The organism is Pontiella agarivorans, from assembly GCF_034531395.1.
Classification (GTDB): Bacteria; Verrucomicrobiota; Kiritimatiellia; order Kiritimatiellales; family Pontiellaceae; genus Pontiella; species Pontiella agarivorans.
In genome coordinates this window covers 460,547-503,489 of sequence record NZ_JARVCO010000007.1, presented here as the reverse complement: position 1 = coordinate 503,489, position 42,943 = coordinate 460,547, and the positions used below count along the sequence as shown (strand labels likewise).

32 protein-coding genes (1 of these 32 only partly in view) are annotated in these 42,943 nt (G+C 52.9%); 15 read left to right on the top strand and 17 right to left on the bottom strand.

The window, feature by feature from the left end:
- Positions 1-211 precede the first annotated feature (211 nt).
- Positions 212-1,606: an RNA/DNA-binding domain-containing protein gene (locus tag P9H32_RS07065; RefSeq protein WP_322608188.1), complete on the bottom strand. Its 1,395-nt coding sequence runs from the start codon at positions 1,604-1,606 to the stop codon at positions 212-214.
- A 734-nt stretch (positions 1,607-2,340) separates the two neighbouring features.
- On the opposite strand from P9H32_RS07065, the gene P9H32_RS07060 reads away from it, so the two are divergent.
- Positions 2,341-3,252 (top strand): family 16 glycosylhydrolase, encoded by a 912-nt coding sequence (locus P9H32_RS07060; RefSeq protein WP_322608187.1) that lies wholly within the window; start codon positions 2,341-2,343, stop codon positions 3,250-3,252.
- A 58-nt stretch (positions 3,253-3,310) separates the two neighbouring features.
- On the opposite strand, the gene P9H32_RS07055 is transcribed toward P9H32_RS07060, so the two are convergent.
- The 4 genes from P9H32_RS07055 to P9H32_RS07040 all read right to left on the bottom strand — a co-directional run bounded on the left by P9H32_RS07055 (position 3,311) and on the right by P9H32_RS07040 (position 7,950).
- Positions 3,311-4,852 carry a sulfatase gene (locus P9H32_RS07055; protein WP_322608186.1) on the bottom strand — a complete coding sequence of 514 codons (1,542 nt, stop codon included), beginning with the start codon at positions 4,850-4,852 and terminating at the stop codon, positions 3,311-3,313.
- 115 nt (positions 4,853-4,967) lie between these two features.
- Entirely contained in the window at positions 4,968-6,338 is a 1,371-nt protein-coding gene (locus P9H32_RS07050) for a UDP-glucose 6-dehydrogenase (RefSeq protein WP_322608185.1), read from the bottom strand.
- Between the two features lie 18 nt (positions 6,339-6,356).
- Positions 6,357-6,659, bottom strand: coding sequence for a DUF4404 family protein (locus tag P9H32_RS07045; RefSeq protein ID WP_322608184.1), 303 nt, complete (start codon positions 6,657-6,659; stop codon positions 6,357-6,359).
- 46 nt (positions 6,660-6,705) lie between these two features.
- Positions 6,706-7,950, bottom strand: coding sequence for a glycosyltransferase family 4 protein (locus P9H32_RS07040; protein WP_322608183.1), 1,245 nt, complete (start codon positions 7,948-7,950; stop codon positions 6,706-6,708).
- Positions 7,951-8,059: 109 nt separating this feature from the next.
- Between P9H32_RS07040 and P9H32_RS07035 the strand changes: the two genes are divergently transcribed.
- Positions 8,060-10,537, top strand: a complete 2,478-nt coding sequence (locus tag P9H32_RS07035) for a response regulator (protein WP_322608182.1) — start codon at positions 8,060-8,062, stop codon at positions 10,535-10,537.
- Positions 10,534-10,962 (top strand): YcgN family cysteine cluster protein, encoded by a 429-nt coding sequence (locus P9H32_RS07030; protein WP_322608181.1) that lies wholly within the window; start codon positions 10,534-10,536, stop codon positions 10,960-10,962. Before P9H32_RS07035 ends, P9H32_RS07030 begins: the two co-directional genes overlap by 4 nt.
- A gap of 24 nt (positions 10,963-10,986) precedes the next feature.
- On the opposite strand, the gene P9H32_RS07025 is transcribed toward P9H32_RS07030, so the two are convergent.
- From P9H32_RS07025 to P9H32_RS07000, 6 genes are all read right to left on the bottom strand, one after another.
- Positions 10,987-11,532 carry an isochorismatase family protein gene (locus P9H32_RS07025; RefSeq protein ID WP_322608180.1) on the bottom strand — a complete coding sequence of 182 codons (546 nt, stop codon included), beginning with the start codon at positions 11,530-11,532 and terminating at the stop codon, positions 10,987-10,989.
- A gap of 6 nt (positions 11,533-11,538) precedes the next feature.
- On the bottom strand, positions 11,539-12,888 hold the full coding sequence (locus P9H32_RS07020) for a sigma-54-dependent transcriptional regulator (protein ID WP_322608179.1): 1,350 nt from the start codon (positions 12,886-12,888) through the stop codon (positions 11,539-11,541).
- Position 12,889: 1 nt separating this feature from the next.
- Entirely contained in the window at positions 12,890-14,065 is a 1,176-nt protein-coding gene (locus P9H32_RS07015; protein ID WP_322608178.1) for a two-component system sensor histidine kinase NtrB, read from the bottom strand.
- A 202-nt stretch (positions 14,066-14,267) separates the two neighbouring features.
- Entirely contained in the window at positions 14,268-16,046 is a 1,779-nt protein-coding gene (locus P9H32_RS07010) for a cytochrome c biogenesis protein (protein WP_322608177.1), read from the bottom strand.
- Positions 16,046-17,467 carry a cytochrome c biogenesis ResB family protein gene (locus P9H32_RS07005; RefSeq protein WP_322608176.1) on the bottom strand — a complete coding sequence of 474 codons (1,422 nt, stop codon included), beginning with the start codon at positions 17,465-17,467 and terminating at the stop codon, positions 16,046-16,048. Before P9H32_RS07005 ends, P9H32_RS07010 begins: the two co-directional genes overlap by 1 nt.
- A gap of 41 nt (positions 17,468-17,508) precedes the next feature.
- Positions 17,509-18,084 (bottom strand): hypothetical protein, encoded by a 576-nt coding sequence (locus P9H32_RS07000; RefSeq protein ID WP_322608175.1) that lies wholly within the window; start codon positions 18,082-18,084, stop codon positions 17,509-17,511.
- Between the two features lie 187 nt (positions 18,085-18,271).
- Here P9H32_RS07000 and P9H32_RS06995 point away from each other — a divergent pair, with 187 nt between their 5' ends.
- The 6 genes from P9H32_RS06995 (at position 18,272) to P9H32_RS06970 (ending at position 27,627) form a co-directional block, all read left to right on the top strand.
- The gene (locus P9H32_RS06995; protein WP_322608174.1) at positions 18,272-19,765 is read left to right on the top strand and encodes an NAD(P)-dependent oxidoreductase; all 1,494 of its coding nucleotides are present in this window, start codon (positions 18,272-18,274) and stop codon (positions 19,763-19,765) included.
- The gene (gene cobA / locus P9H32_RS06990; RefSeq protein WP_322608173.1) at positions 19,719-21,830 is read left to right on the top strand and encodes a uroporphyrinogen-III C-methyltransferase; all 2,112 of its coding nucleotides are present in this window, start codon (positions 19,719-19,721) and stop codon (positions 21,828-21,830) included. The genes P9H32_RS06995 and cobA overlap by 47 nt, the downstream gene beginning before the upstream one ends.
- Before the next feature lie 59 nt (positions 21,831-21,889).
- Positions 21,890-23,134: a M28 family metallopeptidase gene (locus P9H32_RS06985; protein WP_322608172.1), complete on the top strand. Its 1,245-nt coding sequence runs from the start codon at positions 21,890-21,892 to the stop codon at positions 23,132-23,134.
- 71 nt (positions 23,135-23,205) lie between these two features.
- Positions 23,206-24,444, top strand: coding sequence for a M28 family metallopeptidase (locus P9H32_RS06980; protein ID WP_322608171.1), 1,239 nt, complete (start codon positions 23,206-23,208; stop codon positions 24,442-24,444).
- A gap of 4 nt (positions 24,445-24,448) precedes the next feature.
- A complete protein-coding gene (locus P9H32_RS06975; protein WP_322608170.1) occupies positions 24,449-25,492 on the top strand; it encodes a M28 family metallopeptidase in 1,044 nt (347 codons plus the stop codon).
- Positions 25,493-25,620: 128 nt separating this feature from the next.
- Complete coding sequence (locus P9H32_RS06970; protein WP_322608169.1) at positions 25,621-27,627, top strand: ATP-dependent DNA helicase; 2,007 nt, start codon at positions 25,621-25,623, stop codon at positions 27,625-27,627.
- Here the strand turns inward: P9H32_RS06970 and P9H32_RS06965 are convergent.
- From P9H32_RS06965 to pheT, 4 genes are all read right to left on the bottom strand, one after another.
- Positions 27,624-29,765, bottom strand: a complete 2,142-nt coding sequence (locus tag P9H32_RS06965; protein ID WP_322608168.1) for a S8 family serine peptidase — start codon at positions 29,763-29,765, stop codon at positions 27,624-27,626. The two genes, P9H32_RS06970 and P9H32_RS06965, sit on opposite strands and share 4 nt — an antisense overlap.
- Positions 29,766-29,903: 138 nt before the next feature.
- Positions 29,904-30,254 (bottom strand): hypothetical protein, encoded by a 351-nt coding sequence (locus P9H32_RS06960; protein ID WP_322608167.1) that lies wholly within the window; start codon positions 30,252-30,254, stop codon positions 29,904-29,906.
- 61 nt (positions 30,255-30,315) lie between these two features.
- A complete protein-coding gene (locus P9H32_RS06955; protein WP_322608166.1) occupies positions 30,316-32,367 on the bottom strand; it encodes a S8 family serine peptidase in 2,052 nt (683 codons plus the stop codon).
- A gap of 57 nt (positions 32,368-32,424) precedes the next feature.
- Positions 32,425-34,827, bottom strand: coding sequence for a phenylalanine--tRNA ligase subunit beta (gene pheT / locus P9H32_RS06950; protein WP_322608165.1), 2,403 nt, complete (start codon positions 34,825-34,827; stop codon positions 32,425-32,427).
- A 182-nt stretch (positions 34,828-35,009) separates the two neighbouring features.
- Here pheT and P9H32_RS06945 point away from each other — a divergent pair, with 182 nt between their 5' ends.
- Complete coding sequence (locus P9H32_RS06945; RefSeq protein ID WP_322608164.1) at positions 35,010-35,570, top strand: YceI family protein; 561 nt, start codon at positions 35,010-35,012, stop codon at positions 35,568-35,570.
- A 109-nt stretch (positions 35,571-35,679) separates the two neighbouring features.
- Positions 35,680-36,384 (top strand): DUF1223 domain-containing protein, encoded by a 705-nt coding sequence (locus P9H32_RS06940; protein ID WP_322608163.1) that lies wholly within the window; start codon positions 35,680-35,682, stop codon positions 36,382-36,384.
- Between the two features lie 209 nt (positions 36,385-36,593).
- Here P9H32_RS06940 and rpsD read toward each other — a convergent pair whose 3' ends face one another.
- The gene (gene rpsD, locus P9H32_RS06935; RefSeq protein WP_322608162.1) at positions 36,594-37,196 is read right to left on the bottom strand and encodes a 30S ribosomal protein S4; all 603 of its coding nucleotides are present in this window, start codon (positions 37,194-37,196) and stop codon (positions 36,594-36,596) included.
- 320 nt (positions 37,197-37,516) lie between these two features.
- Between rpsD and P9H32_RS06930 the strand changes: the two genes are divergently transcribed.
- Positions 37,517-38,821, top strand: coding sequence for an MFS transporter (locus tag P9H32_RS06930; RefSeq protein ID WP_322608161.1), 1,305 nt, complete (start codon positions 37,517-37,519; stop codon positions 38,819-38,821).
- A 58-nt stretch (positions 38,822-38,879) separates the two neighbouring features.
- Entirely contained in the window at positions 38,880-39,452 is a 573-nt protein-coding gene (locus P9H32_RS06925) for a hypothetical protein (protein ID WP_322608160.1), read from the top strand.
- Between the two features lie 55 nt (positions 39,453-39,507).
- Here P9H32_RS06925 and P9H32_RS06920 read toward each other — a convergent pair whose 3' ends face one another.
- Entirely contained in the window at positions 39,508-40,890 is a 1,383-nt protein-coding gene (locus P9H32_RS06920; protein WP_322608159.1) for an MATE family efflux transporter, read from the bottom strand.
- Positions 40,891-41,271: 381 nt separating this feature from the next.
- Here P9H32_RS06920 and P9H32_RS06915 point away from each other — a divergent pair, with 381 nt between their 5' ends.
- Both P9H32_RS06915 and P9H32_RS06910 read left to right on the top strand, forming a co-directional pair.
- Positions 41,272-41,961 carry a PEP-CTERM sorting domain-containing protein gene (locus tag P9H32_RS06915; RefSeq protein WP_322608158.1) on the top strand — a complete coding sequence of 230 codons (690 nt, stop codon included), beginning with the start codon at positions 41,272-41,274 and terminating at the stop codon, positions 41,959-41,961.
- Between the two features lie 48 nt (positions 41,962-42,009).
- Positions 42,010-42,943, top strand: partial view of an alkaline phosphatase gene (locus P9H32_RS06910; RefSeq protein WP_322608157.1) — the 5' portion only. The gene runs 626 nt beyond the window's last position; the window shows 934 of its 1,560 coding nt (coding positions 1-934); its start codon is at positions 42,010-42,012; its stop codon lies beyond the right edge, outside the window.

Here is a 42,943-nt window from a genome sequence, read left to right as displayed (position 1 = left end):
TTTAATTATTTTAGCTTCTATAGTACGTCCTTCTCTATCGGTAAATGGACGGTAGTTTTCTGCAGAAATTGATATGCCAGTTAATAGAATAATAGATACGAGTAGTAGTGTTTTCATTTTTTCCTTTGCATTCGAACGTTACGGGTGACCTGCCGTGCCTTGTGCTTTGCCTGAATCAACGGGCGTTGTCACGATAGGGTCCACCTGCTGGTTAGGAATATTTGTTAGCAGCCTGTCGTCCCTTTTCTGTTAATTGATATGCCGCAGTATATCTGGAGCGACCAGGAACAGGCTCAAGTAGTGTATTGGCTACGAGGGATTGAAGGATTCGTTTCATTTTGTTTTCTGAATCGATAAAGCAGATCTCACGTGCATGCCTATTTGCGATTTCGTCGTGTTTTAACAGGTAGAGTAGAATAGATTCTTCAGGCGTGGCTAACCCTTCATGTCTTAATGTCACTTTCACATAACCACCCTCTTGGGATATTATTGGTGGTTTTAGTTTTAAACTTCTCATTGATTCGAATGCGGTATTTAGGCCTTCTCCTACGTCCTTGTTTGGAGGATTAGGAAACTTATTGATAAGACGGACTATTCCCGGATTTCTTGCGAAGCGCTCTGCTAGAATATTTTCAGGTGTTACATGTCCGGGAAGAGTTCCCGGGCTCAATACTTCAACTCGGTTGTCAAAAATCCGGATATGAATATCGTCTGTAATAGAATAATCCCTATGAATGACGGCATTTGTTATAATTTCGTGAATTGCTTCCGTTGGATAATTAACGGGAATCATTCCTTCAGAAGTATGGAGCCGAACTGACTCAATTATTCGTGATGTTTCTTCTACAGATTCTTTGATTTGATCATAAACATTTCCCTCAATTGACATTGGATCGAATGCAAGCGTTTCTCTAGTTCCCTCTGAATCAGATGTTTTATAGCGATATATTTTTAACCCGCTTCTCTTGGGTAATGCGGCTTGTGGTTCCTCGGAGAAAAGGAGAACTCCTGCAACGGTGGGTTTTCCTTCAATTAGAATCATTTGTTTTTGTAGCCAATTTTCAGGCTCGGCAGTAGGGACGACCTCTAATAAGAACTCAATAATATGAGTTGAATTTGTAACAATCTCTTTTGGGCAAGGAACTAATTCTGATTCAAATGAAACAATCCCTTTGTTCCGCTTCAGTATTTCAATTCGGTCAGGATCTGTAACAGGGAGGCTTTGAGCTCCTCTTCGAACGTATATTTTAGAATCGCTGGCCCTTCTTAAGTCCCTAGTTTTCGCAACCTGTAACTTTAGTACTATTCCTTGGGCAGAATCATTTTTCAGAAATGTGTATTGAAATTCAGTACTTAAGGGAAAAAATTCATCGAAAACCTGTACGTGAGCATTTGCAGCTTCAATGCTCTCAAAACCGCGCCAAATACGAGGATTGTCATCAACGCCGATGAATAATTCTCCTCCCTCAGAATTTGCGAATGCGGCCAGGGCTTTTGTTAGTTTGCCCGGGGATACCTCAATTGCTTTAAAGTCACAAAAATGATTTTCTTCGAGGCTAAGGAGTTTTTCTACCTCGTTGTCCGAAATTTTGGCACTTTGAATCATGTTGGTTTATCCTTCTTTCCTAACGTTAAGCGTGAGCTGGCACGGGAAATAAACACTGCCCTCAAAATCAGGCGTCGTGCCGTGTCAGCTCCAAGCACTGGTTGGGGTTTTGTTTAATCATCTGGCATCTGTCCTTTTTGTTTCAGAATATTCCAGACTGCGAATCCGATTATGCCAAATATGATTAGTTTTATAATTTGAGCAGTTAGAATCGTGATTGTGATTATGTTCATTAATAATCCGACCACGAGAATGGATAAAACATATGTAATTCCTGCAGAGACAACTATGGTTAATCCAAGTCGTTTTCTGATTTCTTTGGATTGATTCATTTTCATTCTCTATCCATCCCCAACAGTTGATTAGGCAGAATCATTTCCACCTAACAGCAGGAACTGGGGGTTTAAACAAGCGCCGGGGCCCATCCTTTAAAAGAGATATTCGGAATTCAGAAGGATAATATCAAGAAATATTTCATCTATTGATCCGGTGATTACATATTAAGGGTTACCTGCACTTTATCAATGGACTGTGGAAACACCGTAAGGCATAAAAAACGGAGCTTCTGTTGGTTAGATTTTCCGGTGTTTTCGGGGAAATCCCTGCACGGGTTATTCGCAGAGCGGTAAGGCTGGTCCGCAGCTCGGCACTCTTCTGTCAATACTGCAGGTTTATGATCCATATCGGACGATAGTCCGATAGACACAAACGGGTTGAGCTTTTAATTTGGTCGGATGAAAACACTTATTTTTATAGCGGCTTCTCTGCTCTGCACCACGGCGCTTTCCAATGACTGGAAAGATATTCCGGTTCCGGCCCCCGCCGGAACCAATAGGGTCTGGAAACTTCAGCCGCAGTCGGACGACTTCAACTACACCCATCCGGTAAAAGAAGGCAAAAGCCGGCTATTTGATAAATGGATCGACTTTTATCATCACCCGTGGTCCGGCCCCGGCCTGACCCTCTGGGACCGGGATCACGTCATTGTGACCAACGGATGCCTTGAAATTCCCGCATCCCGGATCATGCACAATGGCCTAAAGAAGATTAATACGGGCTGTATCTCGTCCAATACAGAGGTGCATTATCCGCTTTTTATAGAGGCCCGGGCCAAAATCAGCAATTCGGTGCTGGCTTCCGATGTCTGGATGCTCAGCCGTGATTCCACCCAGGAAATCGATATTCTTGAGGCGTACGGCGCCGACTGGTCGGAAAATGCCGACGCGGATCAGACCTGGTTTTCACACCGGCTGCATCTGAGCCATCACGTATTTATCCGCGACCCGTTTCAGGATTATCAGCCGAAGGATGACGGCAGCTGGCTCTACAATGAAAAACCGTGGCGGGAGGATTTCCACTGCATCGGCGTGCATTGGAAGGATCCGTGGAATCTGGATTATTATGTGGATGGAAAACTCGTTCGCTCGGTTTCCGGCGAAAACATCATCGATCCGAAAGGGTTCACCGGCGGCACCGGCCTGAGCAAAAAAATGGACATCATTATCAACGTCGAAGATCAGGACTGGCGATCCAGCCAGAAGATCACGCCATCCGATGCGGAACTGGAAAACAAAGAGGACCACACCTACCGCGTCGACTGGATCCGGGTCTATAAACCCGTCCAGGCCGGGATAAGTAATCCATAGATTTCACGGATTTCCACAGACGAACTGAATAATCCCTCTAATCCGTGAAATCTGTGGATCATTCATCTTTCGCACTGCCCCACCAGTCGGGGCTGGGCTTTTTCGTTTTATCCAGAAAATCAGCGTGCTGCTGTTCAAGATGCTGCATCCCTTCCGTCCGGGCGCGCTCCATTTTTGCTTCAAATTTCTGCTGATCAAAACGCGGGTCCAAAGCCGGGAACGTTGCGCCGGTTTCCATGAACCAGCGGGACAGCTTTTTCCGGAGTTCGGCCACCTTTTCCGGATACCGGACGGCAACGTCGGTCTGCTCGCCGATGTCCTGTGAAAGATTGTAGAGTTCGTAGCGGCCGTCCTCGTGATAATAAATCAGCTTCCAGTCGCCGGAGCGGATAATGGACGACGGCTCTCCGCCCTGATTGCCGTAGTGCGGATAGTGCCAGAACAGATCCCGCTCTTTAATTTCACCGCCTTTCAGCAGCGGCACCAGACTGACCCCGTCAACATGCTGTTCCGGCAGCAGCGGCAGGCCGGCAAGCTCGAGCATCGTGGGATAAAAATCCATTCCAATCACCGGAACATCCGACACCGATCCGGATTTCGTCATGCCAGGCACATGAATAATAAAAGGTTCACGGATCCCCCCTTCCCATTGCCGCCCTTTTCCGCCGCGCAACGGCAGCAGACTGGTTGAAAACGCATCGCCGGAAGAAACGCCGCCGTTGTCGGAAGTGAAAATCACAACTGTATTTTTATCGAGCCCGGTTTCTTCGAGTTTCCGCATCACGATCCCGACGGCATCATCGAGCGTTTCCATCATCCCCGCATAAATCGGATTATCCTGCACCTGCCGAACCGGCAGCCGTCGGTCGAATTTAAAGCGCGTTTCAGCCCGGCCCATTTTCGCCGCTTTTTCCCGATATTTACTGCATAAGGCTTCCGTCGTCTGAATGGGACCATGCACGGCATAAAACGAAAGAAAAGCCAGAAAGGGTTGATCCCCGTTGGATTCAATAAAAGACGCGGTCTCTTCCGCCAGCCTCAAGGTCAGGGATTCTCCGTCGGGACCGTCCGCCAGATTCGGGTTTTTATAGGGCGCAAAATAGCCGCCCCTCGGCCCTCCGGCATCCCAGCCGCCTTTATTAATCATAAATCCATGATCTTCCGGCCAGGACCCTTTAGACCCCAGATGCCATTTCCCCGCGAAAAAAGTGGTATACCCGCCATCGCGCAGGGCTTCCGCAAGGGTTGTATCCTCGTGCGGCAGATTCCAGGCATATTCAACGGGCAGCACCGGATCATTCCGATTCCAGTCCATTCCCCATGCGGATCCGATCCATTGGGTGATGTTGTGACGCGCCGGCGTTTTCCCCAGCATGATACTCGCGCGTGACGGACTGCAGACCTGACATGCGGCATAGCCCTGATCAAACCGCAGCCCTTTTTCCGCCAGCGCATCGATATTCGGCGTTTCATAAAACGTACTGCCGTTATAACCGAGGTCCATGTAGCCGAGATCATCGGCCAGAATAAATACAAAGTTCGGCCGTTCAGCCAGAGCCAGCCCTGAAATACAGCAATAGAGTAAAACCAGTTTGTTCATCCCGTCTCCCGATCCCGTTTATCAAACAACGCAGATCGGACCTCTCCGCTGGACAAAGGCACAAAAAAGGGCTTCCGGAGATTGGAAGCCCTTTGCATTTCCAAGCGTTGGAAAATTATTTGAGATGGGTTTTGCGGCCTTTTCCGATGGAATAGACTTCGAAGCCCATTTTGTACAGCGCATCGTGATCCAGCATGTTACGGCCGTCAAAAATGAAGGCCGGTTTCTGCATGGAATCGTAAATGCGCTGGAAGTCGAGGTCCTTATACTGTTTCCAGTCGGTCAGCACGGCGACAGCGTGGGCGCCGTCGCAGGCTTTATAGACATCTTCCTGGAATTCAATATCGTCGGCCAGTTCGGGCATTTCCAGCTTCGCGTTATCCATGGCTTTCGGGTCGGAAACCACAATGGATGCATGTTCCGAAGCCAGCTTCCGGCAGACTTTAATCGCCGGACTTTCACGCGTGTCGCCGGTATCCGCCTTAAAGGCAAAACCGAGCACGGCAATACGTTTGTTGGCAATGGTATTGAACATGGAGTGCAGCATCGTCGTTACAAACCGGGCTTCCTGATATTCGTTCATGGTCACGACGGAGCGCCAGTAGTTGGCCGGTTCGGTCAGCCCATAGGTTTCGCAGAGATACACCAGGTTCAGAATATCCTTTTTGAAGCAGGATCCGCCGAAACCGATAGACGCCTTGAGGAATTTCGAGCCAATCCGGCTGTCGGTGCCGATGGCGTGCGCCACATCCGCCACATCGGCTTCCGTGGATTCGCACAGCGCGGAAATCGCATTGATGGAGCTGACGCGCTGAGCCAGAAATGCATTGGCAGTCAGTTTGGACAATTCCGATGACCAGACGTTGGTGGTCAGGATGCGCTCACGCGGAATCCAGGTGGCATAAATATCAACCAGCGCCTGCAGGGCTTTCTGCCCGCTTTCCGTTTGATGGCCGCCAATCAGCACGCGGTCGGGGCATTCCAGATCTTCAATGGCCGTTCCTTCCGCAAGAAACTCGGGATTGGAGAGCACTTCGAAATGCACCGGATTGTCACCGGCATGCAGTACGCGCTCCATCGCTTCAGCGGTACGAACCGGCAGTGTGGATTTTTCAACAATGATTTTATCGGAGGTGGAAACCTCTTTAATCCGGCGCGCGCAGAGTTCCCAATATTGCAGGTCGGATGCGCAGCCGGCTCCTTCGCCGAAGGTTTTGGTGGGTGTATTTACACTCACAAAAACAATGTCGGCATCTTTGATGCCCTGATCGACGTCGGTCGAGAAAAACAGATTACGACCTCGGGCTTCTTTTACCACGTCCAGCAGGCCGGGTTCGTAGATCGGGAGATCATCGGTCTGCCACGCGGCAATCCGCGCTTCGTTGATGTCGACCACGGTCACCTGCACCTGGGGACATTTTTTTGCAATCATGGCCATGGTGGGTCCTCCCACATAGCCGGCACCAATACAACAGATTTTTGTCATACTACAATTACTCCTATTTTAAATTCCAAGATTGCTGAGCGATGTGGTGATGTGGTTGATCAGAGCGACAATCTGCGGATGATCCACCTCGAACTCAGCGGCTTCGCGCTTCAGCGTTTCGGCAAAGTCCTGAAGAGCTTCGGGGGTATAGCGCTCCAGACCTTCGTGCGCATCGTGCAGGATCTCTTCAAACCGGCCGGTATCCTTCGGTGTCTGTTCAACTTCAGCTTTCAGTGCTCCGATTGATTTTTTGACTTCATTGTGCGGCATTTTATTCCCCTTCATTTTCTGAACGCGAAACCGGCAATATGAGGATTTCATGCTGCTTTCGCCAGTCTTTAAGTATTCTTTTGCACACACGGAATGCTTATTTTACGGCAATCACTTCCTCATAAACGGCCAGCAACCGATCCGTAACCTTTGACCAGTCATAGGTCGAGGCCACTTCGCCAAATGCACGGCGCGAAAGATCACTGCGCAATGCGATATCTTCAGCGAGAATTTCCATGCCTTCCCGCAGAGCATCATCATCGCCCGGCTCCGTCAGCAACGCGGTTTCCCGGTGCTTCACAAACCCCGGAATTCCGCCGATTCTATTGGCAACCACAGGGAGACCCGCCGCCCAGGCCTCGAGCACCACAATACCGAATGGTTCATGAACCGAGGGCAGCACAAACATTTCAGCGGCTTTATAGGCGGAAGGCAGCAGCGGATCGAGGGGTGATAATCCTTCAATCACGGTAACCCGACCGGAAAGGCCCAAGGTCTGAATCTCTTTTTCCAGCGTATCCCGGTAGGCCTCCACCGTCACCGGACCAATCAGCACCAGCCGATGATCGGGATGATTTTCGGCGAAGGCCGAAAAAGCGCGAACCAGTCCGAGCTGATTTTTCTGATAGTCAATACGGGAGACGCAGAGCACAATTTTTTCCCGTGGCCGGAACCCGTATTTTTTACGAAAAGCCTCGCCGTCGGCCTCGGAAAAGCGACGGACATCGACGCCGTTGGGCAGGTAATGAACGGGTTTATCCGGAAAACGTTTTCTGGCCTCATCGGCTTCGTTCCGGCCGACACAGATTATGGCATCGGCGTCTTCGAGCACGCGGCGGGAGCCGAAGAGCGCTCCGAATGCCTTGCCCCACTCCGGTTTTCCACGAAACGGTTCGGTCATTTTTTCGAGCTGTTCCGTCGGCACCGAAAAACAGCCGCCGTGCAGACTGACCACATACGGAATTTTTTTCAGGCGCGCGACCGTCCGGGCCATTCCGCCGAGCCGCTTCTGCACGTGGGTGTGAATGACTGAAATATCCTTCTCAACCAGCAGCGCAAAAAAAAGGGGGAGCGACAACGGGCTGCCACCTTTCAGCTCCAGCTTTTTGCGGGCCGCGCGGGAAAGAAACAGCCAGGGAAAACAGTAGCTGAAACGCCTCACCGAAACCGATTCCAACGTGTGGAAACCGGATTCAGCCAGCATATCGGTGCAGAAAACCCGATTGACGATCTTCCGGCGGGTCAGCTCTTTTGAAACACTGAACACCACACTTTCAGTTCCGCCCCATTTTTCGGGGGTAAAACGCCGCATGACATGAACTACTTTTTCAACCTTCGCCATAAGCGTTCCAACGTACGGCATTTTTCAAAAGGTTGAAAGGCTGTAAAGTGGCACACTTAAAGCGTAATAAAGTTGAAGTGTCTGTCAGGAAGTTTAAACTGGATTCCTCATGAGAATATGTTTTTACAAAGCGGCTTTATTCGCAGTTTTGATCAGTTCGCCAGCCGTTTACGCGGCGGATTTAAGTGTCAGTGAAAAAGAATACCTTGCCGAAAAAGGGGAAGTCGTCTTTGTGGCGCAGCCCGATCATGCTCCCTTCGACTTTATCCATAAGAAACACGTCACCGGAATCAATGTGGAACTGGCGCAGTGGATGGCCGCGGATATGGGCTTTAAGATCCGTATCCTTACCGCCCCCGAGGACAAGGCGCTTGAGATGCTTCAAAATGGTGAAGCCGACGTGCTTGCCGGCATCTATTATACTCGCCGGTACGATAAGGTACTCGATTTTTCCCAGACACTCAAAATCACGCCGGTGACGTTGTACGTTAGAAGCGATCGGTCAGATATCCAGAATATTTATTCACTCAACAACCGCAAAGTGGCCATCATGGCCTCCAGCCACGCTCTGGAGGTGCTGCAAACCAACAAAATCCGGTGCGAGATCAAGTTTGTATCCTCCACTGAAGAGGCGGTACAGCTGGTTCTGAACGGCTCGGTTGATGCCATGGTTGGCAATGAGCTCGTCACGCAACACCACATGTACAGCTCAGAAAACCGACCCCTTAAAATTGTCGGGGAACCGCTTTATTCCGCGCGGCTGTGCATGGCGGTAAAGGAAGGCGAAGATGTATTGCTGAGCCTGATTAACAAAGGAATCTCCCACGCGCACAAAAGCGGAACGCTTAACCGTATTCAGGCCAAATGGCTCGGCTCGGAATATGCGCGGAACATCTGGCCCGTCAAATATATCCTCGTAACCGCCATGAGTGTCGCGGGGATCGTTGCGGTGGTGATTGCACTGATTCTGCTGTGGAACCGCAAACTGGCCCGGCGGGTGGATGAGCGAACCCGGCAGTATCGGGAGAGCGAGGAGCGGTTGCGGCAGATTTTCGAGAACTCTCCGGATGCGGTTTTTGTGCTCAGCCGCGAAGGTCAGATTATGGCCGTGAACGACCGCGCCTGCCAGTTTGTGAAAATGAGTAAGCAGGAACTGCTCACCCGGCTTATTCACGATCTGGTCCCCGGCGATTTTCATGCCGAAGTCGACCAGAACATGGGCCTGTGGTTTTCCGGCTCCATCACCAAAAATGAAGGTTATACGCTGGATGCAGATGGAAGAGTCTTCCCTATTGAAATGACCGGTGCGCTCCAGCAACTCGATGGACAGGCCGTTCTGCAGCTGCACGTCCGCGACATTACCCTGCGCAAAGAGGCCGAGGAAAAAATGGTTGCCGCGCGCAATATGGCGGAAGAGGCACAGCAGATGGCGGAAGAGGCGCGTGAAACCGCGGAACATGCCAATCTGGCAAAATCCGAGTTCCTCGCGAATATGAGTCATGAAATCCGCACCCCGCTCAACGGCATCGTGGGCATGGCGCAACTGATGTCGGATACGCCGCTCAACCCGGAGCAGAACAACTGCCTGGACACGATCCTGCAATCCACCAACGGCCTGCTGAACATTATCAACCATGTGCTCGATATTTCAAAAATTGAAGCCGGACAAATGGATGTCCGCGAATCCGCCTTTGACCTGCGCGAGCTGTGCAACTCCATGTTCTACATGTTCAAGCCGCAGGCCGAACGCTCCGGTGTGGAATTCAAATGCCAATGCCACGAGGATGTGCCGCCCTATGTCCTTGGTGATGTCGGACTGATTGAACAGGTCTTGATCAACCTGCTGGGCAATGCCCTGAAATTCACCCACTCCGGATCCGTTACACTGAATATTGAATGCCGCAAAAAAACACCCCAAGAAACCGAAATTTATTTCCAGGTTATAGACACTGGAATCGGCATCAGTAAAGATGTGCAACCGAAGGTCTTTGAAAAATTCACCCAGGCCGATGGTTCCGCCAAACGGCTCTATGGTGGCACAGGACTCGGCCTGGCCATCACCAAGCAGCTTGTGGAACTCATGGGCGGGAAGATCGGCCTCATCAGCTCCTATGGCCACGGTTCAACCTTTTTCTTCAATCTCACACTCAAACAATCCGCCCATGCAACCACGGTTAAAGGGATCGACACCAAGCCCAAAACTGTGCACAAACCCGGCATTAAAGTGCTGCTTGCCGAAGACAATGTAGTCAACCAGAAGGTTGCAACGGCCATTCTCCGCAAAGCAGGCTGTGTAGTGGACACCGCTGATAACGGTCAGGACGCGATTCAGCGTGTGCGGGCCGAGTCCTACGATGTCGTCCTTATGGACTGCCAAATGCCGGTAATGGACGGGTTTGAAGCCACAACAATTATTCGTGGCATGCAAACCCCCCTTTCTGATATTCCTATTATCGCGATCACCGCTCACGCAATGAAAGACGACAAATTGAAATGTATTGAAGGCGGCATGGACGACTATGTCTCCAAACCGGTCAACCGGCACGCACTTATAGAACTGATCAATAAATACACGGCTACATCATGACCTCCTTCTGGAAAACCAAAACCCTGCACGAAATGACTCCCGCGGAATGGGAATCCCTGTGCGACGGATGCGCCAAATGCTGCGTCCACAAACTCGAAGTCGAAGAAACCGGAAAAATCCACTACACCTGTGTTGCCTGCCGCATGCTCGACGTGAACACCTGCCGTTGCATGAATTATGCGCAACGCCACGAACTCGTTCCCGACTGTGCAGTGCTCTCTGCCGATAAACCCGAATATTTCGAATGGATGCCCGAAACCTGCGCCTACCGCCTGATTTACGAAGGCAAACCGCTACCCGATTGGCATCCGCTCATCACCGGCGATCCCGCATCGGTTCATGCTCACGGGGCTTCCGCCAGAAAAAAACTGATTCCGGAATTCCTGGCTGATGAAGAGCAGCTGGAAAAATATATTGTCGATTAAGAGGTCGGCGTTGCAAATCGCCCCTTACTTAATTAATCGCAACACTCCCCGGAAGGTCGGCGATGCCGCATCTTTCTGCAACGCCATCAAAATGGACTCCGTCGGAAGAATCACCCCGCCTACCTGTCGTATCGCCTCAAGTGCCAGCTCTATTTTATATGCGGTGCGCGAAGACACAGCATCAGCCGCCACAAAAACCTCGACTCCTCGATCAAGCAGTTCAACCGCCGTTTCATACACACAAATGTGCGGCGCTTCAATGCCTGCCAGAATCACCTGCTTTTTTCCCCTCCCCTGGAAAACAGCATCAAACCCCGGATCTCCGCAACAACTGAACGTCGTTTTTCCAACCATTGGGACATGTTCCGGCATGCTCCTGAAGGGCTCACTGGTTTCCCCCGGTTTTTCCGGAATCTGCCCGATTCCGATCATGGGAATATTCAGCAGCTTTGCCGCCCCGATCAGTTTTTCAAGATTGGCATCGAGAACATCCTTATCCGCCATAAACTCATGAAGACGCCCCTGAACATCAATAACAATTAAAACCGCATTGTTAGAATCGAGCATCATCAACCCCTAATGGATTTCATACTGATTCAGTTTACGGTGCAGCGTCCGCCGGCTGATCCCGAGCTTTTCCGCAGCCTTCGTACGATTGCCGCCGGTCTTTTCCAGAGCCTGGATAATCATCCGCTTTTCCATTTCGTCCACCGTCAGCTCCGCATCGACTTTAACTTCGCCCCCGCCACGGGCTTTTTCACGCACCTGCGCCGGAATATCCGAAACATCGAGCACTTTTCCCCGTGCGAGCACAACCATGCGTTCCACCAGATTGCGCAGCTCCCGGATATTTCCCGGCCAGTCATACGCGGCCAACAGTTCATAGGCCGCCGGCGTGAACCCCTCAATCTGCTTCGTATTCTCCTCATTGAAAACCGCAAGATAATGATTCAGCAACAGTAGAATATCATCCTGCCGCTCCCGCAACGGAGGGAGCGTGATGACGACGACGTATAAGCGGTAAAACAGGTCCTCCCGGAAATCGCCATCTTCCACCATGGCTTTAAGGTCGCGGTTCGTGGCTGCAATGAGCCGTGTATCCACATCCACCGGGGTATCGCCGCCGACGCGTTCCACCTGACGTTCTTCCAATGCCCGGAGAATCTTCACCTGCACGTTTGCATCAATTTCAGAGATTTCATCCAGAAACAGTGAACCCCCATCCGCCTTTTCAAAGCGGCCGATGCGCCGTTCCATCGCCCCCGTAAATGCACCCTTCTCATGACCGAACAGCTCACTCTCCAGAATATTCTGCGAAAGCGCAGCACAATGCACCGCCACAAACGGCCCCTTGTTCCTCGAGCTCAACTGATGGATCGCTTTCGCTACCAGCTCCTTGCCCGTCCCGCTCTCGCCCTGAATCAGCACCGTCGCACGGGAACCGGCCACCTGACGAATCGTATCGAAAACCTCCTGCATCGGAGCCGACCGGCCGATGATATTCTCCAGACCGTATTTATTATCGAGCTGCACCTTGAGCTGCTCATTCTCCAGCTCGATTTTCTTGGCCTTCAGCAAGCGATCAAGCACCAGTTCCAGTTTATCCAGATTGATCGGCTTCGTCATAAAATCGGTTGCACCGTGTTTCATCGCCTCCACGGCCATATCGACATCGCCGTAGGCCGTCAGAATAATCACCGTCAATTCCGGGTAATTGGCCAGAGCACGCTGCAACAGTGTGATGCCGTCCATGCCCGGCATCCGGACATCGCTGAGCAATACATCAATATTCTGACTGCCCAGCACCTCAAGCGCAGACGTTCCGTTTTCCGCCGCAAAAACACGATAATCCCGTCGCAGCGCCCGAACCAGCCCCTCACGCGCACTCTTTTCATCATCAACAATCAACACAGTCGGTTTAGCCATCTCAAGCCTCCTTTTCCGGAGCAATCAGTAAATTCATGCGCGCATCTTCGCGCGGAAATCTCAACGTAAGGCGGGTGCCGCGGCCAGGCTCGGAATTGATTTCTATCTCGCCGCCATGATCGCGCATAATGCGCTGCACGATCATCATCCCCAGCCCGTTGCCCTCCGCCTTGGTGGTATGATACGGCTCATAAATCGTACCGAGTTTATCCGGATCAATTCCGGAGCCATTATCCTCAATCACCACACCGACAAACCGATCCGTAACATCTGTTTCCAGCTTCAGAATACCGCCGTCTTCCATCGCCTGAAGCGCATTCTTAATGACATTGAAGAACACCTGCATCACCTGCGTTTCATCCACCATCACCGCCGGCACATCGTCGGCAAAATCGGTTTCCACCAACATCCTCCGGTCACGCATCTCATGCTGCATCACCTCGAGCGTTTCATGAAGCAGCGTTTCAAGCTTCTGCAGCTTGCGCTCCGGCAACGACGGCCGCAAAGCTTTCAGGAACTGCCGGATAATCGTATCAAGCCGGGCAACCTCCTTCCGGGAAACTTCAACCAGCTCGCGCAGCTCGCCCACCGCTTCTTCATTTTCCAAGTACCCGATTTCCCGATCCAGCAGCTGAAGATGAATATTGATCGAATTGAGCGGATTCCCAATTTCATGCGCCACACCGGCAGCCAACAGACTCAATGCATGCAACCGTTCTGATTCAATCGAATCCGCCGTCGTCTGCCGCTCGCTCGTCACATCCCGGAAAATAACCACAGCCCCTTCTTCGTTTTCATCCACCGCCGTCAACGGAACCACATAAAATTCCACAAACCGGTGCTGAGGATAGGTAATCTCGATTTCACGGCGAACCAGCTGGCTCCACTCTTCCTCATCCAGATCGAGTACGAGATCCCAATGAATGTCCTTAAGGTATTTCTGAATCCGGTCGCCCGCAGCATGTTCGAGTTTGAAACCCAGCATGCTCTCCGCCGCACGGTTGGCATACGACAGCTGAGCCTCTGAATCCAATACAATGATCCCCTCTTCCAACGCCTGGAAAATGGTTTCCATCAACCCTTTTTCGCGGGCCAAACGCAAAAAATAAGTTTGAAGACTACCTTTATCAAGATGATCAAGATGACCAACCAGCTTATCAAAAAATCCCGGTTTCATGGAATGAACTGTGTCACAAAGTCGCAGATCAATCAATCCAAATTCACAGACAGCTGACTAGCGCCTAAATGACTCATTTTTCACACATTGCAATGTATGAAAAAATAAAATCCTCCGTTTAATCGATAAAAATATAATTTCATACATTGCAATGTATGAAATTATATATCGCAATGATCTTCATATGCTTGGTGATTTGAATTTATTGCACGGCGCCGGATTTCCAGCGTTTGGCAGGCGTCAGCCCAGCGGCACAAAGGATAGACTGCGACAGACAGAACATAATGAGCCAGAAGCTGGCGGAATCGGTGAATCCATAGGAATGCAAACCGACCGACAACTGATTCACCCCGAACCACGACCATGCAGTTACCACATTGCCGAATACGGCCATAACCGCAAAACCTCGGTGCTTGACCATCTGTCCGTATTTCGCGTGCAGCATGATCGCATTCCAGATCACAATAAGAAGCGCCCCGTTTTCTTTTGGGTCCCAGCCCCAGAACCGGCCCCATGAATCGTCGGCCCACAAACCGCCGAGTACGGTTCCCACAAAACTGAGCAGCAACGCAAAACAGGTGGTGCCATACATCATGCGGTACATCCCGTCTTCGGTTTCCTGATCCAGACGGCGGGTGAGCAGTCCGCTCAATATGTAAAAAACACCGATCGCGCCGGTTACAAATGTGGCCATATAGCCAAGCGTGACCGTGATAACATGCGTAGCCAACCAGAAGCGGGTATCGAGCACAGCCCGCATCTGCTCCATCGTATCGCCGTCTCCAGCGAGAAAGTAGGCAATAAGCAGGGTTGAAAAACCGGCAATTCCACCGACCAGATTACCGATTCCGGCAGCCTTTTTACGGAATCCGAGTTCCAGAATAATGCCCGCCCCGACAGCAGCCCAACCGATAAAAATTGCGGAGGAATAGAGATTGGTTACCGGCGGATAACCGGAAAGGAACACGCGCGCAATGATGGCCCAGGTATGCGGAACAAAGGCGACCATCATGATGGTGCGCGAGGCGGAAATCAGCCCGTCTTTTCGGAAGAGCCAACCGAACATACTGAGCACAAAAACCAGCAGATAAAGCTGTGCCGATTTCATGAAAGCATTGAGGCGGTTATAAAAAACCTCAAACGAAACTTTATCGAACGCTTCAGGACTTTCAGCACGAACGACGTCACCGTACTCAAAAAGCTGCTGATTGAATGCATCCACATTGCCTTCCCGATACGCCGCCAGCATCACCCCGAAGTGGATGGCAGCCGGATCAACGCTGATTTCGTGTCCGGATATCCCCTGCATCGCCGGGTGCGAGGCCAGGAGCACACTCATGAGCGGACGCCAGCGGTCATTTCCAGCCGTTGGAGGAATCACCAGCGGAATCGAATAGCCTTCCAGCGTCATGTACCGCTGCGCAGTTGAAAAAATCTGATCCTGCGGAGTGCCGGACGGATCTTCAAATGAACTGAGCACATTCTGAAAAGCATAGAGTTTATTAGCCAGCTTGATGACCTGGCGGTCGTACAGATCGCGTTCACGGCTGTCTTTTGCGAACGCGGAGCGTGCGGCCTGATCGAGCGTCACCAGAGCGGGAGCGAGCTGGCGATATGAAAAACGGAAATGATCTCCATCCTTCTCCCCCAGACCGAGGCTGGCGAGCAGATCAATATTTTCAATACGGATAACCCTGTAATCCGCAGCGTGCTCGGTTCCGGAAATACTGTCCAGCAGCCACTCGATCGCTTCGACTTTTTCTCCATCCGGATTTCGGACCGACTGTTTTCCGGAAAGCACGGTGAGCAGATTACGGGCAAACGTATCCAGCGGTTTTTTCCGGCCTTCATATTTTACCGGGAGATGCGCAAAGGCATTCAGCTGGAACTCTTCAGGTGTTTCACTCTTCGGCCTAAGCCCTTTTTGAAAAAACCAGAGGCAGAACAGAACTACGAAAATCTGGGTAATCGTGCGCTTCATCAGGCGTCCCTCCTTAAATAGCGGTTGAACGACTGGACAAACTGGGCCGTCATGCCGACAAAAACAATCATGCAACTTAGATAGGGAATCATCCAGGTATCATTGCGAACCACCTGAAGTACTGTGCCGCCGTCGTCCGGCAGAAAACCCGACTGATAAAACGTACGGCGAGCATAGCGCAACGGATTATTCATCCAAATCCGCAGCTCACGCTCCACGCCGTCGCCCTCGTTCACCAGCAGAATTTTCGATGCAAAATCTTTCGGCATCTGAGTGCCTTCATATTTTTCATGCACAAAATCGAGCAGCTTGATCGAAAAGGGATTTCCGCTCGGGGCTTTGGCATATTCCCGCCCGAAACGCAGGTAGGCCGTATAGGTTTTATCGCCCACGGTAATATGGGTCGGCATATCCCAGGTCCGGTTCACAAAGTTGGGATACATCCACAGCGAAAGAATATAACGGCCAAGTGATTTCCCTGTGGACGGATCCATCAGTTCCACATCCACCGCCTGTGCATTCCGGGACCCCGTTGCGCCACTTACCTGCGGTGCTTCAGCGATATATTGCCGCGAGCCGAAACCTTCATATTCCGGATAACTGCTGAGTAACGCAGGCGGCATACTGTTCAAGGGCCGGGGAGAGTTGGAGTTTTCCATAAACCGATGCACCTTCACATCAAACGGAAGATGTTCATCGGAAATCAGCTCACCATCCCGGAGCAGTTTCTGCGGAATAACGGTGACGGTATCGTAATCGGGATGACTTGTTTCCGTAAACGCGAGCTCCAGCTGCTGCGACCGGTCGAGAAAATTGACGGTTTCCCCTTCTTTAATGGTCATCGTGGCTTCAACCGCAAAGAGTGCCGTGAAAAATTCACCGATCAACAGAAAGAGAATACCGCCGTGCAGCAACACCATACCGGCCCGCTGCCGATAGAGCAGCACACAGGCTGCATAAAGTACAACGGCCGCCGCCGTACCGCGGCCGAGCCGCAGAAAAACCCGCCAGAACGCATCATTTTCCGTAGCGGCAACCGGTGCTGTTCCCCAGCCGAGCATCACCCCGACCACCACCAGAATGCCAAGAGCAAACAGCACCAGCCCGGCCATTCTGCGCCCGCCTTTGGCCAGAACCTTGAACGTCTGTGAATGCACCGCAATCAGATTGATCGTCAATAACCAGCCGATCAGAAAGCCGCCGGGAAACGGAATTCCAATATCCGGAACATTCCAACTCCGGGGAAAAAAGACGGGGAGATCGATCATGGCGATGTAACAGCGGAAATACTGATCCATCACATTCCAGATCCCTTTATCGACCTGTGCAAGCGTCCCTGCGAATACCAGCACCATGCTCAGAACCAGCAACCATACGGTCAGTTTGAGGGACTGAAGAAAATCAAATAACCTGTTTAACATAAAATTAGATATCCGGAAAAGGCAGCGACGATGCCTGAAAGTTAATGATTGTGGCCGTCAAACTTCATCGACTTGAGGAAGTTCTGCATATCGGCCGTGTGAACTTTAAGCTCACTGACGGGGCCTTTTGCCGTGAAATACCAATAACTCGGCGACAGATCAATGATGCCTGCAATGATGCCCTTGTCGTTCTCCTCGTTATAGATTTCAAAATATTTGCACCCATGGCCGTTAATGGAGAATTCGACCATATTCGCTTCAATAGCGTCCAGCGATGCATTCGGCAGACCCACCTGCCCGCGCCAGCGATTCACATTGCTGAGCACATCCCCCATGGAAAGCGAGATAAAATAGGCATCGATCGCCGTGCCTTCTACAACATAGCTGGCTTTCCGCATGGCCGAACTCGAAGGCACTTCCTTCCAGCCGTCAGGCAGATCTGCGGAAAATCCCGGCGAGGAGCGGCGAACCGTCGCGGCCGGAGTCTGTTTCACAGGGGCCGGCATAGCCGGAGCGGCAACCGTCTCCTTCGGCACCTGATAGGTTTCAATTTTTTCTCCGCCACAGGCGGCCAATAAAGCGATAAGGGGTAATCCGAACCATGTCTTCTGCATCATTTTTCTCCCAACTGAAAAGACCGACACGATAGTGGTCATAAACGTTCAATGTCGATGAATATTATAACGTTTAACGTCTATCGCCCTTGCAATCAGACACGGCCTCCCCTATCTTTTCGCGTTTTTATGGAAAACAGATCGCCAAATATTCCGGGCTTTGTTCTACTGATTTCCACCTAACTGAACCATGAATAAAGATCAATCTCACAACGGCATCCACATCAACCTGTTCCTCAAAGGCCGCCCCTGCCTGGTGGTCGGTGGCGGCAAGGTTGCCTTTCGCAAAATTCTGTTGCTGCTCGATACCGGGCCCGAACTCACGGTTGTCAGTCCGGAGATCAATGATGAAGTCGAAGAACTCGTTCTCACCGGACAGATTAAACATATCGCCCGCCGCTTCGAAGACGATGACGTAATCGGAAATACCATCGTCTATGCCGCCACCAACAGTCGCGGCGTCAACCGCACCGTGCTCGAAGCCGCCCGCAAACACCATGTGCTCTGCTGCTGCGTCGACGGCAACTGGTCGAAGAGCGATTTCACCACACCGGCCATCACCCGCCATGACAAACTGATGGTTTCCGTCTCTTCCGGCGGAAACAACTGCCGGCAATCTAAAATGGTCAAAAACAGCCTTTCACGTCATCTCAGAATGATGGATGCCGCACATCTGGTCGTTGTCGGCACCGACCACAACCACCTGAATGTGGAAGAACGCGAACCCTTCCACCTGACCGGTCCCCGCTTCGAACGCGCCGGTTTCATGATTATGCAGCTCTGGGGCATTCATGAATTCATGATGCTCAACACCTGCAACCGGGTGGAGATCATTGCAGCCGTTTCGACCGAAACCATGGAAAACGGCATTCTCCGCCATATCATGGGCTTCACCAATTTGAAGGAAGACAAGTTTTACATCAAAAACGGCTGGGAAGCCTTCGAGCACCTGTGCCTGGTCACCGGCGGCATGCTTTCGCAAACGCCGGGGGAAAATCACATCACCTCCCAGATAAAAGATGCACTCGAACTGGCCAAACAGCGCGGCTGGGCCGGAAATATGATGCAGGAATGGATTTCCTCCTCCCTCTACGTTTCCAAAAGTATCAAAAACGAAGTGGCTCCGCTGCTCCACAACTATGAAATCGAAGACCTCGCCATTAAATATCTCGAAGCACACGGTAAAAATCTGACCGAATCCACGGTCATGATGCTCGGTGCCGGCATGATCGGAAAAGGCTTCGTCATCGACAGCCTTCCAGAGGTTGGAAAAATCATCTGGTGCTATCACGTCAACAAACCGCATGTCCCGGAAACACTGGCCGGAAAAGTGGAACTCTGCTCCTTCAACGACATGAAAAACCGCATCACCGATGCCGACATCATCGTCAGTGCCACCGATGCCCCGGGCCATATTCTCCACATGGCCCACGCCCCCTTCTTTAATCAGGAACGCCCCGTCATAGTCATCGACCTCGGCATGCCGCGCAACATCGATCCGGAGCTCGACGATCTCTCCTCCGATGTCACCGTTGTCGACCTCGACGGGTTGAAATACTGGTACCGCCGCGAACTCACCGATATGGATGAAATTCTCTCCCGCAGCAAAACGATCGCCAAGGCCAACCGAGATCTCTATGACAAAATCGCAAACAGTTTTAAAAGCGGGCACACGGCCGAGTAACCTCGCGCTGACCCAGACCCGCGACGCGCTCGACCGCATCGAAGCCATGCTCGAAGGCATCGCCTTTGAAATGGTCCCGATCGCCTCCGTCGGCGATACCGACCGCACCACCGATCTGCGCAACGCCGCGGACGATTTTTTCACCCGCGAACTCGATGATGCTCTGCGCAACGGCAAAATCGATCTGGCCGTCCACAGCGCCAAAGATCTGCTCTATCCCCAGCCCGACGACCTCGACTGGTTCTGGCTCCCCTGGCGCGCCGAACCGCGCGATGTACTGGTGCTTGCCCACGGAAAAACAGCCGATGAGCTTCCGGAAAATCCGGTAATCGGCGTCAGTTCCGAACGGCGGGAGAAATATGGCCGGACCCGCTTTCCGAATGGCGTACAGAAAACCATCCGCGGCAATATTGAAGAACGCATTGCTCAGGTTGATCGCGGCGATTACGACATTGTCATTATGGCCGGCGCAGCGCTGGTCCGCCTCGGGCTTGAGGATCGGATAACCGAATGGATTCCACTCGAAGAACTCGACGTGCCGGAAGCCCAGGGTTATCTCGCCATCACCTTCCGCAAAGGGGATGAACGTATCATGGCCCTGCGGTCGTTGTTCATGCATGCCGTCACCTTTGCCGGCGCCGGTGTCAGCAATAAAGAGCTCTGTACTCTCGCCACCCTGCGCGCCCTCAAAACAGCCGACATCTGCCTCTACGATTCCCTGATCGATAAATCGCTGCTGGACGAACTGCCCTACGGGGCCCAGGCAATCGATGTCGGCAAACGCTGCGGCGCACACAGCAAAGAACAGCACGAAACCACCCGGCTGATCTGCGAATGTGTACGCCGGAGTAAACGCGTAGTGCGCCTCAAAGGCGGCGATCCAGGCATATTCGGCCGCCTCGCCGAAGAAACGGAAGCGCTGGAGGAACTCAATATTCCCTTCCGTGTCATCCCCGGCATCAGCGCGCTGCAGGCCGCCACCACCGGCACCGGAATGCTGCTGACCCGTCGCGATATCTCCCGCGGTTTTGTCGCCCTCACGCCGCGCCTCAGCGGCGGCGGACTGGCGCGGTGCGACGGCGGAATGAAAGACAAACTCCCGGTGATCTACTACATGTCGATCCGCGCCATGGACCAAATTGCACAGCAGATGATCGACGACGGACACGACCCCGAAACCCCGGCGGCGGTGATTTACAACGCCGGCGGCGAAGATGAACAGCTTTTTAAAACCACGCTGAAATCGCTGCCCGACCACGCGCAGAAACACTGCATCCGTCAGCCGGGCCTCATCATGATCGGCGAAACCACCCGCTACGGCTATAAAGAGCATCTCGGCGCCCTGCAGGGTAAACGGATTCTGCTCACCTGCTCCGAAGCCATTCAGCAGAAAGCCGCCGATCTCGTGCACGACCTCGGCGGACATCCGGTGCAGTATCCGCTGATCCGACTGAAACCGCGCCGCAATTACTCCCTCGATTTTAAAAATAAAGACTGGCTTGTTGTGACCTCTCCTTCGTCAGTCCGCGCCCTCATGAAACTGGTCCAAGATCAGAAGATCGATTACCGCAGTATCCCGAACATTATGGTCTGCGGTCGCGGCACCGCGGCGGAATTTGCAGAATACGGTATTCAGGTGGACGCTCAGCCCGAAGGCAATTTCAGCGCAGAAGCTCTGAAAATACTCGCCAAAGAAATCGTTAAGCCCGGCGAAAAAATTCTCCGCGTCCGCTCCGACAAAGCCGGCCCCGACCTCGCCGAAAGCTTCCAATCATTGGAAGCCGAGGTGGAAGATGCAATTATCTACGACAACGAGCAGATCATCCACGAAGAGCTTCCCCCGTTTGATGCTGTCTTTTTCGCCAGTGCCTCCGGCGTGGAATCGTTTATCGCCCAGCGGGGCATTCAGGCCCTGGAAAACAAAATCTGTGTCGTAATCGGAAAACCGACGGCCCAGGCGTTGAAACGCCATCATCTCACTCCGGATGTAATGGCCTCGGAATCAACCATTCCCGGAGCCATTCAGTCGCTGGCACAGTATTTTATCAGCCGTTGCATGACTTAAGCAGGATTATTCTGCCTTTGCCCCTTTACTAATTCCGGCACCGCCTGTAGAGCAGTCGTATGGTTTCGAAGCACATATTCCGGGTATCCGCTTTTCTGCTGGGCATAACACTGCAGGCAACGGGGATTACCGCGTTCGATATCGTGGATTCTGTAACAACGGCGGGTTATTCGAATCATCTGGCCCATCTTTACACCCACATCGGTGAAAGCCGTGGATTCACAGACGGGCCCAGTCCCCGCGTTCCGGCCTATCAGCATGATCTCGCCCGCGATTACATGGTTTCGAATTTTACGGCCTGGGGCTACGACACCTGGCTCGACCCGTTCGAATTTGATGTCAATTTCAGCTACGACGATGATTCGAACACCTATCATTATGCGGGGTGCAACAATGTCGTCGCCACAAAATGGGGAAACGGAGGAACCAATACCTATCTGCTGATCGCACACTATGATTCCGTCGACAGCGGCCATCGGAACCTTACGATAGGGCCTGGTGCCGATGACGGGGCCAGCGGCGTCGCCGCCCTCCTCGAAATTGCGGAAGCAATTAAGGATTATACCTTTAAAGACACCATCGTCTTCCTCGCCTGCGATGCCGAGGAAAAAGATTATCAGGGCTCCATCTATTTCCGGGACAACCACATTACCGATAATCCCGTCGAAACCAATTCCACCGCCTTTCTGAAATCGTCCATCCTGGCGGTCGTGAATCTCGACTCCATTGCCTATGATCATACCAACACGCCCTACAACGTGGTTATGGGCAGGGTCAGCGGATTCAGCCAGGCGGCATTTGCAGTTGGTGCTTCCATTGAAAAATACACCGACCTCAACGTTGTTGCTTCCAGCGGATATAATTCCAGCGACCATATTTCCTTTTACAACATCGGCCTCGATGCCATTCACGTGATTGAATATGACTTCGTCAATTACTGGAATGCGACCAACTTCGTTAAAAATCCGTACTATCACACCGACTACGACGCCATCGATTCGCCGGATTATCTGAATCTCGACTACGCCGCCGATGTCACCAGAGGCGTCGCCGGTGCGGTCTGCGACTATGCCATTCCCATTTTTCCAGCCACACTGAATCAAAGCATTTCCAACAACACTTTTTCCATCAGCTGGCTCACCAGCCCGGATATTGAATACGAAGTGTACGGAACCGACAATCTGACATCCAATGCCTGGAATCTGGTCTCCCGGATCGATGCCACCAACGACGTCGTTGACCAAACCATCCAGTTCAACCTCAACACGGCTACCGCAACCATGTTCCGCGTGCTGAGTCGCTGACACACTCATCCGCACTTGTTTTCATCTCTTGCATCTTTACTCAGCCGGGACCTGTGTGTAGTACCCTTTTCATGTTTTGGAAACGCATACTGCTGAGCCTTGGACTTTTCGGCGGAACGGCACTGACCGCATTAGCCGTATCCATTTCCGATATCGCGGGAGAAGTCTCAGAAGGAAGTTATTCAAATTTCCACATCAACCTGTTCGTCGAAGAAGGCGACAGCCGCGGATTCACCGATGGCTCCTCCCCCCGCACCCCCCTCCCGCAGCATGATCTGGCGCGCGATTATATTTTCAACACATTTCAGGCCATGGGCTTTGAAACCTATCTCGCCCCGTTCACCTTCAATTACAGCGGCCGCTCTTATACCGGTTGCAACAACGTCATCGCCATCAAACGCGGCACCAGCGGTTTCATCCACATCATCGGAGCCCACTACGACAGTGTAGACAGCGGGCAATCCGACGTAACCGGTGTCTGTCCCGGCGCCGATGACAATGCCAGCGGTGTGGCGGGCATCCTGGAAACCGCCCGGGCCATTCAGGATTACACCTTTCTGGATACCATTATCCTGATTGCCTTCGACGGCGAAGAGAAAGGCTTTTTCGGTTCGAAGCATTTTGTAAACAACTGGACCACCACACAAACCGGACAGACCAATGCCACCCGTTTCCTGCGCGCAAATATTAAAGGCATGCTCAGTGTCGACATGATCGGATACGATGATCCCACCACCGCGTATGACGTCATTCTCGGCACCGTGAATTACCAAAGAAACTCTCCGCTCAGTAAAGCGTTGGAGGATGCTGCAGCCACCTATTCCGGCGTCGAAACCTACAAAAGCTCGGACTGGGATCTGAGCGATCACAAACCGTTCGACGATGCGGGTATCGAATCCATTCTGGTCATCGAAGGTGATTATTATGATTATTGGAACAATCCGCCGCAGTACGAAAATCCGTATTACCATACCCCGAACGACAACATTGATCAGCCGAACTATATCTCCTATGCGTATGCAACCGATGTCACCCGGATGCTTGTCGGTTACCTGCTGGATCAGGCCGTGGTGATTCCACCGGCCACGCTGTGGCAGACTTTTTCCGGAAGCACCGTATCGCTCAACTGGGAAAGCAGTCCCGGGATTGCTTACGATGTTTACGGAAGCACCAACCTGATCGCTTCCAATGGCTGGAACGTTTTAACCACCGTTCCCTCCACTCCAACCATCACCACCCACTCGGTTTCCTTCGATCTCAACGCCTATTCAAACCGCATTTTCAAAGTCATCAGCGATCCGGAGCAATAAACCATTGAGAAAACACCTGTTCAAAACCGCCCTGCTGCTTCTGCCATTGCTGCTGTCTGCCTGTACCAGTCCGCCCGAACAGATCGCAACACTGCCGGATGCGGTTTCCGTCGAGCATATCACCCGCTTTCATCAGGCGCTCTATACCGCTAACGGAAACAGCCGCGGATTCACACACAAAGGCTCCGTTCGCGAACCCGCCTACCAGCATGACTCCGCCCGCGACTACCTGCTTTCAACCTTCCGTGAAATGGGATATAGCGCCTCACTCGACCCGTTCCACTTCACCCGCTTCAACGCCGTCTACACCAACTGCGCCAACGTCGTGGCCATAAAAACCGGAAGCCCGGGCTCCCGCATTCACATTATCGGCGCCCACTACGATACAGTGGATGCAGCGCATGAACCGGTAACCCGCTGCCCCGGAGCTGATGATAACGGAAGCGGAGTCGCCGCCCTGCTTGAAACCGCCCGCGTGATTCAGCACGCTCAATTCCGCGACACCATTATTTTTGTCGCATTCGATGCCGAGGAAAAAGGCGCATACGGCCCCGGACAAAAGGGATCCCCCGGCGCACAGCACTTCCTGAAAACATACACTGCAGATGATCCGTCCACTGCAGCCGACAACAGCTTCCTGCGTTCAGCTATCGCCGGTATGATCAGTGTCGATATGATCGGCTACGATAATGCCGAAACACCGCCCTATGTGGTTATCGGCCGTAAAAACTTCCGGCGTTCGTCCACCGGAAAACACCTCGAAAACGCCATCGAAACCAGCACCGGTCTGATTCCCCGCCAGGCTTTTGGATATAACCAGAGTGATCATATGCCGTTTCACCATGCCGGAATCGATGCCGTTCATCTGGTTGAATACGATTTCCGGCAATACTGGCCCGGAGATGAAGGAACCTTCATTGAAAACCCGTATTACCATACCGACGCCGATTCCATCGACTCTCCGGACTACATCGCCTATCCCTACATTGCGGAAATCACCAAAGCCCTCACCGCTTATCTCTGTGAACAAGCCGTGCTGATTCCATAACAGCGCCCCGGGAGTCCCGAATACAGGACCGCTGTGATGTTCCGCTTCCTGCAAATACAAAAAACGATCCGGATAAATTCCTGCTAAACGGCATTTGTTCCACACGCCTCTTCCTATACGATGCGCCAATGATTTCGCTCGATCCAGTCCCGACGCCGCAGGCCGCCAAGCTGACCGACCGCTTTTTTGAGCCCGGCGGCGTTCTGGAACAGCACTGCGCTGAAGACGGCATTCATTTTGAACTCCGCCCTCAGCAGCAGAAAATGGCCCGGGCCATCGCCGACGCCGGCGGATTCGGGCACCATCTGGCCGTCGAAGCCGGCACGGGCGTCGGTAAAAGTTTCGCCTATCTGGTACCGCAAATTCTTACCGCGCTCGAACATGAAACCCGCTGTGTGATCGCCACCTACACCATCACGCTGCAGGAACAGCTGATGCACAAAGACATCCCCTTCGTGAAACAGGCACTCGGGCGCGACTTCAAGGCCGTCATGGTGAAAGGACGCTCCAACTATCTCTGTCTGCTGCGGCTTCAACGCGCCCGCCGGACCAGCGGCGATCTGTTTGACGCCACCCGCGAATCCCAGCTCGACAACATCTATGCCCTCGCTCAGGCCCGCAAACTCGGCGACGGCTCCTATCAGGAGCTCGACGATCAACCCGACCACGAAGTCTGGGGAACCATCTGTGCCGAAACCGGAAACTGCACCGGAAAACGCTGTCCCTTCTATAAAGACTGCTACTACATCAATGCGCGCCAGCAGATGATCGATGCTCAGGTACTGATCGTAAACCACTCCCTCTTTTTTTCCGAACTCGCCCTGCGGGCCGAAGGCGCCGCCATGCTTCCGCCTTACGGATATGTGGTTTTCGATGAAGCCCACCAGATGGAACAGGTGGCCTCATCGCATCTCGGCATCCGGCTCTCGCTCTATCAGATCGAATACTGGCTCAACCGCATCCACAGCGAAAAACGGCGCGGTATTTTATCGGTGCTCAAAGATGGCAAAGGCACCTTCATGGCCGATCAGGTGCGCACATCCGCCGAGCAGTTTTTTGAAGCCGTAAAAACCCATTTCAAGCTCGGCCCGAAAAAAAACCAGCAGCGCGTATTTGAACCGCCGCCGATTGAAACCGACCTGCCGCTGAAAATCTCCAATCTCTGTATCCACCTCAAAGTGGCCACACAAACCACCGACAACGAGGATCTGCAGTCCGAAATAAAATCGCTCCGCAATCGGGGTCTCGAACTCCGCGACACCATTGAATCCTTTTTAAAGCAATCGCTTCAGGGCCACGTCTACTGGACCGAAATTCAGGGGCGCCGCCGTCTGCCGGTACTCCATTCCGCTCCGGTCGATGTCGGCCCCATCCTTCGCGAAACGCTGTTTGAGAAAATCCCGTGCGTTATCATGACCAGCGCCACACTGGCCGTTGGCAACAGCCTCGAATATTTCCGGCACCGCATCGGGGCCGAAGAGTGCGAAGAACTCCGGGTGGGATCACCATTCGACTATTCCCGGCAGATGCAGATCCAGATTCCTGTCAATATGCCGCCGCCGGCCGCCCCCGATTTTGAAGATAAAGCAGCCGGGGCCATCAAACACTTTGTGGATGAAAGCCGCGGCCGCGCTTTCGTCCTCTTCACCAATGCCCGTTTCATGCGGAAAATCGCTGACGAACTCCGCTTCTGTTTTGAAGAGGACGGCTATGAATTCCTCGTTCAGGGCACCGGCATGCCGCCGAAACGCATGCTTGAAAAGTTCAGAAATCATGAAGCCGCTGTGCTTTTCGGCCTCGACCGCTTCTGGATGGGGGTCGATGTACAGGGCGAAGCGCTCAGCAACGTCATCATCACCCGCCTGCCCTTCGCCGTTCCGGATCACCCGCTGATCGAGGCCCGGTTTGAAGCGATTGAATCGCGCGGCGGAAATCCGTTTAAAGAATATTCCCTGCCCGAAGCCGTCCTGAAATTCCGCCAGGGCGTCGGCCGCCTGATCCGCAGCGGAAACGACTTCGGTACCGTCACCATTCTCGATTCCAGAGTCTGGAAACAGTGGTACGGTCGCCTTTTCCTGGAATCGGTCGAAGAATGTCCCGTGGAACAGGTGGAAATTCCAGACAGCGGAAGTTAGTCATCCAAACGGACATCAATCCGGTAGAGTGCCGCATTGCCGATCCGCTCAACGGTATCGGTATAGCTGTTGACCGGCCAGCGGATTTCCCCGGAGATCAGCTCAAACGGAACATACTGCAGGTGATAGGTCCAGTACACCCGATAGATCCGCCCCGGTAAACCATCCCATTTAATCACCACCGGATTCTCATTCGTAACCGGCAGCGGATAAACCGAAGCAATTGAAAACGTCGACGCCGGATCGGTCGGATCCGATCCCGCGATATATTCCTCCAGATTATTCAATCCGTCACCGTCGGAATCATCTGATATTTCACTGCCGGTAAAGGTCTGGAAAAAACGATTTTCCCAGACATCGGGCAGCCCGTCCTGATCCGCATCCGAAACCGCCCCGCTCGTGATGAGCGAATAGTGCTGTTCCCCGTCCTGCAGTTCGTCGGCATGCGTCACTTCGATGCTATACGTTCCGGACTCTGGAAATTCGATAACGACCTGCTCCACATTATCCACGTGATTTTTCCCGTCGGTTTCCGGCAACGCTTCGGGATCCGCATAACTGAGGCGGAACGGATAATGAACGGTTCCGTCCGGCGCAATGATTTTCAGGTCCAGATCATTCACCAGCATCGACGTCCGGTCATCCAGTGCATCGGAATAACCGCCCGGCGGATCCGTCCAGCAGAGCGTCACTTTGAGCGGTGCAGAGCCGTCAGCAAAAATACGAAAAATATCCGTTTCGCCGGAACGGAGCCGCTCCTCCTTAATGGCAATCCGGTTTCCGGCAAACAGATCGTCCATCTGCTGCGCCGTTCGGCGGGTATTCATAAGCCCCCACCCGAACTGATAGTCCGGCCCCGGGCGGCCCAAATCATCGGCCGTGTGAATAATCAATGCCTTGAGTGTGCTCGCCCGCATCGCCTGCTCCGGAAAAAGATGGTCGTAATAATCAACCAGCAGCGCCGCCGACCCGGATGCATTCGGGCAGGCCATACTGGTTCCGCTTCGGACGGCATACGCATTTGTTGAAGTTGAATTGCACGAAAACAGCTCCATCCCGTTTGCCACAATATCCGGTTTAATGCGCCCGTCGTCCGCCGGCCCCCAGCTGGAAAATTCTGTAAGAGCGGCCTTTGACAGACTTCGCGATCCATCCACCACCGCATCCGTCACCGCATCCGTCACCGCACCGACCGTCATAATATTCTTGGCATTTCCATAGTATGGAATGGTGTCGTAGCCGCCCTTGGCATCTCCATCGCCCGGCACGTGCACAGCGGAATCATAAATCACATTGGTCCAGGTTTCGCCGTCATCAAGCGTATAATAGACCCGGTCCCCGTCCTGCGGGTTATCATTCCGCTCATTTCCGGCCGCTTTGAAAATGAGGTGATACGGCGCATCGTAAACGATTTCATCCCAATAGCGGACCCAATAGCTGTACTGCCCGAAATAGGGATCGCCCTCTATGCCCTCAATATCGCCCCACCAGTGCCAGCCCGATTCATGCGTGTAGGGATTCGTCCAGTAATACTGCAACCAGCCCGACGAAATACCGTAGGAATGATTGGAGATATACAATCGATTCGTTTCGCCCGGTTCCGCTGCCGCATTTAAAATCATTTCCGCGGTATTTGAATTCCAGTCACAGGAAAAAAGCTCCGCAGCCGGAGCCATGCCTTCCGCCCGCAGATTCACCCCCGCCGCCGCAATGGTTCCGCCGACATGCGAGGCATGATAATGCGCCGCCACCGCATCGCCGACCACCACCCGGCCGGCCAGTTCCTGATGATTGGTCAGCACGAGTCCGCCGTCCCAAATGCCCACCCGAACGCCGGAACCATTCACCCCCAGTTCGTTACGCACCCGATCGGCAGTGGTGGAAACCGCCGCATTTTCATTCTGCGTGGTAAAAATCAAGGGCCGCCCGTTCCGCACTGCCATGATTTCAGAAATCCGCGTCCCGTCATCATGCCGCAGTTCAAGCCCCCGACGCTCCGCCCAGACTTTGGCAACCGCCCGGCTCTGTGCCGCCTGTCGCCTCATTTCATCGGCCCGCTCCGTCCGGCGGGCCGGCCGCTCCGCAAAGGTGCGGTGCGGCTGTGCCGTCGCAACTACCGACCAAAAAAAGCTGATCATCACCGCTCTTGCCAGCATCAGAAAACTGCGCCACCGTGTTTTACCATCCGCCTGCATACCTTTTCCGGGTTACAGATTGATAGACAATGGGATGAAGAAGAATATTCACCCCGTAAAGACGCAAATAAATTGCGGGTTTTATTCGAAGGGTCTCACCACCGCATCATCGAACGGCAGGAAACTGAGCGCATCCGCCTCGAACAGCATATCATCCGTTCGCTCCTCCAGCGGCTGTACAGGACGGACCGGCTGTTTCACGGACTCCGGTTCACTTGCAAAATGAACCGTTGCCGGAGCACTGATCCGCTTCTTTTCAATGATCGGTGTTTTCAATGATTGAAAACCGGCCATCGGCTTCTCGCAGATGAGGAGATCCAGCGGCGGAAATACCCTATCGGATAAGGGCTTCAACCCCCGGAAACCGGTGGATGTAACCGCTGCAGCAACTAGTAAAATAGTATAAACGCGTTTCATGGCTGTAATACGCATTCCAATCCTTGGAAAGCACCCGGAGAAATAGCGTTTTTTATGCCGAAAGTAAAGAAAAGCGTTAATCCGCCAGACGAACATCCACCTGATAAAACACCGGCGAAGTCACGCGCTCCACCAAATCGGTAAAGCTGTCGGCAGGATACGGCAGATCCCCGGAAAGCGATTCATTTCCCGCAAACGGGTCATACAGCAGATTATTGGACAGTTTTACGTTGTAGACCCGCCCCTCGACGGCATTCCAGGTAATCACAAACGGTGCACCTCCGTCAGGCCCCGCCTCCTGCGTCGTAATCGCAAAAACCGATGCCGGATCCGTCGGATCAAAACCCGAAATATATTCCGTCAGATTATCCGCCCCGTCACCGTCGCTATCCAGCGAAGCCAGTGCACCGGTCGTACTGCCGAAATACTGCATTTCCCAGAAATCCGGAATACTGTCGGTGTCGGAATCGGAGGAAATCCCCGACACAAGCATCGAATAACGCTGGCTGTCACCTGCAAGCTCAGAACCTTTAAACGAAACTTCAACGGTGTAATTCCCCGGTATTGAACTATCAATCAGCACCTGTTCCACATTATCGATATCGTTGTCTCCGGTGGTTGCGGCAGCTTCGGGAACCGAATAACTGAGAACAAACGGGTAATAGGTCCCGCCCGGTCCCGTAACACGGAGATCCAGATCATTCACCAGCACCTTCGTTCTGCTGTCGGATGTACTCTGTGTTGGCCCTGCAGGATCCGTCCAACAAATGGTAATGCGTAAGGGCTCATTTCCTGATGCAGCAACTGTGAAGGTATCAACCGTATTGGTCGTTTCGTGAAGAAGCCCCTCCTTGAGCCTTTGCACACTGCCTCCGGCATAATCTTTCAATAAGTCAGCCGCTGCTTTGGTATTCATCAGCCCCCAGCCATAGGAATAGTCAGGCCCGGCATTCCCGAGATCATCCGCTGTGTGAATGATTAATCCTTTTAGCGTACTGGCACGCATCGCACCGTCAGGGGGAAACAATTCCTTATAATATTCCACCAGCAGTGCTGCAGATCCACAGGCATTCGGAGATGACATGCTTGTTCCACTGGAGTGAGTATAGTCTGAATTATTGTCGTCATCGCAGGAGTAAAGATTTACGCCATTCGCAACAATATCCGGCTTAATACGCCCATCATCAGCAGGCCCCCAGCTTGAAAAGGCCGACATGCCAGCCCTTGACACATTCCGGCCTCCCCCCGAAACAGCATCACTAACCGCTCCAACCGTCATCACATTCTTTCCGATGGCATTATCCGAAATCGTATCGTAGCCATCTTTGTATTTGCCATCCCCCTCATGCGATCCATCGCCAGCGTCGTTCCGGTCATTTCCCGCCGACCAGAAAGGGAGAAAATATTGTGCATTGTAAACCATGATATCTGTTGAACGAGCATTGGAATTATACTTCCCGAAATCTTCAAACCCATAAAACGTACCATCCTCCCAGCCGGTAAAATAACCATAGGAATGATTAGAGAGATAGATCTTTGCTGACTGCTGCCCCGGTGCGGATGCCGCCTCGGTGGTCATTTCAGAGATGTCGCTCGTCCAGTCATGAGAATAAATCATGGCAGCCGGAGCCATGCCCTTGGCTGAGGATGTCACTCCTGAGGCTGCAATTGTTCCGCCGACGTGCGTTGCATGCCAATGCGATGCAACCGCATCTTTATCCGTGACCCGGGTCCCGAACTCACGATGGGTTGTCAAAACTTCACCGCCGTCCCATACTCCGACGATAACACCATCTCCATCCAGATTATAAGGGCTGACATCCCGGATGAGGTTCGCTCCCGTAGAAATTGCGGCATTAGCATTATGCGTTTTAATATAAACGGGTTTTCCGTCCCTAACAGCCACCAGCTCGGCAAGTGTACGCCCATCATCAATCCGAACAGGCATATGGTTGACTGCTGCCCACTCTTCAGCCTTTATTTTGTCGACCGTGGATTCCAGCCACATCCAATCAGAATCAGCCTTTCTTAACTCCGGCTTTACTTCATAAGTGGAAACAAGCTGGGCCCCGGTATTGAGTACCGGAAAAGCAATTAGCAGGATTAAACTGACCTTATAAACTCGCATGTTCCTATTACTACCTTCGTCGCAACAGGAACACCATTACAAAAGAATAAGACTTTTCTAACTGTCCCGGAGACTCGCCCCGAGCTGTTTACAGAGGAAATCGGTCAGCTTCTGGTGCACTTTATTAACCTTTTTATCGGTCAGCGTCTGTTTGGCAGAACGGTAGACAAAGTTATAGGCTAGGCTCTTTTTGCCTTTTTCGATCCCTTTGCCCTGATAGACATCGAACAATGCAAATGATTCCAGATCCTTCGGATTCGCCTTGCCGATCAGTTTGACAACTTCTTCATGTGTGACGGCTTCATCGAGCACCAGCGCAATATCGCGACTCATCGACGGGAACTGCGCAAGCTCCTCGGTTTTGCGGATTTTAAATGCATTTTTAAGCAGGGCTTCCAGTTCAATTTCAGCCGCTGCCACCGGACCGGTTAAACGCCATTCATCGCGCACCTTTTTATTCACCAGTCCCATTTTGCCGGCGGCTTCGCCGTTGATCAGCACAGTGACCGACTTTCCGGCTTCGAACTCGGGGAAATCCTGAACGCTGAACGAAACCGTCAGATTCTGAGCGGCTGAAAGCTGCTCAATAAGCCCTTTCATCCAGACATACATCTCTTCGTCCTTAACGGACGCCTGCTTGTTCAGCAGACTGCGGCCGACGGGGCCCATCATGCCCAGCGAAACCATTTCGGTCTGAACCGGAGCTTCATTAACGCGTTTGAACGTGCGGCCCAGCTCATAGAAACAGGCTTCGTTCACCTGGCGTGAAAGATTGCGTCCCAGACTTTCAACCAGCTGAGGAATCAGCGAGGTGCGCATCACCGACTGATCCATCGAGATCGGATGCGGCAGCTCTTCACGCTCGCCTTTATTATCCGGATCGAAAAGATCCAGCAGCGGCGTACTCACCAGCGTGTAGTTCATAATTTCGCTGACGCCCAGCCCCTGCAGGCGGTTCCGCAGTCTGGAAACCGCGCGGACACGCGAATCATCGGCTTCCGGAACCACTTTAGCCAGCGGAGTTTTGGCCGGAATATTGTCCACACCGTGAATCCGGGCAATTTCTTCCACCAGATCCACTTCCCGTTCCAGATCGAGGCGGAAGCTCGGCACGACAGCCACCGCTGTTTCCCCGTTATCCTCTTCCAGTCCGATTTCCAGAGTCTGGAAAATACCCCGCATTTTTTCGGCCGGAATTTCGGCCCCGATCATATTTTCGATCCGCTTGAAACTGAACGGGATTCGGATGGTGTCCTTGGGTTGCGGATAAAGGTCCACCACGCCGGAACAGCATTTTGCGCCGGCCAGCTCGCACATCAGCGCCGCGGCACGCTGCGATGCATATTCAACGGATTCGGTATTTACGCCCCGCTGAAAACGGTAGGAAGAATCGGTGCTCAGCCCCAGCTGTTTGGCCGTGTGACGGACCGTTGAGGTCTCAAATGCTGCGGCTTCGAGCAGAATCGTTGTGGTTGAATCGGTAATCTCGGAATCAGCACCGCCCATCACCCCGGCGACGGCCGACGCTTTTTCGGCATCGGCAATCACCAGCATCTCTTCGGTCAGTTCCCGTTCCTGACCGTCCAGCGTCTGCATTTTTTCGCCGGCGTCGGCTGTGCGGACCAGAATCTGCTTTCCGGCCACCGTAGCCGCATCAAAGGCATGCAGCGGATGGCCGGTTTCGAGCATCACATAATTGGTAATATCGACGACATTGCTGATCGGGCGGATGCCGGCCGCCTCGAGACGCTCCTGCATCCAGGCGGGCGACGGTCCGATTTTTGCGTCCTTCAGCACCCGTGCCGTGTAGCGCGGGCATTTTTTATCGTCATCAACCCGGACAGAAATTTCCTCGTTCACATCATTTCCGGTTTCGGAAATTCCAAAGTCCGGCAGTTTCAGCTCGGTACCGTAGAGCGTAGCCATTTCGCGCGCCACACCGATCATCGAAAGCCAGTCCGGCCGGTTCGGGGTCACTTCAAGTTCAATCACGGTTTCGGGTTCACCCCAGACGTCCACAAACGGAGTCCCCGGTTTGAGGCCGGAATCCAGAACCAGCAGACCGGAATGGTCCTCGCCCAGATCGAGCTCATCTTTCGCACAGAGCATTCCCATGGAAACGACGCCGCGGATTTTCGCCTTTTTCAGCGTGAACCCGCCGGGCAGTGTGGTACCGACCGGTGCAAAAGGATATTTTCCGCCGACTTCCACATTCGGCGCACCGCAGACCACCTGCATATGTTCATCGGAGCCATAGTCCACCGTACAGAGCCGCAGCTTGTCGGCATTCGGGTGCGGTTCGATATTCAGAATTTCGCCGACCACCACGCCCTCGAAATCGGATCCGATGGTTTCAATGGCTTCCACTTCCAGCCCTGCAAAGGTGAGCTTGTCCGACAAACCTTCAATGGAATCTTCAAAATCTACATATTCTTTCAGCCAGCTGACCGGTACTTTCATAAAACTGCTCCGATTGGGAAAAATGAGCGGAATTTATAGCCTTTGCGCCCTACCGGCTCAAGTCATTCGTGCACCCGTCTGGAAATCTGCAGACACAAATATCTAACAAACCAGAGGAAAGGGGGTCCGTACTAACCAAACCCCGGTTCACAGACAAAACCCACGACATAAAGGAGAGAGCAATGAAAACCTGTATGATACTTGCTGCCGCAGCGGCACTTGCACTGAGCACACCCGCCGAAATATTCACTCTGGATACCGGCCACGCCGAAATCGGTTTTTCTGTTAAACATATGATGGTGAGCAATACCAAGGGCTCTTTCAACACCTTCGAAGGCACCGTGGATTTTGATCTGGAATCCAATACGCTCAAAGCGATTGAAGGAACGATTCAGGCGGCCAGCATTGATACCAACAACGAAAAACGCGACGAACATCTGCGGGCGGAAGATTTTTTCAACGTGGAAAAATATCCGACCATTACCTTTAAAAGTACCACGGTGAAAAAGCAGGACGCCTCAACCTATGAAGTAACCGGCATCCTCAACATGCTCGGCAAATACCAAACCGTTGTGCTGCCCGTGACCGTTAACGGGCCATTGGATGATCCGCGCGGAAAGAAGCGCATGGGCATCGAATCCGAAACCGTCCTCAATCGCCGCGAACTGGGCCTGACCAGCTCTCCGGCAGCGGTTATCGGTGACGAGGTTAAAATCAGTATTTCCATGGAAGCCACCATGTAAAACCCATTTCCCGATGCGTTCAAAGGGCCGCCTTCATTCGAGGGCGGCTTTTTCATTTTGAACATTTTCCCCTCGAAAAGTTCCAACCATTGGAAACCCCGGAGAACCGATGAAATCGTTGTTTTTGATTCCTCTCGCACTCAGTACAGCAAGCGCCTTGGCCGGCAGCCTCGTTTTCCAAAGTCCGGCGTACCGGGTAAGCCTGATCGAACTGTACACCTCGGAAGGCTGCTGCAGCTGCCCGCCGGCCGAGCAAAAAATGAACAGTTTTGCCGGACACCAGGGGCTGTGGAACGATTTTGTTCCCGTGGCCTTTCACGTCGACTACTGGAATTATCTCGGCTGGGAGGACCGGTTTTCCAATCCCGATTTCTCCACCCGCCAGCGCACCTATTCCAAACAGTGGAAAGCCCGCACCGTCTATACCCCCTGCTTTGTGACTAACGGCAACGCGACACGTCATCCGATTCCGAAAGCCGGAAAAACAAACCCCGGAATACTTAAAGCCGAATTAAGCGGAAGAATGCTGTCCATTACATTTAAACCCACAAAAAAACACAGCGGCCTCAAAGCCTGGGCGGCACCGCTCAGCGATAGACAGACCACGGCGGTACAATCCGGTGAAAACCGGGGGCGTACCCTCGAACACTGCTTCGTGGCTCTCGATCTCAACGAAACCGCCATGACCCGGACCAATGATATCTGGACGGCCGAACTGCGACTCAACAACGCCGCCTCCGCCCTCGCCGTCTGGGTTTCCAGCGACCGCTCCCTCGAACCCATACAGGCCACCGGCGGATGGTTGGAACCATAAAATCAGGGCCATTCACTCCGTTCACTTCCGACACTCCGAACCCGATACACTGCTCCGTAGCTATTGCCGGAACCAGTCTGGAGAGTGCCCTGGCCCTTGACCGGAGCAGATATCCGCAGCGAATTTTTGAAATATAAGGCCCCATTATCCGGACACAAAAAAACCGCCCCCGGTGTAGGAGCGGTTTTCCAAACTCTGGAAGAGTCGGACTATCGGGCATAGAATTCGACGACAAGCGAGATTTCGCAGGTCACCGGAATTTCTTCCATAGAAGGCAGTCGGTTCAGTTCAGCCGTAAGCTCTTTGTCATTGGCCGTAATGTATTCCGGCGTCTTGGCAACCTGCTGTGCCAGAACGAAAGCATCCAAATCTTTGGATTTTTCGCGGACCGTGATCTTGTCGCCGATACGAAGGCTGAAGGAAGGAATGTTTACTTTCTTTCCGTTCACACAGAAGTGAGCGTGGGAAACCATCTGACGGGCCTGATAGATGGAACGGGCCATACCGGCTCGCAGAACAACAACATCCAGACGGCTTTCCAGCATCTGCATCATTACTTCACCGGCATTGCCCGGTTTACGGGTTGCTTTATCGTACACTCCGCGAAGCTGTTTTTCGCTCAGGTTGTACTGGTAACGCAGACGCTGTTTTTCCGTCAGCTGGCGACCGTAGTCGGACTGTTTTCCGCGACGGCGGTTCGGACCGTGCTGACCCGGCACATTCGGGCGACGCTCCAGATATTTTTCAGATTTCGGGGACAACGCGATGCCGAGGCGGCGCGCTTTCTTGATTTTCGGTCCATTGTATTTCATGCTTATTCCTTTCTCTTCCCGATGCATCCCTGCAAATTAAGCCGGTTTTCCGGCCGCCCTTCGGAGTTTTCGAGTCTGGGCGCTCGCCCCGCACCGCGCGGTATTTGTTCCTTTGGCGAAGATCCTTCGGTCAGGATTCCGTTTTACGGGAAAACAGGCGGGCATTTATACAGGATCGCACTTTCCGGTCAACCCCGTTTACTGCAAAGTTTCAGACCTGTTTCAGCAACCGTCCATCAAACTCAAACGACTGCAGTGCACCGTTTTTCCACTATTGGAAGATTTGCTTTCCTCAAGTCCGGGCCTATGCTCCCGGGCCCATGAAAAAATCGTTTGCCCAAATCCCGTTCAATCCCGCTCACTGGCCGTTTTTCTATGGCTGGGCGATTCTCTTCTGGGGCATTATCGGCGTAATCCTCAGTGTTCCCGGCCAGACTACCGGGGTATCCGCATTCATTGAGCCGCTGATTCACGACCTGAATATCGGCCGCCTGGAACTCACCATTGCCTATGGCATCGGAACCTTTTCCAGTTCATTCCTCATTACCCCGGCCGGCAAACTGTTCGACCGCATCGGCGCACGCTGGATGGGCTTCGGCTCCTGTCTTATCCTGGGTCTGGTCCTGCTTGCCCTCAGCCAGACCGGTCGGATGGCCCGGCTGATCGAGCCGGTCCTGCCCGGGCGAGGCGGACTGATGGCCCTGCTCTCTCTGCTGTTCTTTGCGCTCCGACTCAGTGGCCAGGGCATACTGACGATGTCATCGCGTAATATGATCATGAAATGGTTCGATCATCACCGCGGACTCGCCAGCGGCATCAGTGGTGCAGCAGTCGCCTTCGGCTTCTCTTATTCCCCCACCATTTTCAGCAGCATAATTAACGAACGCGGCTGGTCCGGCACCTGGTTTCTGCTGGGGATGCTGCTGATTCTGCTCTTTTCGCCGCTGCTGCTCATCTTTTTCCGCGATGCCCCCGAGCCGTTCGGCCTCAGTCCGGATGGACGGATTAGAAATGCCAAGACCCGCAGAGAAACACTGCGGCGTCAGTTCACCCTCCCCGAAGCCCGCCGCACGCTGCCTTTCTGGGCCTTCACGCTGACCATGTCACTCCAGGCGCTTATCATCACAGCCAACACCTTCCATGTGGAATCCATTTTTTCCCATGCCGGCATGGACGGTTCAAAAGGCTTCGCCATTTTTCCGCCAATCGCCTATATCTCCATCGTCATCACCCTGCTCGGCGGCTGGCTGAGCGACCGCATTGAACTGCGCTGGCTGCTGTTGACCATGCTCACCGCCATGGCCGTTAATCTGCTCGGATTTTCCCTCCTCGCCCCCGGCTGGCCGGTCGCCTGCCTTGTTCTCGGCGGCGGGGTCGCCAACGGCCTGTTCGGCATCCTGATGAGTGTCACGTGGCCGCGCTATTTCGGCCGCGAACACCTCGGCGCCATCAGCGGACTCTGCATGACGTTTATGGTCATCTTCAGCGCGCTCGGCCCTGCGATCTATAGCGGCGTTCTTAAATTCACCCTCAGTTATGCCCCCGCCAATTGGGCCTGTCTCGCGGTAACGCTGGGCATTCTCGCCATCGCTGCACACACAAAAAATCCGCAAAAGAAAGGGTGACGTATCCCGCAAACCCGCTATCCTTTTTTTCTGAAACCAAAATTATGAAAGGTGAATCATGAAAACATTTGGACTCGCTTTAATGGCCGCCGCATTTGTCTGCAGCAGCGGCTTTCTGAAAAAGAGTGAAGACGGTAGTTATGCGGTGGATACTTCCGGCATCGAAAAAAAGGCTGATGAAGTTGCGGCAGCAGCCTCGGCGAAGGCCGAAGAAATGACCGGACAGGCTGAAAACCTTTCGGCTAAAGCCATTGAAAAAATCAAGGAACAGGCTGCAAAACTGGGCGTTTCTAAAGAAGAAGTGCTGGCCGACCTGCAGAAGCCACTTGAAGAAATCAAAACCAAAGTCGCGGCCATGGATCCCGCAAAACTCACGGCTTATCTCGGGCAGTACGCTTCGGTTTTCGCCGATGCCCAGACCAACGTCACCGAATACACCCAGCAGGTGAAAGATCTTAACTGGATCCAGAAATTCACCACAAAAGGCAAAGAGCTCAAGACGCAGCTGGAACAGTACACCACGCAGTTTAACGGCCTGAAAGAACAAGCCGGCGTCTACCTCGAAAAACTGAAAGGTTACGGACTCGATCCGGCTGCGCTGGGCATCGATCTATCCGCCTACGGTTTATAAATTAAAACCGAAACGGCAGACAGGCGTTCCAGAGATTGGAACGCCTTTTTTTGTATCACATGCGTGTGACGAGATCTTCGGTATTTTCCGGTTCGTCCAAAGGTTTTCTGCGGTCGAGCAGATCGATGCTTTTCCACCGTCCGGAGTGAAAACGCAGGAAAAAGCCGACGCCGAGAATAAAGACATAAAGCAAGGTACACGCCCAGCTGGTGTAGATACTCAGCCTCAGCCAGACGACAATAATCAGCTGGCCCGGCACCAGAACGCCCCAGGCGACGGCAGATTGGAAATACATCACAAAATGGGTATCGCCCGCTCCCTTCAGGGCCCCCGAAAGAATCAAAGCAATCGCATCGGACATCCCCCAGACCGCCAGCATAACCATTAAAATCCGTACGGTGTAAAGCAGCTCTTCATAGGAGACCGTCGCGGCGGACTGCCCATTGAAAATATTGATGTAAAATTCAGGAAACAGAACAAACGTAAGTCCCGTCACAGCCACATAACCCATGCCGATCTTCATGGCCAGCCAGCCGACTTTTTCCGCATTTTCCGGCTCGTTTCGTCCGAGATACTGCCCCACCAGAATCGAAGCCGCAATGCCCATACCGATCATCGGCATAAATGCCACCAGATTGATGCTCAGTGCAATATTGCTGGCAATATGGGCAATAGCACCCAGACGGCCGACCAGCAACACAAACACGGTGAATGCCGCCACATCCAGAAACCAGTGCACGCCCGACGGAAACCCGAAGCGCAGCATCCGCTTAAACAGCCAGCCGTCAAATCGCAGATTTTTCCAGGTCTGGAATTCGCGGTTTACCCGGCCGCTGAAATAGATCACCGAAAAAATCAGCGGACACAGCCAGGAACCGATCACCGTCGCCCAGCCCGCACCGGCAATTCCAAGCTCAGGAAAAGGGCCGGCACCGAATATCAGAACATAGTTCAGAACCACATTCACCCCGTTGGCCACGATATTGGTACTCATCACCACAAACGTTTTCCCCCGGCCGGAGAAAAAACCGCTCAGCGCCGAACTCATGGTCATACCGCCGCCGCACCACATGAGGATCCTGAAATAGTCCTCCTCCATGGCCAGAATGGCCGGCCCATGCCCGCTGATACGCAGACAGAAAAGCCCGAACGGAACCAGCAGCATAATCAGCGGGACCGACAGCACGGAAAAAATAATGCCCTGCGCCGTCGCTCTCGAACACCCCGCATGATCCCCGGCCCCGTACATCTGTGCCACAAACGTACTGACATAACCGGATAGCGCCATAAATCCGCAAACCAGCGTGAAAAACAGAATTCCCGCCGGCAGCGAGGCCCGGAATTCGGCGTCGCCATAATTGGAAAGAAACAGCCGATCACTGAAATTGAGCACCGCAAACGATGCCGAGTTTACAATCATCGGCCAGGCGATATTCATCAGCTCCCGCCAACCCCCGAAGGGCCGCGCATCTGTTCCGGAGGAATTCATAGAGCGCGGAATCTACGCCGCCCCATCCATGAATTAAATCCTTTATTACGAAAAACCCGGCGACGGCACCCTCAATTTTATATTTCATCTAAACAGCCCTGATTGCAGGCGGAAATGTTAGCGCCGCCTCCGAAAACCGGAGGATTTATAAATGCGGTTTAACATACCATTTTACCCGCAAACCGAACCGTAACCATCCCTCCACAACCCTAACCGCTCGGTTACGCCCAAAAAACATAATGCTTACATGCATTTAATCGACCCGCTCCATCTTCGGCGCCTCACAACAAAACCACACGGTTCACGATTCACTGAAGAAAGGAAAATGACATGAAAAAACAATTCATCACCATGGCTGTTTTTGCGGCCGGCATTGCACACGCAGGTCCGTTCTCCCCGGACTGGATCGACGACAGCGGGTCTGTTTATGCCGAATGGAGCAACTGGAATTATTATAATCCGGGAACAGTTTCCGCCGCAGATGAATTCGGCGCATATGACTACGAGACCGGAATCCGGACCGATACCGTCGGCTCATTCGGAGAAGCGGATATTCTGTCCAATGCCGCGGGCGGCCCGCTTTCCGGCCATGATTATCTGGATCTCTGGGGAACTTCGGATTCACTCTCTTTCTGGATGCCGACGTTCAGCGGTTTCGAAACCACCGAAGTTGTCATTCAGCTGTCCTACTGGGACGATGAATCGGATGACAGCTGGCGCGCCGGTTTCGACCTGATGCCGCAGCTCAGCGATACCTCCGAAGGACACATCGTCAATGTCACTTCGGATGAATACCACGATCTGAACAGCGAACTGATTACGGAAGCCTGGAGTTTCACCGTCAGCGGCAGTACCGACGGGTTCTTTGCCGACTTCGCCTATGCCGACGACAACACCTTTATCGATTCCGTATCCATCGACGCTGTTTCCTATGCCGTCGTTCCGGAACCGGCATCCGTGATTTCCATGATTTTCGGCGGGGTGATCCTGGCCTGTACACGCAGAAGGCTCCGGAGATAACCCGGCGCCAATCAGCTCATTAATCATTAACAACCAAGGAGTATCAAAATGAAATCCATGTTCATCAAAGGCGCGGCAGCCGGCTGCGCACTCGCAACCCTCTTCACGGCGGCATCCGTCGATGCCCGCCCCTCCCGCGCAAGCAACGGAGCCAAATATGTCTTTTTCTTCCTGGGCGACGGCATGGCCAGCGTTCAGATGCAGGCGGCCGAAGCCTACAAAGCCAGCTTGATGGAAGGCGGGGAAGATGATCCGACCAACCTGAAGGCCGGCACCCTGAATATGAACCTGTTGCCGATTTCCGGCATGGCCACAACCTATTCGGATACCCGCCTGATTACGGATTCCGCCGCCGGTACGGCCTTTGCCTGCGGTGTAAAAACCGCCGCCGGTATCATCGGCCTGAACACCGACAGAAATATCGCCTACAAAAGTGTGGCCGAACTGGCCCACGAACAGGGGAAATCCGTCGGCATCATTTCCAGCGTATCGCTGCCGCATGCCACCCCGGCCTCGTATTATGCCAAAGTAAACAGCCGCAACAACTACACCGAAATCGGTTATCAGGCCGCCCTGAGCGGATTCGAGTTCTTCGGTGGCGGACAATTCCGTTACATGAGCAGCACGGACAACGCCGGCGGCATCGCTGTAAGTGAAGCGTTTGCTAACAACGACTACACGTTTGTGAGCAGCATCGAAGATCTGGAACATGTTTCCGGAAAAGTGGTTTGCTCTGTGGCCACCTCCTACGATTCCAATGCCATGCCGTACCACATGGATTCACCGCCGGAAAACTTCACGCTGGCCGAAGTTACCGCGGCGGCGATCAACCGACTGCAGAATGACCCGGACGGCTTCTTCATTTCGGTTGAAGGCGGAAAGATCGACTGGGCCGGCCACGCCAACGATGCCAAAGCAAACATCACCGACACCATCGCCTTCGACGATGCCGTCGGCGAAGCGCTCGCGTTCTACAATGAGC

Excerpts from the sequence above, each read along its gene's own strand:
- P9H32_RS07065 (WP_322608188.1), bottom strand. The coding sequence starts at position 1,606 with ATGATTCAAAGTGCCAAAATTTCGGACAACGAGGTAGAAAAACTCCTT.
- P9H32_RS07060 (WP_322608187.1), top strand. The coding sequence starts at position 2,341 with ATGAAAACACTTATTTTTATAGCGGCTTCTCTGCTCTGCACCACGGCG.
- P9H32_RS07055 (WP_322608186.1), bottom strand. The coding sequence starts at position 4,852 with ATGAACAAACTGGTTTTACTCTATTGCTGTATTTCAGGGCTGGCTCTG.
- P9H32_RS07050 (WP_322608185.1), bottom strand. The coding sequence starts at position 6,338 with ATGACAAAAATCTGTTGTATTGGTGCCGGCTATGTGGGAGGACCCACC.
- P9H32_RS07045 (WP_322608184.1), bottom strand. The coding sequence starts at position 6,659 with ATGAAATCCTCATATTGCCGGTTTCGCGTTCAGAAAATGAAGGGGAAT.
- P9H32_RS07040 (WP_322608183.1), bottom strand. The coding sequence starts at position 7,950 with ATGGCGAAGGTTGAAAAAGTAGTTCATGTCATGCGGCGTTTTACCCCC.
- P9H32_RS07035 (WP_322608182.1), top strand. The coding sequence starts at position 8,060 with ATGAGAATATGTTTTTACAAAGCGGCTTTATTCGCAGTTTTGATCAGT.
- P9H32_RS07030 (WP_322608181.1), top strand. The coding sequence starts at position 10,534 with ATGACCTCCTTCTGGAAAACCAAAACCCTGCACGAAATGACTCCCGCG.
- P9H32_RS07025 (WP_322608180.1), bottom strand. The coding sequence starts at position 11,532 with ATGATGCTCGATTCTAACAATGCGGTTTTAATTGTTATTGATGTTCAG.
- P9H32_RS07020 (WP_322608179.1), bottom strand. The coding sequence starts at position 12,888 with ATGGCTAAACCGACTGTGTTGATTGTTGATGATGAAAAGAGTGCGCGT.
- P9H32_RS07015 (WP_322608178.1), bottom strand. The coding sequence starts at position 14,065 with ATGAAACCGGGATTTTTTGATAAGCTGGTTGGTCATCTTGATCATCTT.
- P9H32_RS07010 (WP_322608177.1), bottom strand. The coding sequence starts at position 16,046 with ATGAAGCGCACGATTACCCAGATTTTCGTAGTTCTGTTCTGCCTCTGG.
- P9H32_RS07005 (WP_322608176.1), bottom strand. The coding sequence starts at position 17,467 with ATGTTAAACAGGTTATTTGATTTTCTTCAGTCCCTCAAACTGACCGTA.
- P9H32_RS07000 (WP_322608175.1), bottom strand. The coding sequence starts at position 18,084 with ATGATGCAGAAGACATGGTTCGGATTACCCCTTATCGCTTTATTGGCC.
- P9H32_RS06995 (WP_322608174.1), top strand. The coding sequence starts at position 18,272 with ATGAATAAAGATCAATCTCACAACGGCATCCACATCAACCTGTTCCTC.
- cobA (WP_322608173.1), top strand. The coding sequence starts at position 19,719 with ATGACAAAATCGCAAACAGTTTTAAAAGCGGGCACACGGCCGAGTAAC.
- P9H32_RS06985 (WP_322608172.1), top strand. The coding sequence starts at position 21,890 with ATGGTTTCGAAGCACATATTCCGGGTATCCGCTTTTCTGCTGGGCATA.
- P9H32_RS06980 (WP_322608171.1), top strand. The coding sequence starts at position 23,206 with ATGTTTTGGAAACGCATACTGCTGAGCCTTGGACTTTTCGGCGGAACG.
- P9H32_RS06970 (WP_322608169.1), top strand. The coding sequence starts at position 25,621 with ATGATTTCGCTCGATCCAGTCCCGACGCCGCAGGCCGCCAAGCTGACC.
- P9H32_RS06965 (WP_322608168.1), bottom strand. The coding sequence starts at position 29,765 with ATGATCAGCTTTTTTTGGTCGGTAGTTGCGACGGCACAGCCGCACCGC.
- P9H32_RS06960 (WP_322608167.1), bottom strand. The coding sequence starts at position 30,254 with ATGCGTATTACAGCCATGAAACGCGTTTATACTATTTTACTAGTTGCT.
- P9H32_RS06955 (WP_322608166.1), bottom strand. The coding sequence starts at position 32,367 with ATGCGAGTTTATAAGGTCAGTTTAATCCTGCTAATTGCTTTTCCGGTA.
- pheT (WP_322608165.1), bottom strand. The coding sequence starts at position 34,827 with ATGAAAGTACCGGTCAGCTGGCTGAAAGAATATGTAGATTTTGAAGAT.
- P9H32_RS06945 (WP_322608164.1), top strand. The coding sequence starts at position 35,010 with ATGAAAACCTGTATGATACTTGCTGCCGCAGCGGCACTTGCACTGAGC.
- P9H32_RS06940 (WP_322608163.1), top strand. The coding sequence starts at position 35,680 with ATGAAATCGTTGTTTTTGATTCCTCTCGCACTCAGTACAGCAAGCGCC.
- rpsD (WP_322608162.1), bottom strand. The coding sequence starts at position 37,196 with ATGAAATACAATGGACCGAAAATCAAGAAAGCGCGCCGCCTCGGCATC.
- P9H32_RS06930 (WP_322608161.1), top strand. The coding sequence starts at position 37,517 with ATGAAAAAATCGTTTGCCCAAATCCCGTTCAATCCCGCTCACTGGCCG.
- P9H32_RS06925 (WP_322608160.1), top strand. The coding sequence starts at position 38,880 with ATGAAAACATTTGGACTCGCTTTAATGGCCGCCGCATTTGTCTGCAGC.
- P9H32_RS06920 (WP_322608159.1), bottom strand. The coding sequence starts at position 40,890 with ATGAATATCGCCTGGCCGATGATTGTAAACTCGGCATCGTTTGCGGTG.
- P9H32_RS06915 (WP_322608158.1), top strand. The coding sequence starts at position 41,272 with ATGAAAAAACAATTCATCACCATGGCTGTTTTTGCGGCCGGCATTGCA.